The following is a 41876-nucleotide window of genomic DNA, read 5'->3' on the forward strand; positions in this document are numbered from 1 at the left end:
ATCACTAAGAACATCAATTGCAATGTTCTTAGATTACATCTTATGCTGACTTTTTGCTTAAGTTGACACCAATGAGCATTGCTGTGCCCCTACGAGAAATCTATATGTATCAGGGTTTGTCTGAAATGGCATTAGGGCTATCTCTGCCTCCCCAGAAGTAGTAGTGATTTCCCAGCCTACGCTTAAAGAGTAGTGGCTCAAAGCCAATTGTCCTCCACAGCCTACCATCGCTAATCCAGGGTTTCAAAGCAAGGTTTGTGTTAAGAACTTAAGTAGTCAAATGAAAGTCGTAATAGTTTGTTGACAATGTGTGCAGATTTTTTTCTGCCTTCAACTATTCGCTATATAAATCTTTCAGCTTTTTTGATGCGAGTTTTTTCCTAACTAAATTATCCGAGAAGTATTGGATTAGCTACCAAAGGTTAAGAGGAAATTTAATAATTATGTAACTCAAAATTTAAAATCTATCTATTGGGTTAATTTTATGGGAATAATTTGATTATGACAAAATCTAGTTAGTATTAATTAGCTGGAGTAAAATTATCTGGTTAGAATCCTCATGTTTTATTCTCAACGTTTGCGACTGCCATCAAAATATTTCAATATTCTCATTGCAGTACTAACTTTTGTTTTGTTTCTCTGGCTAACTCCTGTGGTTGCTCAAGGATTAACTAAAGCTCCGGTTATTTTGGATGGGCAACAGCTTTTTCAGATCAGCGATTCTGGTGAGTATAGCGCTCAAGAACGGGCAAATTTAATCAACTCACAACTAAAAAATGTGATTTCAGCTTCTGAATTTATTCAAGTTAAAATTGAAAAACGCAACCAGCTACCTACTATTTTGCTAAATCACCGCTATCTGTTAACAGTTACACAACAAGATACTGTTCCAGGTAGCACACTTGATGAGCAGGCAACCATTTGGGTGCAACAAATTGAAGAAGCCTTACAGCAAGCTCACTTAGAGCGAACTAAAACCTATCTCCAACAAACAACTTTTGTAGCAGCAGCAATTTTACTCATAACTGCTGGATTCAGTTGGCTATTAGGATGGATTAAGCATAACTTTTTGCAAGCAGCATCACAACGCTTAACTACTACTATCAAGGCCATACCTAACTCGGAACCACTTAAAGTATTGGAATTATTTCTCAAATTAGTCCTGGCGAGTATACGGTTTGGACTTTGGGTAAGTGCTGTTCTTTATATCACTAATCTCTTTCCTTTTACTCGTCAATGGAGCTACCAAATTTCAAATATTCTGATTACCAGTTTCACATCGCCTATTCTCACATTAGGGAAGAATCCTTACTCTATTACTGAATTAATAATTTTGATTGGTTTGTTATTCGGCTTAGTTATCTTTGCTGGAACTGTAACCAATTTTTTACGTTCTCGCATTCTAGATTTTCCTGGAATCAATCGTGGCGCTCAAGAAGCGATTGTAATACTTTTCAAATATTGTCTGATTTTTATTGGTACACTGGTACTGCTACAAATCTGGGGGCTTGATATTAGCTCTTTGACAATCTTAGCAAGTGCTTTAAGTGTTGGTATTGGCTTTGGCTTACAGGATATTGCCAAGAATTTTGGCAGTGGTTTAGTACTAGTATTTGAGCGTCCGATTCAAGTTGGAGATTTTGTAGAAGTTGGGGAATATACAGGTATTGTTGAGCGAATGGGGGCAAGAAGTACCGAGATTCGTACTCTTGACCACGTTTCAATCATTGTACCCAACTCTCGTTTCTTGGAAAAAGAAGTAATCAACTGGAGCCATCGCAACCCGATTTCTCGCCTTCATCTTCCCGTTGGCGTTGCTTATAGTTCAGATCCCAAAGCAGTGCAAGCTGCTCTGCTAGAGGCAGCGTCTAAACATCCCAATGTATTGCAGTCTCCTTCTCCTCTAGTGCTGTTTAAAGAGTTTGGTAACAACGCCTTAAATTTTGAGCTATTAGTATGGACTGCGGAACCTAATAAACAATTTTTGCTCAAAAGCGATTTATACTACATTATCTACGAAGTATTACAGCAACGAAAAATTGAAATTCCTTTTGCACAGTTAGATTTACATCTGCGTTCTGGCACGTTGGAATTTACGCCAGAAATGCAGTTAGCTTTCATACAAATGTTTGAACGATTGTCAAACAATAAACAACGCATATAGCCAATCAAACGTAAATTCGGAATTGCCTTGAACTCTTGAGGTTGACAACGTACTTATACTTTAACCGAGATTGGCGCTGCCACCAACTTGAGTTGCGCCCTCAGATACAGGAGGGTGATAAGTCATAGACTGCAACCCTAAGCGACCAGGGCCAGTAAAACGGTTAAGAGTGAATGAAATGCCGCCAAGCATTACCCCAATTGCTCCGAAGATGCCACCACTAGATTGCAGCGCCGTTACTGTCTCCATCTTCACTGATGAGTCTTTCCACAACCATGCGCCTGGTTCTACATCTAACATCTCTCCAGGAGCGAGATACTTTTCAAAAACATTGCCGTAACCGTGGATCAAAAGTAGTCCGCCTTGTTGCTGACCAATGAAGCGATCGATGAATAACCCGCCACTGCGGCTGAAAAAGAGGTTCGCCAGTCCTCGCTGGAAAAAGAAACTGTACTCAACATTGCTGGTAGCTAGCAAAAACTGATGTTCGCGCACGTCCACTGTCTGTCCACGCTCTAATTGCAGTACCACAATCTGTCCTGGAGCCTCACGGGAGAAAGCAATATTTCCTGGCCCATGTGCTTCACTGATAAAAATTTGCAGTCCGGCAAAGAAACGCTTGGCTGCCCCTTTTAAACCTTTGACACCGAGGCGAACATTGGGGTGTTTCCATAGTAGGATATGATGCTCAAAGTAAATTGATTGCTGTTGTCCCAGATGGACATCTACTACAGGTACTACTTCTCCTTCGACTCTTAAATTTAAGTCACCGGAATGAAAGGTTTGTTGGGGATTTCTCAATTCTGGTATCGGTTCACTGCTGAAGTCAGACATAGTATAATCTCACAGATGGTTTAATTAGCTAGGACTTACGCACTGTACAAACTAATCATGCTATGCATTTACCAAAATAGGTCGTTTTAGGCTTTTATTAATCATTACTTGATGGTAAATATACCCGCGCGTAGGGGCAATTCATGAATTGCCTCTACGAAAGATATGGATTTTCCGACTATACGTATTTTGGTTTTCTTGTCAATGCGTAAGTACTATTAGCTTAACTATAGTGATGCTATTACAAGTTTTAATAATATTCTTCAACAAGATTTATCACTTCCAAAGTTTTTTAAAACATTGTTCCTAAGGGTGCGATGATTAAAGAAGTCGGAAGTCGGAAGTAAAGTTTTGTAATGGGGATTTAACCTCAACATAAAACTTGCCGCTTGATAGAAGCTCAAGCAACTTAAACCGACGGAATTGATTAATTAAAAAAAGAAATATAGCTTTGTCGCCGGGTTCAAATGCAACAAGCCTCTAACTCAAATAGTGACGCACGCCCAAAACATCGACATTGGTTTTGGTACATTTTTGGGACGTTAGTTGGTTTATTCGGCTTATATGGACTGGTGAGTTATGTCGTTTTACCAGCACTGTGGCGTCACTATGAACATAACCCAAAGCTGGAACATTCTCCGAAAACAACGCAAACGGCAGAAGGAATCTCTGGAGATCCTCTGAATATTGGATTTGTCGGTACAACAGCAGAAGTGGTGCAGACGCTACTGACAGCAGGTTGGTATCCAGCAGACCCGATCACCTTACGCTCAAGTGCTGGGATAGCTAAAAGTGTTCTCCTCAAGGATTCTTACCCAACTGCACCTGTGAGTAATTTATATTTGTGGGGACGCAAACAGGATGTGTCTTTTGAACTAGCGGTGGGCAATAATGCCAAAGCTAGACATCATGTGCGGTTGTGGCAATCGAACGACTTAAGTAGCGATCGCAGACCAATATGGTTAGGTTCAGCGACATTTGATCAAAGCGTCGAACTTAGCCACCGCACAGGACAGATTACTCACCACATTGATGCAAACATTGATCTTGAAAGAGATAACCTGATTAAAAGTATTGGAAATACACACCAGATTACCCAATTATATCAAGTCACAGGTATTGGAGCCACATGGCAAGGTCGGAATGGAGGAGGCGACGGGTATTACACAGATGGGGAATTAACTATTTGTGTACTTTCGATGAACAGTATTGCCCAAACAAAACCATTAACTCTTTTGCCTAATCCAGAGCCTGTTAATCTCAAAAATGAAGTATGGTCATGGCTGCGACACTATTTAAAAAAATAGTTTGCCTTCAAGTGATTGGGTATTGGGTGAATGCCCAATATCCAATGCCCCAATGCCCAATACCTATTCTTTGAGCAGCAAATAATATAGTGAACCATTACCGCCTGTGATGCCAGCGCGATCGCCTGCTAGTTTACCAGACCCCATGAAATAATCCACCCGACCCGGGCCTTTGATGGCGCTTCCGGTATCTTGGTCTAGCACAAAGCGGCTGACAGTACGATTCTCTAGTTGGCCACGACTGGCGGGATAGGGAAATGAGTTGTAAATCAGCGCTAGCGCTCCCGGTGGCATGAGAGACTTATCTGTAGCAATGGAACGTTCTGCTGTCACTGGTACATGAATACTGCCTGTAGCTGCGGTACCACCAGTTTCTTGGAAGAAAATAAATCGTTCCCAGCGTGGCAGATAATTGTTTAACTCGCGTGGCTGTCGCCGGAAGTAAGCAATCATCCGTGGTAGGGTCAATCCATTCAGTGGAAGTTTGCCATCTTTGGCTAGTTCTTTGCCGATACTAGTCCAAGGGTAATCAGTTCCACCTGCATAGCCAATTGATGTTGTTTTGCCATTAGTTAATTTAATTTGGGCAGAACCTTGGATATGTACCATGTATGCGTCTAGGCGATCGCGGAACCAAAGCAATTCTAAACCGCGCAACTTGCTCTTATTCCCTTGTAAACCATCCTTCCCTTCCAAATCAATTCGTTTTGGGTGGGGTTTCGGCCATTGGCTGAAATCAGGCGGTAGCCGATAAACAGGATACTTGTATATTGCAGTCCTGACACGGCTAGCGGTATAAACAGGTTCGTAGTAAGCAGTGAATTTAACAGTACCCTTGCCATCGTTGCCTACGGACTGGTAAAAGACAAACTCTTGGCGGACAGAGGCTTGTAATTGCGCTGCTGACTTAGAACTGACAACCAGTTGGCGGAAACGTACCAAACTCCGACGGACACGATTAAGAGTGATTTCCTTAACTGGATAATTTTGATATGCTGCGATCGCGTCACTCTTTGTTAGGTAAAGCAGACTATTGTCAATGGCAGCCAACAACGCATTGCGATCGCCTGTTTTGCCTATTTGACCCCAAATTTGGTCATCCCAACCCAAGCAAGCCGGCCTGAGTGTACAATAGCTTCCGATCGCGATTGGTTTTAGCGGTGGCGTTAACTCAGGAATAATTGGTACTGGCAGAGGCGGGAGATCAGGAGTTGTGGGTATTGGCAACGGCAGTAAGTTAGGAACCTGAGCAACAGCCACCCAGAGAGGGTTTACAAGGGCAATTCCCAGACTCAAGGAAAGCAAAGCGAGGGTTTTTCTGATCATAAGGATATCTGATACGTTTGGAAACCTTGTCTCTTCAGAGCAAGGGGGAAAAAGGAACGAGCGGTTTTAACCGCCTTCACATTCTGAATGCTATAATGTCAACTGTGGAAAGAGCTTTCAAGTACCGTTTTTATCCAACTCAAGAGCAAGAGTCCTTGCTGCGGCGAACCCAAGCCTTGTGTCCGTTTGGTCTATAACCGAGCGTTGGCATTCAGAACCCAAGCCTGGTATCAGAGACAGGAGCGTGTTGGCTACAGTCAATCTTCTTCGCTGCTGACTGAGTGGAAAAAAGAGGAAGAACTCTCTTTCCTGAATGAAGTTAGCTCTGTCCCGCTCCAGCAGTCTTTGAGACATTTGCAAACCGCTTTCAGCAGCTTCTTTGCGGGTCGGGCACAATATCCCAACTTCAAAAAGAAGCGCAACGGCGGTAGTGCAGAGTTCACCAAGTCGGCTTTCCGTTGGAAGGATGGACAGGTGTTCCTGGCTAAGTCCACGGTTGCTTTGCCGATTCGCTGGAGTCGTCAACTGCCATTCGGTGCCCAAGTCTCTACTATCACCGTCAAACTAGAGTCGAATGGCCGGTGGACTGTTTCCCTGCTGGTAGACGACCAAACCATAAAGCCACTGCCAGCTATTGATAAAGCGATAGGACTGGATGCTGGTATCACTAGCCTGATTACGACCAGCGATGGTGAAAAGATTGCAAACCCCAAGCATTTTGCTAAGGGTTTCAAGCGTTTGCGGAAGGGGCAAAAAGCTTTGAGCCGCAAGCTTCATGGTTCCTTGAATCAAGACAAAGCTAGACGCAAAGTGGCTATTGTCCATGTTGCGATTCGGGATGCCCGACAAGATTTCCTGCACAAACTGACCACGCGACTGGTGAGAGAAAACCAAGTCATCGTCGCTGAATCGTTGGCAGTGAAAAACATGGTCAAGAATCGGAAATTGTCTAAGACAATCTCTGATGCCGGATGGGGTGAGATCACCCGCCAACTGGCTTATAAAGCCCTGTGGTATGGACGATCGTTTGTCCAGCTTGACCGTTGGTTCCCTGGCTCCAAGACCTGCTCTAGTTGTGGACATATCGTTGAAAAGCTTCCGTTAAGTATTCGTGAATGGGATTGCCCTAGTTGCAGCGCCCACCACGATCGAGATGTGAATGCTGCTGTAAACCACTTAGCCGAAGGACGTTCGGTGTTAGCCTGTGGAGCGACTGTAAGACCCCAGAAGCATTAGCTTTGAAGGCAGGTGCTATGAAGCAGGAATGCTCAGAAGTGATTCTGGGAATCCCCGTCTTTTTAGAGCGGGGAGGAGTCAATTAGTTGAATCTTTCAACACTGGAACTAAAAATGGGTTCTACCCGGATTGCCACGATCCGAGAGGGTCTTACTACCATGTACTCACCTTGAATATTTTTGATCGGGACACTAATAAAGTCATTAGAAGCAGATTTTGGCACAAGTTCGCCACTATACCACTTCTGAAACTCTTGAATAGTCGCAAAACGTACTTCTTCCCGGTGGCCGGTTTCCAGTAGGAGGAATACGGCATATTCACTTGCAGTTTTAGCCATAAGGTGAAATCATTTGAAAAACATTCAACCCATTGTTAACCACCTAACCTCCGAATGAAAAGGGTAAGCATACGGGAGCAGGCGATTTAGAGGATATCTTTGAGAGGTTAAGGTCATAAATAATTTGTCAATAAGTAATAGTGCTTAAAAATTTGCGAAAAAAGCGGGTAATGAACTCAAAGAAGCAAGCCCTAGACGAAAGTTCCCCTGGCAGTTCTAGCTTGCTACCTGACGTTGATGTTCTTGATCCAGAAATACGCTCGGCTGAAATTTGGTGATTTTCTCGTCAATAATAAAAGATTTGACATATTCAATCATTATCGGATGGACAGAGAACAGACCTGATTTGGCATCAATCCACGATCGCGCTTGCAGTAGTTCTAACGTTTGTTCGGTATAACTTCAACTGTATATTTTTTAGAGCGTCGGTCAACATGCGATCGTTGCTTTCTATAGTTAAAAAATGTAAGTTTTTTTAGCTCTTGCATAACTCTCCAATTAAGCTCTGATAACTCATTGGCATTGTTGAACAACAGTTATTCAGAAAGTGAAAATTATGAAACTTTACTATCGTGGTCTAAACTACGAATACGACCGAAGCAAGGTTAGCAATAAAGCAGAACAGCCCTTTGAGCCAGTTCTTCAACTTGGGCTAACTTATAATCTGATGTACCGTGGCGTTACTTATTGTGTTGATCCGAATTCCAAACCGCCGGAAGTTCCTCTAGCACCACTAGCCTATAAATTAAGCTTTAGAGGAATCACCTACTTTGTAAATAAAACTGCACAGGAAGAAGTTACCGTAGTCTCTCAACCAGCAAGCACTTCAAAAGTTGGGGCACTGCCGATTTCTGAGGAATTATTAAAGCTTCAACAATAATATAGCAGCAAGCCGATCTGAAGTTTAGGTAGTCATGAACTTCTAGTACAATCCTCAAAAAACGTTAAAATTTCAGCACTACCTACTTCCTGTGTCAATATTTAATCATTAGAGCTTTCTTCAAAATCAACGCTCATATCACCAACGCTAACTTTTTGGGCGATGTTTTTATACTCAAGCTTTTTACGAAAATTTTCAAAAACGCTTGAGAAGCCATTTCATTTTGCGCTCTCCCTTGAAGTACACTGGATAAGACAATGCGACTTCCCAAAATCCTGACTATGAAAACTAATATTAAATTAAAAGTAAGTGAAATTTAGCACCTGTTTTGAAAATTAGTCCTGAAAGCCAAGTTATTTCTTCAACCATAAATTAGTGATGTTTTTGCGATTTCCCCGGCGTTTATTTCTGTTTAATCTGCTAGGTTTGACATTTGCTGCTTGCCAATCAACAAAAGAGTTTGAGGGCACGTTAACTATTGGTGTTATCAACTATGGTGGAGGCGAACAGATAATTAACCAATATGCTAAATTTAATAGTTACTTGGGTGAAAAGACAAATGCATATATTCAGCTAGAGCCTGCTTTTAATGAAAATAGAGCGGTTGAGCGCCTTGAGGCTCGTGCTTGGTCATTGGTATTTGCTCCACCGGGTTTAGCGGCTATTGCGATCGCACACTACCAATATGTTCCTCTATTTCCTTTAATAGGTATTAGTAATCTGCGTTCAATTTTCGTTGTTCGCAAAGACAATCCAATATCCGACTTGAAACAGCTAGAAGGTAAAATAGTCGCTTTAGGCCAGTTAGGTTCCGCAACAGGATATTATTTTCCTCTTTACAATCTTTATGGTACAACACTGGCACAGATCCTATTTGCACCCACACCGAAAGCCGCGCTAGAATTGGTCGCTGAAGGAAAAGCGATCGCCTGTGCTGTCTCAGAGGCTGAATTGAGCCTCTACGGTTCACAGTTAGACCGAACCGAATTCCGCATACTATTTAAAGACCCTCACTATGTACCATTAGGTGTGGTCTTAATTGGGCCTAGTGTAGAACGTAACCGTCAAGAGTTTATCCGCAAAGTGATGAGTAATTCGCCTTCAAGTTTAGCTCAAGAAGTGGGCTATGTACCCAATGGACAAGTACCAGATTACAAATACATGATTTCTCTGGTTGATCGGGTAAATTTGATTAGTTCCAAGCTGCAAAAAAAGCCTGTTCGTTTATTTTGAGTCAATTAAGGTGAGTCTCCAACGGAGGCTCACGTTAATAAAAGCAAATATTCTTTTTGATCAAAATCCTGAAAGAACTGTTCTGATTAAGAGTCAGAGAGTCTAAGAGGTTGTTTGAAAAGTCCTCTTCTCGGTAGCAAAACGTTTTAGATCCCCCTAAATCCCCCGATAAATTGGGGGACTTTAAGAAGTTCCCCCCCCTTTTTAAGGGGGGCTAGGCAGGGTGGTTTCATACAAGCAGAGAAAAACTAAAACTGGGTTTCAAAGCCTCTCTCCGCTTGCCTGACGGCAGGCTGACGCCAACGGGGAGAGGAATGGAAGCGGGGTAAAAATCTATGCTTTTACATGAGAAATCAAGACTTATGTATTTTTCTTTTTTCGTATGAAACCACCCTGCTTTTTAAGGGGGGCTAGGGGGGATCAATAAGTGCCTAAAGTCACAGCAAAAGACTTTTCAAACAACCTCTAAGGTTTAATCTTGAAAGGTATAGAGTAAAGTAACATTTAGACTCTCTGACGATCGCGGCGATGAAAAAAACATTTATGATTCACTCTTATTGAGCAATCAGTTTCTCAAGAACTTTGTTATTTTCCCCAAGTTGTTGCTCGCTAACAAAGGGTTTATTACTGGAAGTTTCTTTGGGCAATTTGGCGCAACAAAAATCGGCTCGTTTTGGCTGTTCCAATGCTTCTGGCGGGCGATATGTTACTCTTACGGCCCGCCTGAAAGGTTATAGCCAATGTAGCAGTTACTGCCAGTGCGAACAAATATACCTGTGGCTGTCCATTGCTTTATCTGTTTGATAGAAGGAGCATCTAGGAACAGTCGATAGGGTTCACCCAACAAGGTAGGTATTTGTCCAACTTGGGTAAGCGGCCACGACTTTTTATCTATCAAATCTAACTGTGTCCTACAGGGAAGCTGTATCCCGTAGGAAAAAACTCCAATGCACTTATTTGAAGCAATATAGACCCGATGACCGTATGAAACTCGGCAAGGTAATCCTCCTTTTCCTGGTAGTGCGTAGCCAAAGAAGTTAAAGCTCCACGGTAGAAATACAAGCAAAAGTACAGAAAATACGATGAAGCCTACTGTACCTACCACTATGGTAGATTTCCGATTGGGATTCATATTTTGATCACCGATGATCTAGCTAAGTTTAGAAACTGTCATTTATATGCCAAGCATAGAAATGACCACGTTTTGGCACGATGACCCCATAGGGGCGCACAGATGTGCGCCATCATCGCATAAACACTAATTTGTCAATACAAACAACTAATTTAATTGACACCTAAGACTTAGTTTCCTGTGTCTGTGCGTCGATAATTACACTCCAGTCATCGTTTGTCACCGCAGCTTCAAGTTGACGCTGACGTTCGGCTTCACTCGCATCTATTGTTTCTGACTCTTTAGAGAGGGTTGTGTCAGCCATTGCTTTCCGCAGTTTTAGCTTTTTCTCCTCATAGGCTTGGCGTTGAACCTCTGACATTACCGCCTTGGTAGCTTCGCCTACCGTGCTAGACCACATCCCGCAATCGGTTGCATTACCAGGTGGTGTAGTTTCGAGTTCTGCTATCCACGCATCTCGCAAATCTTCCATTTCTTGACGCTTCGGGAACTTGAATGCTTGCACCCGGACAAAAGTACACTTTTGCTGACCATTTTGGCGAAGATGACCGTTTAGGGAAAGCAACACATTCCGAGAATAGCCAATGTACTGTGTGCGGCGTTCTGCGTCTAATACGGCGTAAACACCTGCAATTTTAGCGTTCTGAGCAGCCGCACTCCAAGCCTCAAGGTCAATGATTTCAGTACCATTGTTTGCCAGTTCAGGAGTTATACTCACGTCAATGGCGGCGTGTTCGTCGTCAGAACTGTACAAAAAATCATGCAGTCCACGGTGGTTTATGGGGACATTTTGATGTTCAATTGGCGAGTTGTGCTGAGTTTCCATTGCAGTTTATCTCCGAGTTATTAATTAGCGCTACGCAAATATATGCCCTTAAAATATTGAAGCTTAAATCTACTCACATTTCCAAATTCTTGTTCTGACAAAGCAAAAACAACTATTAAACTTCCTATGAATCAATTAACGCCTAAAAATTGGATATTCATCAAACAACGACTGACTCCTTATTTGTTTTTGCTACCCGCCTTGGTTCTTTTGGGATTAACTGTCTTTTGGCCTGCACTGCAAGCGTTTTACCTTAGCTTTACTCGCTATGAAGATATTGGCCAGCCGCCACAATGGATAGGTTTCGCAAACTTCTTCAAGCTTTGGAAAGATGCAGTTTTTTGGAAAACCTTGGAAAACACTTTTCTATATCTTGTGGGTGTAGTACCAATTTTAGTAATTGCTCCCTTAGTGCTGGCAATTTTGGTAAATCAGAAACTGCGGGGGATAAATTGGTTTAGAGCAGCTTACTACACCCCAGTGGTAATTTCAATGGTGGTTGCGGGAATAGCTTGGAAATGGCTGTATGCCGAAAACGGATTACTCAATCAGTTACTGAAAGCTTTAGGTATTTTTCCAGAAGGTATTCCTTGGCTAACTAGCCCAGCCAAGATTTTTGGTATTGTACCAATTTCTCTTGCCAGCGTGATGGCTGTCACCGTGTGGAAGGGACTAGGTTACTACATGGTGATTTATTTAGCGGGGTTGCAATCAATTCCTGCTGATGTGTACGAAGCTGCTGCGATCGATGGCTCTGATGGTATCAGCAAACATTGGGATATTACCATACCTTTGATGAAGCCGTATTTAGCATTAGTGGCGGTGATTTCGGCTATTTCTGCGACCAAAGTGTTTGAAGAAGTATACATTATGACCCAAGGTGGTCCACTTAGTAGCTCGAAAACGATTGTTTATTATCTATATGAGCAAGCCTTCAATAATTTGGAAATTAGCTATGCTTGCACTATTGGATTAGTGCTATTTTTGATAATTTTGGGGTTATCAATTTTGCGATTAATTATTAATCAGCAGGGGGACGATAATATTACAATCTGATATTGACCGAATTGGGGGCATCTCAGTGAAAGCAAATATACCAGATGAGAAACAAGATTCTTGCTCCCTCTCCTTACCAAGGAGAGGGTTGGGGTGAGGTTTTATACCATTTCAGACAAACTCTGATACATATATATTTCTCGTAGGGGCACAGCATTGCTCATTGGTGTCAACTTAAGCTCAAATGCTTATTCCACAGGCGTTTTACCCCCCTTAATCCCCCCTTGGAAAGGGGGGAAAAAGAAAATCCAGTTCCCTCCCCAATACATACGGGGAGGGTTAGGGTGGGGTAACGCGGATCGTGATGAGAAGTCAAAGAATTGAATATCACGTTTTGACAAGGGTTTCACGTTAAGTTGACACGCATGAGCATTGCTGTGCCCCTAGCAACGTATTTGTATCATTATTAAAGGTTTTTGTGCAGTAGACGTAGGTTGGGTGAAGCGGAGCGCAACCCAACATATATCAGGATGTTGGGTTACGCAAAGCCTCCACCCAACCTACAATTTTTTGCTTCCCAGAAGACACAATCTATTTTGTTGAGGTACAGTTTCAGCGCGATAATGATATTTACTGGCGAATAATCACAGAAACTTTCCTGTATATAAATCAAAGAAACTTTCCTGTATATAAATCAATATAAACCTCAACGTCGCTGGCAAGCAGTATTACTTTTTGCTCAACGCAGTCTCGACCCAGGTGTGCCATTTATTTATCAAACATCATTAGCTCAACAGCAAATTCGGATAATTTATTTAGACGAGTTAGATGATGTACCATCATCTTCGATTGGGCTAGGCGTGATGAAGTTAGTAGTTGCAGCAGAAGATAAAGCCGTACAGCAAGCGAAAAACTTGATAAATCAAGTACAACAAACGGATGAAGCTAACCGTAGCAATCTCTTAGAATTAGTAGAGAGAATGCTTATCTATAAATTTGTAAATAAAAGTCAGCAGGAGTTGGAAGCGATGTTTGGATTAACCGATTGGAGACAAACTAAATTTTACCAGGAAGTAAAGGAAGAAACAAAGCAGGAAGTAAAAAAGGAGGTTCGAGAAGAAACAAAGCTCGATACTATACCCCGTCTGCTTAAGTTCGGTTTAAGTATAGAGCAAATCGCCGAAGCATTAGAATTGGATGTGAAACAGGTACGACAAGCTATTGAGAAGCAAGGAGAACAGGGAACAGGAAGTAATTCATAATTGAAGAGATTTATTTAAAACCGCGTTTGATACTCTACTACAGCACGACTATCATCAGATAAATTGGTGGAAGCACGCACCCGAAATTCGTCGTTTATCCGGTAATTAACACCCCATTGGAAGGGGTCATTTGTTGTCAAAATTTTGATGCTGGAAAAGGATATTTTAGAAGAAATATCAACCCCAGCCTCTGCTGCTAATTCCAAACTTGAACTGCTCCTTCCCGCTTCGGGATTATCAGAAATAACGGTAGGAAATATCCGCAATTCACTTAAGCCAAAGGTACTCCCAATCTGGTTAAAAGCTGACTGAAAATTGTTGAATACAGCCGAGCCGGCGATATTAATCAAACCCAATGTACTGTCACCACGTCCTTGGGTGTCCACAAAGCCACCTCCTAAAAGAGCAACAATTTCGGTTTGACTACGTGATGGACTGCTCGTTAGTTCTAGATTTTCATTTAGTTTGCTGGCCAGACCCTTGATAGTAGCTTCGACTCTAACACTCTCTAAGGCTGATAAACCTGTGGAATTTACCCGGCTGAAATCATTATTTTGAGTTACGTCTAGTACTTTGGCAAATAGCCGAATGTCTAAGTCGGGGTCACGGGGTTGAGAGGGACTAAAAGTTGCGGTGTGTGTATAGCCAGAAGCAAGGTTAAATTGGGTAGTAAATAAATTGACGCCACCTTTTTCTAAGCGGATAGTACCATCGGGTATTGGCTGATTGATTGAACCGTTAACGATGAGATTACCAGTTGCAAGGAAACTAAGAATAGGTGGACGGGTAATTTGGACATTTTTGCCTAGTTCCAAATCTAGATTATTAAATTTAGCGATGCCTAACGGCAAGGCTGGCGCGATCGCATTTCCCATCCCATTCCCAATTTCACGTTGACTCTGCTTATTAGCTTTTGTGGGTGATACACCAAGACTACTATTTGCAGATGCATTAGCATCGGTAGATTCTGCCAGCAATACCTGACCATCAAACAAACTAACTTTACCGCCAATCATGGGGTTGAGGGCAGAACCAGTAATCTGCAAATTGCCGCTAGCGCCTCCCTGGTAAAGTCCCTTGAGATTCAACGCGAGCTGATCGAGATTAACGGTTAGGGGATTGTTGATAATCACGTTCTCATTGTTAAAAATGGGAATTTCTCCAGCAGCTTCTACCTGACCACGGCTAAATCTACCCTGAAGATTTTCTACTAAGATGCTGTCAAAATTAAACAGCACTTTACCTGTGACACGTCTGAGCTTACCTGGCAAAGCCTGGGCTGAAAAAGTAGCATTTTTAATAGTAGCAATTCCATTTACTTCGGGTTTTTGCAATGTTCCGCGTACCTTCAGGTTTACTTGTCCTTCACCTTTCTCAAATACCACTTGATTAGTGAATGCGTTTAACAGTGCCAATCCCTCGTTTTCCAAGTTCATATCCAGAGTTATTTGATCGCTGTCTGGTGCCACGGAAGCAAAAGGCAATTTATAAGGTATGCTGCCAGTAATATCAACAGGTTTTGGGCCAGCAACTGCTACAGTACTACCAAAGTTTAAGCGTCCGTTGGCATAGCTGAAACCTGCCCTCGCTGACTCTATTTTATTCTGATTTAGTATTCCTTCTGTGATTTGCAATTCCCCTCTAGCTTGGGGATTAGCAATGCTCCCTGCTAAAGCTGCTGTAGCGTTAAGATTACCTGTGATTCCAACTGGCAGTTTGACAAAATTATTCAGTATTTGTACCGGAAAATTATTTACCCGCAACTGACCAGATTGCTGATCGCCACCAATGTTACCCGTGAAGGCAATCAGCCTGTTTTTAGACTCGATTCGTAAAGGTAGCAAACTTAAAACACCGTTTTCAAAGTTGCCTTCGGCAATCACTTTTTCGGCAGTATAAAAACGATTTCGTTCTTCCTTTTTACCCCAGGCAAAGTTTTGTCCATTCAAATTAAATTCCACTGACAATCCATTGGCTGTAGCTGTATTTATAGCCACTTCCCCGTTGAAAGTCCCCTTTAAGTCTGCCAAATCCGGTATTGGAGTAGAATTAAGTCGCTGTTCTTCCTGTTCTGCTACCAGGACTTCAATTTCAGAAAACCGTTGGATTTGGTTAAATAAGGGCTGATTTGGCGCTCCTTGGGGGGTAGTGGTTAGATCCTCTGCTGTGCCATAGATTTCTGCTGAACCACCTGGCAAATTTTGTAAATCAAATACCTGTGCTACAGCTAGAACATCTTCGATTTTACCCTGATTGACGTTCACTTTACCTTCTAGTTGAGGCCCTTTAGGAGTTTGAGCCAAAGTACCAACAAGGGCATAGCTACTGTTGCCTTTGACAAATTCGCTACTGGCGAGTGTGGCTTTCCCGTTAGCGTAGCGGAATTGAGCAGCTATTCGATCGCCTTTAAGCCGGCCAATTTGCGGATTTGCGATCGCTAAATTCCCCGTTGCTGCCAATGTCTGCTGATTCAACAGCAAATCCCCAGTTAACAACCCAGCGATCTTACCAGTACCCAAACGAGTAATTGGTGGCGGAGTCAAATTCAATATTTGCAAGGGGAAATTTGCAACTTTGAGTGTCCAATCATTTCCTTCAACATTACCTCTGGCTAATGCTTGCTGCCATTGTACTAAGAAGGATTTAGGGCGATTATTGGCATCTAAATTAAAGTCCAGGCGATCGCTTTTTCCTGCCAAGTTCAAATTCAAACCGCGTCCCTGTGCTGAATCGATGTTTCCAGTTAACAACGGCTCAAAAGCAATATTTTGAACAACCAAGTCTCGTAAATTAATTTGCCCTACGACATTTGGTAACGGCAACTTACCAGTGATTTGACCATTAAAATCTACTTTCCCCGCCACAGCAACCTGATTAGGAAGATTGATCGGTAACTGTTTTAGGTTGTAATTCTGGGCTTGGACGTTGAGATTTAAGGCAGTAATTTCCGGTATACCCGCCTTTCTTGCATTGGCTAATATGTTACCAGTAACATTTAAACCTACAGCAGTTGCTCGCTCAATGGTAAGCCTTTCACCACTCCAAGCGATCGCAGCCGTCAGGGGTTGTTCAAGACCAGGGATACCTTGGGATAATTGCACCTGTCCAGCAGCACGCACATCAGCTAATTTGGATGATCCAAGGGTGCCAGCTAATTGCAACTGACCGCCAAATTGACCACGCAATTGCTGATTTAACCGATTTAATTCCACACCGTCAGCATTAACTACAGCTTGATAGCGACCATTGTCCAATTGGATATTAGAGGCTGCGATCGTTCCACCTGCAACATTCAGGCGTCCCTGACCACTGGCTTGGATAGTTTGCGGTTTAAAAGAATCAACAGAACCCGCCACGTTTGCTTGACCAGTTAACGTCCCTCGCAACTGCGGTGGTACTGCTACCAATTGCTGCAACGGTACATTATTTGCTTGAATTTGTGCCTGATATACACGATTAGCCACTTGGATATTAGAGGCTGCGATCGTTCCACCTGCAACATTAATTAGTGCCTGACCGTTGGCTTGAACAGTTTGTGGTTTAAAAGGATCAACAGCACCCGCGACATTGAACTGACCATTTAACGTTCCTTGAAACTGCTTTGGTACTGTTGCCAACTGCTGCACAGGAACATTCTTAGCCTGAACTTGCGCCTGATATAGACCATTAGCAATTTGAATATTAGAGGCTGTAACAGCACCACCGCCAATAGCAAGGCGACCCTCACCACTGCCACGGAGGGTTTTCAGGCTGAAATTATCTCTGTTGCCTGCTATTTGGAACGTACCCGCCAATGGATTATTTAAAGCTGGGGGAGACTGTTTTAATATTTGTCCCAACCGCACATTATTAGCTACAAGTTGAGCAGAGAAGGTTTGGTCTTGCAGTTGAACATTAGAAACTGCAACTGTGCCGCCACCAATTTGAATTCCTGCACCATCAGTGCGAATCGTAGCAATTTTAAATGGTGCTGTGCTGCCTGAGAGGATGAGACGACCATTGAAATCTACTCCAGCCAAAGAGACATTTTGCAGTTGACTTTTGTTTACAAAGGGTTCCAACTTCACCCCAGAGGCAACAGCCACAGCTTGCCAACGCTGATTGACATAACTACCAGTTATCCCTACCGTACCACCACTGACATTCAGAACCACATTACGGAAAGAGACGGTGCGATCGCTAGCGATCGCTACTTCGCCAGTTCCAGGATAAGTTCCGTTAGGAGCTTGGAATTGTACCACAGTTTGGGCATTGGTAGGAGCGCCAGTGAGTTGGGCTGTAGCTGAGACATTGCCGATTTGGAAATTGGGTGTTATTTCGTAAACTTTGGCGATCGCATCCCCTGGAAGATTCTGGCCAGCGAAATTTAAATCCAGTCGTGGGTTTTTACCGAGTTGAATTGTACCAGCGCCGGTGATTTCACCACCAACTTTCGTTTTACCTTGAATATCTTTTAGGGTAATTAAAGAAGATTTAGTAACAAGCTCAAATTTACTACTGATATTATTAAAATCAACTTTGTCAATCCGGGCAGTTTGGATTGTGGTAACTGTGCCTGAGAGAATTGGCTCTTTTATTGATCCAGTAATCTGCAAAGAAGCTTGTACTTGTCCAGCGATCGGCACAGGTAGTTTTACCTTCAGAGTTTCTTGGGCATTAGGCAAACTCACCGAATTTACACGCCCCACCAACTTAAAGCCTGCTTTCGTGTCGATAATTCCCGTCGCCACTAGGGGAATTTTGCCGTAGTTGCTAGTAACATTATTTAACTGCAATTCCGTTCCCTGGAAGTGGAGGTTTCCTTGGCTATTGCTCAACAGTTGCGGCACTTTGGGAATTTGAACTGTTACCCCTTGCACAGCAGCGTTGCCAAACAATAAAGTCGGCTGTCCTGGTGTCAACTTAATTAACAAGTCGCCATTGGCTCGACCCGCCTGTAAGTTCACTGGTAACTTGATTAAGCGAGTAATATCCGCAGCCAACAAATCTTGCGATCGCACCTGAAAGTTCCCTGCGAGCATCCGAGAACGTGTCTCTCCCTGAATGGAAATACTGCCACCACTATCTGCTTGACCCCCCACATCAAACCTGATGAACTGGTTATTTGCTAAAAGTTGGGCAGATCCATTCAGTTGAGAAAATGTTACGGGGGATGAGGGGGATGAGGGGGATGAGGGGGATGAGGGGGATGAGGGGGATGAGGAGGATCTTGCTCCCTCATCTCCCCCTGCTCCCTCATCTCCCCCTGCTCCCTTATCTCCCCCTGCTCCCTCATCTCCCCCTGCTCCCTCATCCCTCTTCTGCGGCATCAAGGCCAGCTTGGCATTACGAAACCGCAGGTAGTCCAAATCGGTTTTAATTACGCCGCCTTGTCCAGACGACGTTATCTTAGTGGAAACCCAGCGCCCTTTCTCATCCTGTTCAATGTAAATATCTGGGTTGACTAAGGTGACATCTAGCTTTAAGTGGCGGTTAAAGATTAGTTGTAGCAGGTCAAAACCCACCTCCACAGATTCGACTACCGCCCGATCTGGATCTGTGGGTGTCGCGGGGATAGCTGAAGCCCCAAACTGCACTCCTATCAACGAAAATTGTGTGACTCTTCCCAGTTTTATCGGCCGGTTGAGTGTAGTCGTGAGACTTTGTTGTGCTAAGGGTGTTAACTCTGTTTGGACAAAAGTCCACAACCGCCAAATACCGACAACAACTGCTAACAGTAAAAGTCCGCCCAAGGCAATGCTACCCCGCCTCAACACCAGCAACCACAGACGCTTGCGGATAGGGGAAAGGGAGTGATGATCTTGATTGGAAGAGTTAGTCATTAGCTTTCACAGTATTAATTGCCGGATATCGCTGGCACACACAAGCATTAACTGGCACATTGATTCACTATGCCATTTCCAGGATACGCCAACTAAACCCAAGACCTCATTGGTTGAGTTACGGAATTTGCTTGATCTAACACTTATGCTTAATAATATTGGTCTTTTCAGGAAAATCTCAGATGAATAGAATGAAAATTGTTTATCGAACAGAATTCAGGAGTCAGGAGTCAGAATTCAGTTGGGTATTCTGAACGAAAAAGCGGATGAATAATCGGCGTTTTTGCACCCCCACAAAACTAGAATTTTTGGTGGTGCAACAATTCCTGCGCCGGTCTCAATCCCCGACTGAAAGATTGCTGAATTCTGAATTCTGGATTCTGGATTCTGGATTCTGCATTCTTCTTCAAGTGACTTTTCCTGAGGCACAACCTAGAACTTTAATATGAATAGACCTTAAAAAAGACAAATGATTACACCAATGCGTGTTTTTGTGTTAATGTTTAACGCTCGAACGGAAAATGAGGGGATTCACACGATTCGGGAGGGCGATCGCAATAAAATTCTGATGTTCGAGTCAGAAGACGACGCCACGCGCTTTGCCCTGATGTTGGAAGCTCAGGATTTCCCCTCACCGACACCAGAATCGATCGATGCTGAGGAAATCAAGGAATTTTGCGAAAGTGCTGGATATGAATGGGAAATCATCCCAGAAAATACCAATTTAGTTGTCACTCCCCCAGAACTTAACGTGGAAGAAACCGACTGGCAAGCAGATGCCCAGAAGCAGGATAGTGTTGAAGACAACTTCCCTCTCAATCAACAGCCACTAGAAGAACCAGAATTATCTGATTCTGAACTAGAGAAGATGCGTCGCAAATTGGAAGGATTGTTGTAATTTGTCTTAGTCATTAGTCATTGGTCATTAGCCATTGATCGCTTGACTAATGACATAGACGAGAGATGCTCAAAGGGCAGCTTCCCGTAGCGTAGGACAAAGGATAAGGGAGAAGGGACAAAGGACAGAGGAGAAATGACAAATTTGCAGGAACGCGGACATCTTTTAACTGAGATGATAAATCCTAACAGCCTTGACTTAGACCAGCTCAGTTCTCTGGAATTGGTGGAGCTGTTTAATAGCGAAGACCAAAACGCAGTTGCGGCGGTTGCGGCGGCGAAAATTGAGTTGGCACAAGCAATTGAGCGTACCGCAGAGCGTTTGCGCCACGGAGGACGCCTATTTTATATCGGTGCGGGTACAAGTGGGAGGTTAGGGGTGTTAGATGCTGCTGAGTGTCCACCTACTTTTTGTACGCCTCCAGAGTTGGTTCAGGGGATTATTGCTGGTGGTGCGGGGGCGCTGGTACGCAGTTCTGAAGATTTAGAAGACAGCATCGAAGATGGTGAGGGTGCGATCGCCCAAAGACACATTACCCAACTAGATGTAGTCGTTGGCATTACTGCTGGTGGGACAACACCTTATGTCCACGGTGCCCTTCATGCTGCTCGTCAACGGGGAGCCACTACTATTTTTATCGCCTGTGTTCCGGTTGAACAAGTTAGCTTTGATGCCGATATTGACATTCGCCTATTGACAGGGCCAGAAATAATCGCCGGATCAACTCGCCTAAAAGCTGGTACAGCTACGAAGTTAGCTTTAAATGTCCTTTCTACTGGGGTGATGGTCAAGTTAGGCAAAGTCTATGGCAATCGTATGGTAGATGTGGCGGTCACAAATCAAAAGTTACGCGATCGCGCTTTGCGAATTTTACAAGACCTCACAGGTTTAAGTCGGGAAGCTGCTGGTTTTTTACTAGAACGTAGTGGCAAGTGGGTTAAGCTAGCCCTATTGATGCACTGGACTGGTTTGGAAAAAGACGAAGGCGATCGGCTTCTTTCAGAACATCAAAGTAATCTCAGAGCATCTGTTATCAGCTATCAAAACCAGAACGAACCTGAAATAAATTTTCCTAAATAAACCACATCTAAGTGAGTTGGCGCGAAAAAAACCAAGTATATTACGAAATGTAAATAGGCTTAAAGCCCTTACTAATGACCAATACTTCGACTTCGCTCAGTACAAGTGACAAAGGACAAATGACTTTGATTTTTGAAATGCACGTAGTGGACCCTCTTGGCTAAAATAGTGCATTATACCGTTTCACTTTAATAATGATACAAATACGTTGGTAGGGGCACAGCAATGTTCCCTACGAGAAATATATATGTATCAGGGTTTGTCTGAAAAGGTATTAGACGTAGACGTAGGTTGGGTGGAGCGGAGCGCAACCCAACTGATTATCAGGATGTTGGGTTACGCTTTGCCTCCACCGCCACTTGCTACAACGCTCTTAACCCGCGCAACGCAGTGGCTCCCCAACAAAGCAATTTTTTGGCAACTGGCGCCTTTATTCTGTTTGATAATCCTCTTGTTGACATGATGCGTTTGCCCTGCCCCCAGTCCCCTTTTCCACTAGCGCTGGGTGAGTCAAACTCCCCTTTGGGCTTCAAAGAGGGGTTGGGGGAGAGGTTCTTCCAGGATTACTGAATTGGTGTTCTAGAAAAGTTCACTACATCAATATAGATTAAGAAATATAAATTTAAATCAATATTTTTACCATTTATTGCCAACCTCAATAACTAAAGCAAAAATCTTTACAGACTTGCTAATATTTTTTAAACAAAAATTCAGGACTTATACGGATATAATCCAGTAGAAAAATATGATACTAGTATGTTAATAATAATAAACTCTGTACTAGATGACTTATTTACTAGCAAGGTTTTTTATATCTTCCCATCCTCCTTGCTTTTAACAAACAGAATAAAGGCACCAGTCGCCAGAATTCAGAATTGATTTCTGTGTGAGTGGCGGATGAATAAAGGGGTTTAAATCCCCCACTGATAGCGAAGCGGTAGTGAGTCATCTCCCAAGGGGAGGCGCTTTAGCTTTAGCGCAACGAGCGTCTTAATTCTGACACCTCGGCGGAGCTTTTCCCTTGCTCCGCTCCTGAATTCTTCTTCAATAATCTTGATTTAGACTGCTATATACCAAATGTATTTGCACTTATTGATACATCTGCTGACCACTATCTAGCTAGTGTGGGTTTTTTAAGAGTTGGCTTTTTAATAAAAGGAACAAACTATGTCCGTCCGGGAAGTTATTTCAAATAATCTAGTAAATGAATTTCAAACTTGTACTCAGCTGCAATATAATGGCAAATTAAATATTAAGAGTTCAAAAGGCAGCCAATGGACTTTTTACTATCGGCTGGGACGAATAGTTTGGGCAACAGGGGGAACTCATCCCTTCCGACGCTGGCGTAGACATATAGCTCAAAATTGTCCCCAGATTGATGTTGATAAGTTACAGGTGCGTTTCCAAGACTTATCAATCGATTACTGGGATTATAACCTTTTAGAAATCTTGTACAAAAGGCAGAAAATCCAGCGCGAACAGATTAACTCTATTGTCGATAACACGATAGCAGAACTATTATTTGACGTGGCTATGCAAGGAAATTTTGCTTCTATAAGTTGCAATCGTAGCCAAGAAGTTATCTTAGAAGCACCAATGAGCTTCACAAGTACAGAAATGTCTGTAAAGCATATGCAAGACTCGTGGAAAATTTGGTCAGAAGCTGGTTTAGCAAATTTTTCTCCTGACTTGGCACCATTTCTGCGGCGACCAGAAATACTCCAACAGATGGTAAGTCCATCTGTCTACAAAAACTTTGTCAATTTAATCAACGGCAAATTTACTCTGCAAGATTTAGCTGTGAAAATGAAGCAGGGTGTAATGCCACTCACCCGTTCGTTGCTTCCCTATATCCTTAAAGGAATCATTGAATTGGTGGAAGTACCTGACTTGCCCTTGGCAGTTACTGAAGTCAACAATAACTCTACCACCACACAACTAAAGAAGCGGACTGTTCCCCTAATAGCTTGCGTCGATGATAGCCCCCAGGTATGTAAAATGCTAGAGGATATTATCACTTCCAATGGATTGAGGTTTGTCAAGATTCAAGATGCTGTGCAAGCTCTACCAACCCTCATTCAGGAGAAACCAGACCTGATTTTCTTGGATTTGATTATGCCAGTTGCCAGTGGTTACGAAATTTGCACTCAGTTGCGACGAATATCTACCTTTGCCAATACACCAATAATTATATTAACAGGCAATGATGGTTTTTTAGATAGAGTTCGTGCCAAGGTAGTCGGTTCTACAGATTTTCTCACTAAACCCGTAGTAACTGATAAGGTGATGGCTATAGTACGTAAATATTTACCTACGCCGAGTGTATCCATCGACAAGAATAAACCTAATTTAGAGGTTTGTAATTAGGGGGAATTAGAGGCTAAGTAAATGGGCAATAATCAATAAGCCTGTATTATATTATGCAATCTAAAGTTAATCAAAGGCTTATAGTAAGGGCTAAAGCTCTTACATAAGCCTTTATTGTTCACGCTAACTTACTTATTTATAAACAAAATATTAAAGAAGTCGGAAGTCGGAAGTCCCAACTTTAGTCGTGGGGTAATAATTACGAATTACGTACAGCCCTTTGGGCATGAAAACCGCGTAGCGTGCCGGAGGCTCTATTATAAATTACGAATTATTTTGACAGCCTTCACCAGTTAGGGACTGACAAATAAAAAAATACCCCACAAGATTGGGTAATTTATTTGTTGGAAGTCCCTTAGCTTTAATTGCGCCGACCTACTTACTTAGATTTTTGAAATGCACGTAGTGGACACTCTAGGCTTTAATAGTGCATTAGACGTAGACGTAGGTTGGGTGGAGCGGAGCGTAACCCAACATATATCAGGATGTTGGGTTACGCAAAGCCTCCACCCAACCGACAATTTTTTTGCAACATTTTAGGCAAGAGGGTCTACTACAAGACTATCGATATTTTTTCAGAAATCAAATATGATTCCTATATATTAAGTTATGTTTAGTACGTATTTTCTCTGAGGTTGATACGTAAAGATTGAATCAAAATTAGACAAATACAAAAAATTTGTATTTATACCAGTCCTATTTTAATTGTGAAATAGTGGTTAGGGGCTAGTACAGCACGGCGTAAATAAACCACCCATTCAAAATCAATGAAACGCTTACTCTGTATACCTGTTTTAATTTTGAATTCCGCCTTGCGGTACTAGTCCCTTCCATGTCTTTGTTCATGAATCATTTAGGATTTGGATGTCTAATTTGTTTACACTTTGAGAAAAGTTTAACGAGTAATTGCCATGAATACTGTTTTAGTTGTTGAAGATGGCTTAACAGATATGGAAATAGTCAGCCGTTACTTACAACAGGCAGGTTATTCTGTGATTAGCGCCACAAGCAGTGAAGAGGCTCAAGACAAAATAGATAAAAATAAGCCAGACCTAATATTACTCGACGTAATTTTACCGGGTAAAAGTGGCTTTGAAATTTGCCGAGAACTGAAAAGCAATCCCGACACTAGCAAAATACCTGTGGTTTTTTGCTCTACTAAAAATACTGATGTAGATAAAATTTGGGGTAATATGTTGGGCGCTGATGGTTATCTATCAAAACCGATCGAACGAGAGGAATTACTGGTAATTTTGAATCGATTGATTAATAAGTGAGAATGCAATAAATAGTCAATCAAAGTCACTATTTCTCAATTAAATAATAACTGCAAATAGTGGCTAAAGATAAATCATCAAGGATAAAGGATTAATAACTTTGGAAACCAAGGAAAAGTTTTTGAGTTTTAATTTGGGATTAATGGATACAGCCGTAATTTCGTTACAACACATTACAGAAGTTTTGCAAGTATCATTACCAGAAATATGTGGCGTTCCCCAGATGCCCAGTAGCGTCTTGGGTATCTATAACTGGCGCGGTGAAATGCTTTGGTTGGTAGACTTAGAGGCAATGTTAGGTTATCCTCCAATTTCCCAAGGAGCAAATTTACTTTCAATAATGATGGGGATTGTTCTGGAAAACAAGGGTAAATATTTGGGACTATTGGTGCGACAGCTTATCGATATTGAATGGCTGGATACTAAGCAAATGAAACCCGCAACTACTGAATTATTTTATCCTAAAAGCTCACCTTTCTTGCAGGGATATTTTATTAATGATTCAGAGGAGATGATTTTTAATTTAGATGCCCTAACGATTATCGAAGCTCCCATGTGGGGGATTCATAATTGAACATTTAGTCATGGGTGATTAGGCATAGGATTTCGACAATTACTAATCCTTAATGACCAAACAGCATTTCTTACCTGCAAAATATCAAGTTATTACCAATCACAATTTCTGAGGTTAATCAAATGACATTTCTGTATAAAGCTAGCCAAGAGAATGAGAATATAATCTCGGAAGCAGAAAATATTAATGGTGATCCAAATATAACGAATATTGCCAGTAATGAAATATCTTTATTAAATGCGATCGCTGAGGAATTTAAAACTTGGCGGCGACAGTTGCAAGACATCACAATTCATCTGCGCCAAGCCCCAGACATTAATACGCTATTCAAAATCACTGTAGCGCAAATTAGAGAAAAGATTGGCTGCGATCGCGCCTTAATTTATCAGTTTACTTCCCTAGAATCAGGTAATGTTTTAGCAGAATCCAGAACACTAGGTTGGACACCGACTTTAGGCGAAAATATTCCCGGAATTATTTTTGGCTTATATAGCAGTAAAGACTATATAGAACCTGTAGTTATTGGCGATATTAATCAGATTCAACTTACGCCTTATCAAAAGCAGCTGCTAGATAAATTTCAAATTAAGGCTAGTTTGAGTTTACCGATTGTAGTGGAAGGTAAAGTATGGGGGTTACTGGCAGTAAATAATTGCCAATCAACGCAGCACTGGCAAGAGGTAGAAATTAGTCTACTATCTCAAATCACAACAGAACTGGTCTACAGATTGCAGAGCTTTGAATTTCACAAAGAACAACAAAATCAAGCACAGGCAAAGAAATCAGTAGCTAAAGTCATCGATAAAATTCTCCGCACATCAGTATCAAATGTAGATAAGATTTTCCAAACAACCACTCAAGAAGTACGTCAATTACTAAAATGCGATCGCGTAGCTGTTTATCGCTTCAAACCTGACTGGAGTGGCGAGTTTATCGCGGAGACAGTGGGTAATAATTGGACAAAAATGGTCGGGCCTGATTTTAACATGGTCTGGGAAGATACTTACTTACAAGACACTCAAGGAGGACGTTATGGCAAGGGTGAAACCTATGTGGTCAACGATATTTATCAAATGGGTCATGTTCAATGCCACATTGATATTTTAGAGCAGTTTGAAATGAAGGCTTACATCATTGCGCCAATATTCAGTGGAGAGAAATTATGGGGCTTGCTGGGAGCTTATCAAAATTCTGGGCCGCGTGATTGGCAATCTTGGGAAGAAAGCTTTTTAACTCAGATTGGCTTGCAATTTGGTGTGGCCATATCACAAAGAGAATATGTCGAGGAAGTGCAGAAGAAATCCGATCAACTAGCTCAGATACTTGAACAGGAGAAAGCTTTAACTAAGATAGTCGATCGCATCCGCCAAACCTTAGATGTAGATAATGTCTTCAAAATAACGACTCAAGAAGTACGGCAATTATTAAAATGCGATCGCGTCGTAGTTTTTCGCTTCAATCCCGACTGGAGTGGTGAATTTGTCGCTGAGTCAGTAGTTAGTAATTCGATCAAACTGGTAGGCCCTGATATTAAAACTGTCTGGGCAGATACCTACATCCAAGAAAATAAAGGGGGTCGATATGTCCAAGGTGAAAGCTTTATCGCTAATGACATCCATACAGTAGGTCATTCTCCCTGCCATGTTAACATGTTAGAGCAGTTGGAAATTAGAGCCTATGTGATTGTACCTGTATTTTCTGGGGATAAATTGTGGGGATTATTAGCAATTTATCAAAACTTTGTATCTCGTGAGTGGGAACCTTGGGAAGTCAGCTTTTTGATTCAAATTGGCTCTCAATTTGGTGTAGCTGTATCACAGGCAGAATATCTTGAACAAGTGCGAATTAGAAATACACAACTAGCTCAGTTAGCGGAACAAGAGAAAGCTTTCACTAAGATAGTCAACCGCATCCGCCAATCTGTAGATGTAGATAGCGTCTTCAAAACAACCACTCATGAAGTGCGTCAATCACTAAAATGCGATCGCGTCGCCGTCTATCGCTTTAACCCTGACTGGGGTGGCGAATTTGTGTCTGAGTCTGTGGGTAATGCTTGGACAAAACTGGTAGGTCCTGATCTTAGAACCTTTTTAGATGATACCTACTTGCAAGAAACTCAGGGAGGTAGATATGTCAAAGGTGAAAACTTTATCGTTCATGACATCTATAAAGCAGGGCTTGCTCCCTGCCACATTGAGATTTTAGAGCAGTTTGAAGCCAAAGCTTACATAATTGTTCCTATATTCTTCGGGGAGAAATTGTGGGGCTTGCTGGCAGCGTATCAAAATTCCAGCACCCGTGAATGGCAAAGCTGGGAACTTAACTTTTTGGTTCAGACTAGCTTGCAATTTAGCCTAGCTAAATCACAGATAGACTATTTGGAATTAGTTGGCGTAAAATCTGAAAAACTAGCTCAGTTAGCGGAACAAGAGAAAGCTGTCACAAAGATCAGCAACCGCATCCGGCAATCTTTAGATGTGGAAGATATTTTCAAGATAACCACTCAAGAAGTGCGACAATTATTGCGATGCGATCGCGTCTCTGTCTATCGCTTCAATCCTGACTGGAGTGGCGAATTTGTGTCTGAGTCAGTAGGTCAGAGTTGGGTAAAACTGGTAGGCCGCGATGTCAAAACTGTCTGGGAAGATACCCACTTACAAGAAACTCAGGGAGGCCGATATGCCCAAGGTGAAAGCTTTGTTGTAAATGACATCTATAAGATGGGTCATTTACCCTGCCATATTGAGATATTAGAACAGTTTGAAGTCAAAGCTTATGTAGTTGTTCCTGTATTTTCAGGGGAACAATTGTGGGGTTTGCTCGCAGCTTATCAAAATTCGGGAACTCGTGATTGGGACGAATCCCAAGTGAGTTTGTTAGCACGCATTGGCAGTCAGTTAGGGCTGACATTACAACAGACCGAATATTTGCAACAAGTACAAGCGCAGTCAGCAAAATTAGCAGAAGCAGCAGCACGGGAAAAGGCAGCCAAGGAGTTACTACAACAACGGTCTATTCAACTCTTAATGGCTCTTAGACCCGCTCTCACCGGCGACTTAACAGTACGCGCACCGATTACAGAAGACGAGCTAGGCACGATCGCTGATGCTTACAATAGTACTCTGCAAGCACTACGACAAATCGTTATTCAGGTACAGGGGGCTGCTCAACAAGTTGCCCAAACTTCTACCAATAGCGACGCTTCACTGACGGGATTAACCAATCTGGCGCAACAACAATCTGAGGAAATTACCGCAGCTTTAGGCGAAATTCAACAGATGGTGGACTCTACTCAAGCTGTGGTGACAAATGCTGAGTTAGTGCAACTAGCAGTGCAACAAGCCAATCAAACTATAGAGTCTGGCGATACTGCGATGAACCTGACTGTCAAAGCAATTCAAGGAATTCGTGAAACCGTTGCTCAAACCAGCAAAAAGATTAAACGCCTCAGTGAATCCTCGCAAAAAATCTCCAAAGTGGTGAATTTGATTGGTAATTTTGCCACACAGACAAACGTCTTGGCTTTGAATGCAGCCATTGAAGCCACCCGTGCCGGTGAATATGGCAAAGGCTTTGCAGTTGTAGCTGATGAAGTCCGTTCTTTATCTCGCCAGTCAGCAGCAGCCAGCATCGAAATTGAAAAATTAGTCCAAGAGATTCAAGCAGAAACCGGAGAGGTTGCGGTAGCGATGGAAACTGGTATTCAACAGGTGGTAGAAGGTACAAATCTTGTCAATGACACTCGCCAAAACTTAAATGCGATCGTTTCTGCAACTGCCGAAATTAGTCAGCTAATCGAGCGAATTACCGCAGCGACTCAAAAGCAAATGAAGCAATCTGTAACAGTAACTAAATCAATGCAAGATGTAGCAGGAATTGCTAATAAAACTTTTGCTGAATCTCAAGAAATTGCTAGTGTGTTCCAAGATTTATCAGGGATGGCAAATGACTTATTAACAACTGCTGGTAAGTTTAAAGTCAACTGAATAGGGAGTGGGGAGTGGGGAGTGGGGAGTGGGAAATGACAGTTTCTGAAATTCGATCTTATCAAGATTTAAGAGTTTGGCAAGAAGGCATGAATTTAGCTGAAGCTTGCTATCAGGTAACAATTGCATTTCCGAAAGAGGAACTTTGCGGAATGACTTCACAGATTCGTCGGGCAGCTGCATCAGTTCCAGCAAATATAGCTGAGGGCTATGGACGAGAGTATCGCTCGGAATACATAAAATTTCTCCGAATAGCGCAAGGCTCTCTTAAAGAGCTAGAAACTCACTTGTTACTATCAGCTAGAGCCAAAGTTGGGCTTACAGATACTCAACTAGTGACTCCAATTTTGAGGCAATGTGAATCTGTAGGAAGACTACTCCGTGCTTTGATTCGTTCTTTAGAGAATAAGGGAAGAAGGGAGTAGGGAGTGGGGAGTGGGGAATTACGCCTGATGTGAATTAAAAAATCCTATTTTCCCATAAGGGTTTCCAGGCTTGGACAAAACCATCATTTTGGAATCATCAAGGAAACTGAAAGGTTTTCAACTCTCAATTTACATCTAATGTGAATTTCGATCTTCCCCATTCCCCATTCCCCATTCCCCACTCCCCATTCCCCATTCCCCATTCCCCACTCCCCACTCCCCACTCCCCACTCCCCACTCCCCACTTATGATCACAGATAAAGAAATTCGCGAACAAGGATACATCTACTTTCTAGCTGAAGCCCCGGAATTATTACAAATTATTGAACAAGAACTATTTAGCTTATCGGAAGGTTACAGCATTGCCAAAGTTCACAATTTAATGCGGGCTACTCATACACTTAAAGGTGGAGCCGCTAATGTTGGGCTAGAAGTAATTAAGATGATAGCCCATTTTTTAGAAGATGTATTTAAGGCTCTATATAATCCCAAAGTGGTAATTGATGCCGAATTACAAACACTTTTGTTACAAGCTTATGAGTGTCTGAGCATAGCATTAAATACCGAGCTAATAGGCAGTACTGTTAATGATGATGAACTCCTCCATCGAGCAACTTCAGTGTTTGCACAGTTGCAAGAAAAACTAGGTGATGCTTTTGGTGCTGAATCTCATATTCCCACTTCTGAAGAATTAGGATTTGATATTGTGCAGTCCGTTTTTGAAGTGGGTGTAGAACAACGTCTAAACACTATTGCTGACGCTGTTAACAATCCACCAAATAGTGACGAATTTATCGAGTTTTTACAGTCTCAAGCTGAGGTGTTTTTCGGCTTGGCAGAATCTCTAAATTTACCTGGATTGGGAGAAATTGCCCAAACAATTCTGTCAGCGCTGCAAGCAAATCCCACCCAGGTGCAGCAAATTGCCGAAGTTGCTCTTGCAGATTTGCAACAAGCACAAAAATTAGTATTAGCAGGCGATCGCACTTCTGGTGGAGAACCTTCTCCAGGTTTGCGAAAACTCACGACAGTGGCAAATAATCAGTTATCTGGAGAATTGCAAAATAATTCATCCGTTGGCACATCTATCATCAATGAAGAACAATTTTACCAGTTTATCACTACATCTGATAACAATAAAAACCAACCTGTCAATCCCACAACTGCCAAGTTTTATTTAAAGGTAATTCGCTACATTTTTGGCTGGTTTAATCACCAGATGGAAATACCAGAGCCAGAACTCAGTTTGACTTTACTGATTCCCACATTAGAAAGAATAAGTCTACTTAATTATATTGAAAACTGGCAGAAAAAGTTTCTTGATTTTGTCCTAGATGAAGGAGATAGTCAAAGTCTTTGTATTTATCGACGTGGGATCATCTTAATCATCCTATTTGCAGTTGCAAAATTTGAATATTCTGTTAAACCATCTGAGAGCTACCTCTTCGTAATTAAAATATTACAAAAGCAAATTCATACATTAGCACAAGAATATAAAAATTATCCTCCTGTTAATGGCAAAGAGAAAAATTGGCTTGATAGTCCCAAGTTACAAACACTCTTAGTTTTTAAAGAAATATCTAAATCGGTATCTCCTGAAGCAACTGATAACTTAGTAGAAGCAATATGGGGAGAAGAAGCTAGCGAAAACCTTGCTGCTGAAGTGGTGACGAGCCAGACTGATGATTCTTCAGAAAAGCTTGATTCATTAACTGTTAGTGAGCCAGTAGTTTCTGAAACAACTATTGAAGTCATGCCTGATTTAGCTACACAAATCAATAAAGAAATAGAAGATAAATCACAGTATGTTCAAACTAAAAATTTGCGCCAACCTTCATTTATTCGAGTAGATACAGAGAGGCTGCAACATCTCAATTATCTAGCAGGAGAATTGCTGATTTACCAAAAACGGCGTAGTTTGCAAGATGAACAAGTCAAAGAAATAATTGAGCAATTAGAACAGCAACTCACTAGACACCAAACTACTTTAAATGAATTACGTGATTTACCATTACAAATACAAAATATTAGTTCAGAACAAACGCAAGATTTTGCAGTGAATTTTGACTCTCTAGAGATGGATGTATATACAGAATTTCACATGAGATTGCATGAAGCAATAGAAGAGACACTGCAACTACAAGAAACCACAGAGTCTCTTGACTTACTCGTGACACAAGCTGCTCAAATTAGTGACAAACAAGAGAATTTAACTCTTAATATTATAGATAGCTTAGTAGAAGCACGAATGTCGCCTTTGGGCAATATCCTGAATCGCTTCCCCCACATGGTAAATAAGTTGGGGAATGTTTATGCCAAACTTGTAGAATTGAAACTTACTGGTACTGCGGTGCTAGTGGATAAAGCGATCGCAGAAAAGCTCTACGATCCTTTATTACACTTAGTGCGTAATGCTTTTGACCACGGGATTGAAACTCCGCAAGTTCGCAAAGAGCATGGTAAAGCAGAACAGGGTTTAATCGAAATCTCCGCCTATCATCAGGGTAGCCAAACTGTTATCGAAGTTCGGGATGATGGTCAGGGATTGAATTTAGACAGAATTCGCAAAAAAGCTGTTGAATTTCATCCCATACAAACTGGAGAAAAAACTAGGAGCTATGCTTCTAATCTGGCTGATACTGAACTTTTAGATTTGATATTTTCGCCGGGATTTTCTACTGCTAATCAAGTAAGCGAAATTTCTGGACGCGGTATGGGTTTAGATATTGTGCGTACTCAGATGCACGCACTTAATGGCTCAATTTCCGTTCAATCTTTTCCCAACCAAGGAACAACATTCATACTCAAAATTCCTTTTTCTATGACTACAGAAAAGTTAATGCTAGTTCAAGCCAAAGGCGTTGTTTATGCCCTGCTTTTGGACAGTATCGAAAAAATATTGATTCCCTCTGAACAACAGATTAAAGAAATTGAAGGCAAAAAAGTCTTCTATTCAAACACAGACAATGATGAGACTATGGTCAGCCTCCGTCAACTTTCAAAGTTGATTGATTATAATGGTTCATTGTTTAATAGTGTTACTCCATACAATACATCAAATACTCACGACCCAAGCATAGCGAAAAATCCGGTGCTTTTGCTCCGACGAAATCAGGGAAAAATTGCTTTAGAAGTTGACCAAATAATTGGTGAACAAGAACTGGTAATTAGACCTTTAGGAAATGCGATCGCACCGCCAAAATACATTTATGGTTGTAGTAGTTTAGCCAATGGTAATCTGATCTTAGTGATTGATGCTTCATTGCTGGTTGAGTCTAGCGAGATCCACCAAACAACACTTGATATCAGGGCGCTACCAATAGCTTCTTCGTCAAGTAAAAAAGCCTTGCCGATATCGGGACACAATTTTTCATCTACACCATTACTTACTGCATCGACTTCCACAACAACTATAGAAACCCAACCCATTTATTCTCAAGTATCAAATAATAAATCACCAAAAACTGCATCGACTTCCACAACAACTATAGAAACCCAACCCATTTATTCTCAAGTACCAGATAATAAATCACCAAAAGTTGTTTTAGTGGTAGATGACGCAATTAGTCTCCGGCAAACTCTCTCTCTAACTCTGCAAAAATTTGGCTATCAAGTAATACAAGCTCAAAATGGTATAGAAGCTCTAGAAAAGTTGCAGTTACATCCAGAAATACAAGTTGTCATCTCCGATTTAGAGATGCCACGAATGAATGGTTTTGAGTTGTTGAGCAATTTCCGTCAATACCCCAATTTAGCAAAAATACCTGTAATGATTCTCACTTCTCGCAGCGCTGAAAAACACCGCCAGCTTGCCCAAGAATTGGGTGCAAAGGCTTACTTGACCAAGCCTTATTTAGAGCATGAGTTTCTTTCTACAATTCAGGGGTTAGTTAACAGTAATACCAATGATTCTAAGCATTTACTCATGGCGACAAATCATTGATAATTCGTAATTCGTAATTACGAATTACCAGGTAGATTATTTGGATCTACACCTAGAGAGCGTAAATACTGCGCTAACTGTTCAGCCCTTTGCCGTTCTTGTTGTGCTTGTTCTGCATCTGTCAAATAGCGGTTTCCTTGCTGATCATACCAACATAAAAACTCCTGTTGTATCCCGGCAATTACAGCTTGGTGTCGCCCAATACCTAATCCTACCTCTGGCATCAAATAGGGTTCACCTATTTGTAGTTGGTAGTTTCCATCTATCAACTTATATACTTCAAAGGGTTGATGTTGGTCGCGCCGCCAAAACTCTGGGTTATAAATTACGTAGTACAATATACCGAGTTTTCTGTATATATCTAGCTTCTCATCGTATTCACCTCCTGGGGTGTGGGATACCATTTCTAATGTGAATATTGGAACTATCCCCTTTTCTTCCCAAACTACGTAACTTTTGCGTGATTTGCCACCCTTTCTCCGTTCTACTCCCACACTCAAAAAAGCATCTGGCACTACAGGTACTCTGGGATTTACTCCTGTGGTGTGATACACTCCCATATCTACTCCGAAGTACCAATCCATGCGATTTGCCCAAATAGAGTTGAGTAGGAAAAGTAAAATGTTGGGCAAAAAATTTTGGTCTTCGTTATCCACTGGCGTATCGTCTGAACAGGGAAGTTCATCAGTAGTTGGTAACGCATTTTTGAGATCAGGTGAGAGCATAACCGTTGTCTCGCTGGCGTTTGATGATTTTATAAGAAGAATTCAGAACTCAGGAGTCAGAATTCAGAATTGAATTGGAGTCCGACTGGGTAATGAATATTGGTTTAAAACCTTGCGCGAAGTCAAGCGAAAAAAATTAAAATATTCTCGCCTTAAAACTCTATCCCTTTATGGGTAGAGTATTCACAATTGGTGAATTCTGTATTCTGACTCCTGTTTTATTATAAGTGAGTGACGAAAAGTTTAGCGTTTGGGTGTAGTTTCACCAAACTTAATCAAAAGTGCGATCGCAATACTAACAAGCAAAATTAACGTCATACTCAAAGCTGAACCAAATCCCCAATTTTGAGTTGCTCCCAGAAACTGGTTATAAACTAACCGCGCCGCCGTCATACTAGAAGCACCACCAAGTAATTCTGGATCGACAAAATCCCCCAAGCCTGTGATGAATACAAGCATGGAAGCAGCCGCAATTCCCGGAAAAATTTGCGGTACGGTTACTTGCCAAAAAGTTTCCACCGGATTTGCACCTAAATCAGCCGCCGCTTCTAGCAACCGCTTGTCTAGCTTTTCGAGAGAAGCATATAAAATCAAAACCATATAGGGTAACAAGCTGTAACTCATGCCAATAAATACAGCTTGACTTTGGTTAAGTAATTCCAAAGTAGGCAAGCCTAAATTGCTGAGTAAACTGTTGAATAAACCAGTAGGACGAAGAATTGTAATCCAAGCATAGGAGCGAAGTAACGAGGAAGTCCACAAAGGTAATATAAAGCCTAATAGCAGCAAATTACGCCAACGTTGCGGCGCTATCTGAGCAATCCAATAGGCGACGGGGAAGCCCAAAATTAAACAAATGATGGTGGTGCCAAACGCAAAAAATAGCGATCGCACGATTACTTGCAAGTAAAGGGGGTCAAATATTCGGATGTAGTTTTTGAATCCGTTGGGATTAACCAAATCTCCCGGTCGAATGTCTGCAACTAAACTTAACTCCAAAATTATCAAACTTGGCAGCACCAACAAAAGTAATAACCAAATCCCCGATGGTGCAAGTAATACCAAAGGTTGAAGCCAATTTCTGACGGGGCGATACAATTCTTCTATTTTAGAAATCTCATTTTTTTCAAAATTCACTATTTATAACTCCTAACAGACGCGATTAATCGCGTCTCTACTCAATACTCCTGTACAGACGCGATTAATCGCGTCTCTCCTAACTATTTTAGCTGCTAGTTAATTGAGTCCAATAGCGATCGTAAACATCTTCAAATTCTCCTACAGGACTAACACGTTCACAATTTGCTAAAACCGACTCTGAGGGAAACAAATTAGTATTGTTCTGGATGATTTTTGGCAATTGCTCAAATCCAGCACTATTAGGTGTAGATATACTCAGGCGTTGACTGATTTGGGCTGCTAATTCTGGTTGTAGAATCATGTTAATCCAAGCATAAGCTCCAGCTTGGTTGGGGGCTGTTTTGGGAATAACAATAGTGTCTGTCCATAATGAAGAACCACTGCGAGGAATTACATATTTTAGTTTAGGGTTTTCTTGAGAGATTTTCACCGCATCTGCTGAATAACACATTGCCAATAGTAAATCTCCTGCGAGAATTTGATTTTGCCAAGCGTCGGTGTCAAAACGTGCGATCGCAGGTTTTAGCACCTTCAACTTTTCATAAGCTTGTTTGATTTGTTGTTCATTTTTTGAGTTGTAAGAATAACCTAGCATCCGTAACGTCGCACCCATCACTTCTCGAACATCATTGAGCAAGGTCATCTGCTGACTAAGTTGCTTTTGGTTTTGCCAAAGATAATCCCAGTCTTGTGGTGCATCATTGAGTTTTTCGGAATTGTAAAGTAAACCTGTTGTCCCCCAGTTAAAAGGGATACTATATCGGTTATTGGGGTCATAACTAGGATTCTGAAACCGGGGGAATAAATTCTCTAAACCGATTAAGCGATCGTGATTTATTTCTGTTAACAAACCTTTGTTTACCATCTTCTGCACCATGTAATCGGATGGGTAGATGATGCTGTAAGTGCCACCGCCTCCAGCTTGCAACTTAGCCAGCATGACATCATTGGAATCATACACATCCGCTAGCACTTTCATGCCGGTTTGGGTGCTAAAAGTTTTCAGTAATTGGCTGTCAGTATATTGCGTCCAGGTAAAGATATAAAGTTGGTCACGTTGACCATTCGGATTAGAATTAGCACGTACTTCAGCTAGCCTCCAGCCACAACCAGCTAAAGATAAGCTAGAAAGGGCTGCCACCCCTTTGAAAAATTGGCGTCTGTTAGTCATTTAGATTACAGGATACCTCGTAGCCCCCGGCGTGATTTTTTGGGGTAAATGTGTCATTTTTCACACTTACTATCAAAATGTTACATCACACACAACATTTTTCCTGGCACAAGGGTTAGTAAAAGCGATCGCCTGCTTGGACACTATCCCTTATTTCATCAAACTCCCTCAATGAGATCCCTACATGGAACGAGTTTTTCATCATCTGGGTATCAGTGGGACAAAAAAAGAAGAAGTTTTTACAGATGAAATTATGTAGATTTTGGCTATATGGCTTAAACTAGTAGGTTTATCATCATATTTCTTATAGTTTCAATCAATAGACTGTTATGCTGTTCGCAAGAAAGCCAAACAAGTTTGTAGAGAATTGCGGCACAAAGTAGTTAAATATGTTGTTAAACATTTGTAAACTGTTAGCAGCCGAGTAGCCGCGTGTCACATCTTGTTAAGGAATTATCATGAGACAACTTGTTATTGCTGAACGCGTATGCCTCATTGGTCATATCGTGTCAAAAGCCTTTGGACTGGTAGGGATGCTACTGGTCATACCTAATGCCGAAATAATTTTCAACTTATCGCAAGTTGGAGAAACTGCCATGCAGTTAAGTATGGCGGGTGGCGGTGTAGTTGATATCATCTTGGGGACAATAGCTGTCTCTATTTATGCCTACCGGACGTTGGGATTGGGAACTTGGCTAGCATTTATGCTGCCGGCTGTGTTTATCTCTTTGGGAAGTGAACTACTGGGAACTAGCACAGGTTTTCCGTTTGGCGATTATAGCTACTTGAGTGGCTTGGGTTATAAGATTGCGGGGCTAGTTCCTTTCACAATTCCTTTATCTTGGTTTTATGTTGGGCTGTCGTCTTACTTAATTGCTAGAACTGGTTTGAAAGTGGCTCAAAAACCCAGTTGGGGACGCCATATTGCGGCTATAGCCGTTGGTGCTTTGCTCTTTACTTGCTGGGATTTTGCCCTTGAACCAGCTATGAGTCAATCTTCTCTGCCCTTCTGGTATTGGGAACAACCAGGAGCTTTCTTTGGGACACCTTACCAGAACTATGCAGGTTGGTTTGGCACTAGCGCCCTGTTTATGAGTGTGGCAGGATTATTGTGGAGAAATACATCGATTAAATTAGAGCGATCGCAACTCAACCTACCCTTAGTCGTTTATTTAACTAACTTTGCCTTCGCCGCCGGACTAAGCTTGGCCGCTGGGTTCTCCATCCCTGTGTTGCTTGGCTTATCGCTTGGTGTGACTCCCGCCGTGGCACTGTGGTTAAGCAGTTCAACCACACCCACGCAAGTTGCTGTTGAACCAGTAAGCAAGGAAGTATCAGTAGCAAAGGTTGAAGTTGCTTTGAAATAAGGAGTGGGGAGTGGGGAGTGGGGAGTGGGGAGTGGGGAGTGGGGGGATGAGGGAGATGAGGGAGATGAGGGAGATGAGGGGAATGACTAATAACTAATAACTAATGACTAATGACTAATGACCAATGACCGAATGGCACTAAGTTAAGATACAGCCCCTGCCCTGACTGGTTCCCAGCCTGGAAGCTGGGAAACCATTCTGGGAGGCTCCGCCTCCTCTTTCTTGACCAGAGGTAGAACCTCTCGGAATTCGTTCCCAGCCTGGAGGCTGGGAACGAGGCGACACAAGCCTTTGGGCTTTTCTTAGTGCCATTCGACCAATGACAAATGACAAATGACAAATGACTAATGACTAATGACTAATGACAACGCTTTGATAGTAGAAAGCGCCATCTCCCTTTTATTGCTACTTATCCAAGTACCAGCAACGGCGATTCTGTTTTCGCGTCTGCTAAAGGGACCAAAACGCCTTCCGCCAATAGAACCGCAACAGCCAACGCCGGAGCTTTTGGGTAGGGTTAGTGTCGTCGTTCCCACATTGAATGAGGCGCTTCGCATTAGCCCTCTGTTAGCTGGTTTAAGTCAGCAAAGCTACGAGGTTCGGGAAATAATTGTTGTAGACAGCAAATCTGCTGATGGCACTCCTGACTTGGTAAAAGCGATACAGCAGAAAGATCCGCGCTTTCGCCTGATGACAGATGACCCCTTACCCTCTGGTTGGGTAGGGCGTCCTTGGGCGTTGCATAACGGTTTTCTATATAGTTCTGAGGCTAGTCAGTGGTTTCTGGGGCTGGATGCTGATATCCAACCGCATCCGGGTTTAGTTGCTGGTTTGGTGAAGACCGCCGAAGCACAAGGTTATGATCTAGTTTCCCTTTCGCCCCAGTTCATCCTTAAATATCCTGGCGAGTGCTGGCTACAACCAGCTTTGTTGATGACTCTGCTTTACCGATTTGACCCCGCCGGGATTAATACAGAGCAACCAGAACGGGTGATGGCAAATGGGCAGTGTTTTTTGTGTCGTCGCTCCGTTTTAGCTGCTGTGGGTGGCTATAGCAGTGCGAGTGGTTCTTTTTGTGATGATGTCACTTTGGCACGGAATATTGCTGCTCAAGGGTATAAAGTGGGCTTTTTAGATGGCGCAAAGGTGCTGAAGGTACGGATGTATGAAGGGGCGATGGAGACGTGGAAGGAATGGGGGCGGAGTCTCGACCTTAAAGATGCAACTTCTCGCTCTCAGTTGTGGGGAGATTTATGGCTACTCACATCTGTTCAGGGTCTACCCCTTTTAATTGTCCTGACTTTTTTGTTAATTTCTCCCCAACTCTCCTACTTGCAAGAGACGCGATTAATCGCGTCTCTACCCACTCCCGCACTTCTTCTGCTGGGACTGAATTTATTTCTCCTGGTGATTCGCTTTGCTATGCTAATAGCGATCGCACCTTCCTACGATCGCACAACCGCTAAAGGCCGCTGGTTATTCTGGCTTTCCCCTTTAGCTGATCCCTTAGCTGTGCTACGAATCTTCTTATCTGCGTTCCGCACCCCGCGCGAGTGGCGGGGACGCAAATATAGTGTAAAAGAGGGGGAGTGGTGAGTGGTGAGTGAGCGAAATTCCCTATTCCCTATTCCCTATTCCCTACTCCCTACTCCCTACTCCCTACTCCCTCACTCCCTCACTCCTCTTCACCTCCTATTTGATCCCCGCGTTCCAGTTCCCAAAGAATTTGATTTCCTTCACGGCGTACCCGTGACACTATCCAGTTTCGCCAGCGCCATTGATCTCCCCGACTGGTGACAGCGCTGGCGTGGACATCCATCAAGTCTGCTAACTCAGAACTGGTGATTAAGTAACCTTTTTCAGAAATTTCGTCAGCAATACGCAGAGTTTCGACCAAGCTGCGGAGTTGCAAAACCCTAATTTCTGACGGTTTTTCATCGGTTGCGATCGCACTTAGCCCAGTTGGTGGTTCCATAACAGTTATTTCTGATGCAGAAGTACTGACTTCTGGTGTACTTTGGTTAATTATTCGAGAGCTTTTGTCAGAATCAGCTACTTTTGCTACATTTAGTTGGCTGGAATCAGGTAAAGAGTTGTCAAAATCTGTGGGAGATAATTGTTGTAGCGAAGGGATTTTGCCACTGGCATAGGTGCGAGCGATCGCATCACAACGTTCGTTACCTATGTTACCAGAATGTCCCCTGACGTGTTGCCATTTCACCTGTTGGGTATTGAGTTCGTCGAGAGTTTCTAAAAGGTCTTGGTTTTGGACGGGTTTACCATCTGACTTTTTCCAACCTTTCTTTTTCCAGCCTTTCACCCACTTGGTAACGCAATTAATCAGGTATTCGCTATCGGTATGAAGGGTGATGGCTTGGGCTTGTTGAGATGTTTGCAGGAATTGCAGGGCGGCGATCGCCGCTTGCATTTCCATTTTATTATTAGTGGTATGAGGGGATGCATCGCCCATTTCGTGGATTGAGCCATCGCTGAAGTAGACGACAACACCCCAACCGCCTGGGCCAGGGTTCCCGGTGCAAGCACCATCAGTGTATATGCTTTGAATTGTGGGTTGAGTGGACATGGTTAGGGCATGGAACCGCAGAGGACGCTAAGGGAAGAGTTATTAGCGGCGAATTTTTTAAACAATATCCAGGCTATTATAGTTTATCTCGTAGATTGCAGCACGGTAATTAAAAGTTGAAGTAATAAATATTTTTATGTACCCAATTAATGAGTTTTTTTTAGTATTAATAGATAGGGATTCAAATTGAGATAAGTTAATTCGGGCTTTGAAAGTTTTGCTGATATTACAGATAAGGAAGTTAAAACAAATCTGAAAATAAATACCCGATATCCTAATCGGATGTTAACAGCGAATCTTTCAGTTGATACAAACTTTATTGATGAAAATTCAGAATCATATATCGTTACTCAAAATAGTTCCATCGGGCATGAGGGTTTCCTCGAAAAGGCAATCTCGGAAGTTGACTCCGAAAACTCTGTCATCCCTGAACTTAGCTTCACGAAAGTCCGTCCTAATCAACTCGGCTTTCTCAAAACTAACACTTCCCAACCTAGCTCTCTTGAAAGTCGCTTCTGTCAAATCAGTACGGACAAATCCCATCGATCTGATTCTTGCGTTTCTCAATTTGACTCGACTCAAGTCGGCACAGTAAAAATCACTCTCAACCAAACTAGCTCCCGCCAAATCGGCTCCACTCAAATTGGCTCGCTCAAAAATCGATTGGAAAATACGGACTCCGCGCATTCTGGCATTGCTCAAATCAGCCCCCGTGAAATCGCTCTCACCCAAATCAACGTTGGTCAAGTCAGCATTACGCAAAATTACTCCTCCCATATAAAGTTTGATCCATTGAATGCTGCTGTTACGCAAGATAATACCGCTCAAATCCAACCCTTTGAATTGTCCACGTTCCCAATATCTGTTTTTTCGGGAAGGAGTTTCTATAAGAGTGTTGCAAGAAATAAATGATCCAAAATCAAGCAGAGTTACAAAAGATTTCAACGAACCATTTTTTCAAGTTTGGTAAACGCTGAATTTGCT

General features: G+C 42.2%; 30 protein-coding genes. 19 read left to right on the forward strand and 11 right to left on the reverse strand.

The window, feature by feature from the left end:
• Positions 1 to 559: 559 nt before the first annotated feature.
• Positions 560 to 2164 (forward strand): mechanosensitive ion channel family protein, encoded by a 1605-nt coding sequence (locus tag V7K27_RS12890; protein WP_334947694.1) that lies wholly within the window; start codon positions 560 to 562, stop codon positions 2162 to 2164.
• Between the two features lie 60 nt (positions 2165 to 2224).
• On the opposite strand, the gene V7K27_RS12895 is transcribed toward V7K27_RS12890, so the two are convergent.
• Positions 2225 to 2998, reverse strand: coding sequence for an AIM24 family protein (locus V7K27_RS12895; RefSeq protein WP_334947696.1), 774 nt, complete (start codon positions 2996 to 2998; stop codon positions 2225 to 2227).
• A gap of 467 nt (positions 2999 to 3465) precedes the next feature.
• On the opposite strand from V7K27_RS12895, the gene V7K27_RS12900 reads away from it, so the two are divergent.
• Positions 3466 to 4305, forward strand: coding sequence for an LssY C-terminal domain-containing protein (locus V7K27_RS12900; protein WP_334947698.1), 840 nt, complete (start codon positions 3466 to 3468; stop codon positions 4303 to 4305).
• Positions 4306 to 4368: 63 nt separating this feature from the next.
• Here the strand turns inward: V7K27_RS12900 and mltA are convergent, their stop codons facing one another.
• Positions 4369 to 5628 carry a murein transglycosylase A gene (gene mltA, locus V7K27_RS12905; protein ID WP_334947746.1) on the reverse strand — a complete coding sequence of 420 codons (1260 nt, stop codon included), beginning with the start codon at positions 5626 to 5628 and terminating at the stop codon, positions 4369 to 4371.
• A gap of 98 nt (positions 5629 to 5726) precedes the next feature.
• Here mltA and V7K27_RS12910 point away from each other — a divergent pair, with 98 nt between their 5' ends.
• Both V7K27_RS12910 and V7K27_RS12915 read left to right on the forward strand, forming a co-directional pair.
• On the forward strand, positions 5727 to 5828 hold the full coding sequence (locus V7K27_RS12910; protein WP_334947700.1) for a helix-turn-helix domain-containing protein: 102 nt from the start codon (positions 5727 to 5729) through the stop codon (positions 5826 to 5828).
• Positions 5829 to 5835: 7 nt separating this feature from the next.
• Entirely contained in the window at positions 5836 to 6867 is a 1032-nt protein-coding gene (locus V7K27_RS12915) for an RNA-guided endonuclease InsQ/TnpB family protein (protein WP_334947702.1), read from the forward strand.
• Positions 6868 to 6949: 82 nt separating this feature from the next.
• Here V7K27_RS12915 and V7K27_RS12920 read toward each other — a convergent pair whose 3' ends face one another.
• Entirely contained in the window at positions 6950 to 7204 is a 255-nt protein-coding gene (locus V7K27_RS12920; protein ID WP_334947704.1) for a hypothetical protein, read from the reverse strand.
• Positions 7205 to 7760: 556 nt separating this feature from the next.
• Here V7K27_RS12920 and V7K27_RS12925 point away from each other — a divergent pair.
• Both V7K27_RS12925 and V7K27_RS12930 read left to right on the forward strand, forming a co-directional pair.
• On the forward strand, positions 7761 to 8084 hold the full coding sequence (locus V7K27_RS12925; protein WP_334947706.1) for a DUF4278 domain-containing protein: 324 nt from the start codon (positions 7761 to 7763) through the stop codon (positions 8082 to 8084).
• 378 nt (positions 8085 to 8462) lie between these two features.
• Entirely contained in the window at positions 8463 to 9317 is an 855-nt protein-coding gene (locus V7K27_RS12930; RefSeq protein WP_334947708.1) for a phosphate/phosphite/phosphonate ABC transporter substrate-binding protein, read from the forward strand.
• Between the two features lie 712 nt (positions 9318 to 10029).
• Here V7K27_RS12930 and V7K27_RS12935 read toward each other — a convergent pair.
• Both V7K27_RS12935 and V7K27_RS12940 read right to left on the reverse strand, forming a co-directional pair.
• Positions 10030 to 10449 (reverse strand): hypothetical protein, encoded by a 420-nt coding sequence (locus V7K27_RS12935; protein WP_334947710.1) that lies wholly within the window; start codon positions 10447 to 10449, stop codon positions 10030 to 10032.
• Between the two features lie 163 nt (positions 10450 to 10612).
• Positions 10613 to 11275, reverse strand: coding sequence for a GIY-YIG nuclease family protein (locus V7K27_RS12940; protein ID WP_334947712.1), 663 nt, complete (start codon positions 11273 to 11275; stop codon positions 10613 to 10615).
• A gap of 126 nt (positions 11276 to 11401) precedes the next feature.
• Here V7K27_RS12940 and V7K27_RS12945 point away from each other — a divergent pair, with 126 nt between their 5' ends.
• The 3 genes from V7K27_RS12945 to V7K27_RS12955 all read left to right on the forward strand — a co-directional run bounded on the left by V7K27_RS12945 (position 11402) and on the right by V7K27_RS12955 (position 13533).
• Positions 11402 to 12331: a carbohydrate ABC transporter permease gene (locus tag V7K27_RS12945; protein WP_334947714.1), complete on the forward strand. Its 930-nt coding sequence runs from the start codon at positions 11402 to 11404 to the stop codon at positions 12329 to 12331.
• Between the two features lie 529 nt (positions 12332 to 12860).
• Positions 12861 to 12974, forward strand: a complete 114-nt coding sequence (locus tag V7K27_RS12950; RefSeq protein WP_334947748.1) for a DUF2887 domain-containing protein — start codon at positions 12861 to 12863, stop codon at positions 12972 to 12974.
• A complete protein-coding gene (locus tag V7K27_RS12955) occupies positions 12961 to 13533 on the forward strand; it encodes an Rpn family recombination-promoting nuclease/putative transposase (RefSeq protein ID WP_334947750.1) in 573 nt (190 codons plus the stop codon). The genes V7K27_RS12950 and V7K27_RS12955 overlap by 14 nt, the downstream gene beginning before the upstream one ends.
• 14 nt (positions 13534 to 13547) lie before the next feature.
• On the opposite strand, the gene V7K27_RS12960 is transcribed toward V7K27_RS12955, so the two are convergent.
• A complete protein-coding gene (locus V7K27_RS12960) occupies positions 13548 to 19355 on the reverse strand; it encodes a translocation/assembly module TamB domain-containing protein (protein WP_334947717.1) in 5808 nt (1935 codons plus the stop codon).
• A gap of 469 nt (positions 19356 to 19824) precedes the next feature.
• Between V7K27_RS12960 and V7K27_RS12965 the strand changes: the two genes are divergently transcribed.
• The 8 genes from V7K27_RS12965 (at position 19825) to V7K27_RS13000 (ending at position 33905) form a co-directional block, all read left to right on the forward strand.
• On the forward strand, positions 19825 to 20253 hold the full coding sequence (locus V7K27_RS12965; protein ID WP_334947718.1) for a DUF3110 domain-containing protein: 429 nt from the start codon (positions 19825 to 19827) through the stop codon (positions 20251 to 20253).
• A 135-nt stretch (positions 20254 to 20388) separates the two neighbouring features.
• The gene (murQ, locus tag V7K27_RS12970) at positions 20389 to 21333 is read left to right on the forward strand and encodes an N-acetylmuramic acid 6-phosphate etherase (RefSeq protein WP_334947720.1); all 945 of its coding nucleotides are present in this window, start codon (positions 20389 to 20391) and stop codon (positions 21331 to 21333) included.
• Between the two features lie 1167 nt (positions 21334 to 22500).
• Complete coding sequence (locus V7K27_RS12975; RefSeq protein WP_334947722.1) at positions 22501 to 23700, forward strand: response regulator; 1200 nt, start codon at positions 22501 to 22503, stop codon at positions 23698 to 23700.
• Between the two features lie 911 nt (positions 23701 to 24611).
• The gene (locus V7K27_RS12980; protein WP_334947724.1) at positions 24612 to 24977 is read left to right on the forward strand and encodes a response regulator transcription factor; all 366 of its coding nucleotides are present in this window, start codon (positions 24612 to 24614) and stop codon (positions 24975 to 24977) included.
• Positions 24978 to 25077: 100 nt separating this feature from the next.
• Entirely contained in the window at positions 25078 to 25551 is a 474-nt protein-coding gene (locus tag V7K27_RS12985) for a chemotaxis protein CheW (RefSeq protein WP_334947725.1), read from the forward strand.
• 122 nt (positions 25552 to 25673) lie between these two features.
• Entirely contained in the window at positions 25674 to 29537 is a 3864-nt protein-coding gene (locus tag V7K27_RS12990) for a GAF domain-containing protein (protein WP_334947727.1), read from the forward strand.
• A 14-nt stretch (positions 29538 to 29551) separates the two neighbouring features.
• Positions 29552 to 29962 carry a four helix bundle protein gene (locus tag V7K27_RS12995; RefSeq protein WP_334947729.1) on the forward strand — a complete coding sequence of 137 codons (411 nt, stop codon included), beginning with the start codon at positions 29552 to 29554 and terminating at the stop codon, positions 29960 to 29962.
• Positions 29963 to 30209: 247 nt separating this feature from the next.
• Complete coding sequence (locus V7K27_RS13000; RefSeq protein ID WP_334947731.1) at positions 30210 to 33905, forward strand: hybrid sensor histidine kinase/response regulator; 3696 nt, start codon at positions 30210 to 30212, stop codon at positions 33903 to 33905.
• Positions 33906 to 33922: 17 nt separating this feature from the next.
• On the opposite strand, the gene V7K27_RS13005 is transcribed toward V7K27_RS13000, so the two are convergent.
• From V7K27_RS13005 to V7K27_RS13015, 3 genes are all read right to left on the reverse strand, one after another.
• The gene (locus V7K27_RS13005) at positions 33923 to 34630 is read right to left on the reverse strand and encodes a Uma2 family endonuclease (protein WP_334947733.1); all 708 of its coding nucleotides are present in this window, start codon (positions 34628 to 34630) and stop codon (positions 33923 to 33925) included.
• A 243-nt stretch (positions 34631 to 34873) separates the two neighbouring features.
• A complete protein-coding gene (locus V7K27_RS13010) occupies positions 34874 to 35767 on the reverse strand; it encodes an ABC transporter permease (protein WP_334947735.1) in 894 nt (297 codons plus the stop codon).
• A gap of 88 nt (positions 35768 to 35855) precedes the next feature.
• Positions 35856 to 36941 carry a polyamine ABC transporter substrate-binding protein gene (locus V7K27_RS13015; protein WP_334947737.1) on the reverse strand — a complete coding sequence of 362 codons (1086 nt, stop codon included), beginning with the start codon at positions 36939 to 36941 and terminating at the stop codon, positions 35856 to 35858.
• 458 nt (positions 36942 to 37399) lie between these two features.
• On the opposite strand from V7K27_RS13015, the gene cruF reads away from it, so the two are divergent.
• Complete coding sequence (gene cruF, locus V7K27_RS13020; RefSeq protein ID WP_334947739.1) at positions 37400 to 38308, forward strand: gamma-carotene 1'-hydroxylase CruF; 909 nt, start codon at positions 37400 to 37402, stop codon at positions 38306 to 38308.
• A 354-nt stretch (positions 38309 to 38662) separates the two neighbouring features.
• Positions 38663 to 39904, forward strand: a complete 1242-nt coding sequence (gene cruG / locus V7K27_RS13025; protein ID WP_334947741.1) for a 2'-O-glycosyltransferase CruG — start codon at positions 38663 to 38665, stop codon at positions 39902 to 39904.
• 79 nt (positions 39905 to 39983) lie between these two features.
• On the opposite strand, the gene rnhA is transcribed toward cruG, so the two are convergent.
• On the reverse strand, positions 39984 to 40892 hold the full coding sequence (gene rnhA, locus V7K27_RS13030) for a ribonuclease HI (RefSeq protein WP_334947742.1): 909 nt from the start codon (positions 40890 to 40892) through the stop codon (positions 39984 to 39986).
• A gap of 336 nt (positions 40893 to 41228) precedes the next feature.
• Positions 41229 to 41720, reverse strand: a complete 492-nt coding sequence (locus tag V7K27_RS13035; RefSeq protein WP_334947744.1) for a pentapeptide repeat-containing protein — start codon at positions 41718 to 41720, stop codon at positions 41229 to 41231.
• Positions 41721 to 41876 lie beyond the last annotated feature (156 nt).

The organism is Nostoc sp. (assembly GCF_036919575.1).
Taxonomy (GTDB): Bacteria; Cyanobacteriota; Cyanobacteriia; order Cyanobacteriales; family Nostocaceae; genus Nostoc.

Bases quoted from the DNA above. Each gene is read 5' to 3' on its own strand.
- V7K27_RS12890 (WP_334947694.1), top strand. From the start codon at position 560: ATGTTTTATTCTCAACGTTTGCGACTGCCATCAAAATATTTCAATATT.
- V7K27_RS12895 (WP_334947696.1), bottom strand. From the start codon at position 2,998: ATGTCTGACTTCAGCAGTGAACCGATACCAGAATTGAGAAATCCCCAA.
- V7K27_RS12900 (WP_334947698.1), top strand. From the start codon at position 3,466: ATGCAACAAGCCTCTAACTCAAATAGTGACGCACGCCCAAAACATCGA.
- V7K27_RS12910 (WP_334947700.1), top strand. From the start codon at position 5,727: ATGTCAACTGTGGAAAGAGCTTTCAAGTACCGTTTTTATCCAACTCAA.
- V7K27_RS12920 (WP_334947704.1), bottom strand. From the start codon at position 7,204: ATGGCTAAAACTGCAAGTGAATATGCCGTATTCCTCCTACTGGAAACC.
- V7K27_RS12925 (WP_334947706.1), top strand. From the start codon at position 7,761: ATGAAACTTTACTATCGTGGTCTAAACTACGAATACGACCGAAGCAAG.
- V7K27_RS12930 (WP_334947708.1), top strand. From the start codon at position 8,463: ATGTTTTTGCGATTTCCCCGGCGTTTATTTCTGTTTAATCTGCTAGGT.
- V7K27_RS12935 (WP_334947710.1), bottom strand. From the start codon at position 10,449: ATGAATCCCAATCGGAAATCTACCATAGTGGTAGGTACAGTAGGCTTC.
- V7K27_RS12940 (WP_334947712.1), bottom strand. From the start codon at position 11,275: ATGGAAACTCAGCACAACTCGCCAATTGAACATCAAAATGTCCCCATA.
- V7K27_RS12945 (WP_334947714.1), top strand. From the start codon at position 11,402: ATGAATCAATTAACGCCTAAAAATTGGATATTCATCAAACAACGACTG.
- V7K27_RS12960 (WP_334947717.1), bottom strand. From the start codon at position 19,355: ATGACTAACTCTTCCAATCAAGATCATCACTCCCTTTCCCCTATCCGC.
- V7K27_RS12965 (WP_334947718.1), top strand. From the start codon at position 19,825: ATGATTACACCAATGCGTGTTTTTGTGTTAATGTTTAACGCTCGAACG.
- murQ (WP_334947720.1), top strand. From the start codon at position 20,389: ATGACAAATTTGCAGGAACGCGGACATCTTTTAACTGAGATGATAAAT.
- V7K27_RS12975 (WP_334947722.1), top strand. From the start codon at position 22,501: ATGTCCGTCCGGGAAGTTATTTCAAATAATCTAGTAAATGAATTTCAA.
- V7K27_RS12980 (WP_334947724.1), top strand. From the start codon at position 24,612: ATGAATACTGTTTTAGTTGTTGAAGATGGCTTAACAGATATGGAAATA.
- V7K27_RS12990 (WP_334947727.1), top strand. From the start codon at position 25,674: ATGACATTTCTGTATAAAGCTAGCCAAGAGAATGAGAATATAATCTCG.
- V7K27_RS13000 (WP_334947731.1), top strand. From the start codon at position 30,210: ATGATCACAGATAAAGAAATTCGCGAACAAGGATACATCTACTTTCTA.
- V7K27_RS13005 (WP_334947733.1), bottom strand. From the start codon at position 34,630: ATGCTCTCACCTGATCTCAAAAATGCGTTACCAACTACTGATGAACTT.
- V7K27_RS13015 (WP_334947737.1), bottom strand. From the start codon at position 36,941: ATGACTAACAGACGCCAATTTTTCAAAGGGGTGGCAGCCCTTTCTAGC.
- cruF (WP_334947739.1), top strand. From the start codon at position 37,400: ATGAGACAACTTGTTATTGCTGAACGCGTATGCCTCATTGGTCATATC.
- cruG (WP_334947741.1), top strand. From the start codon at position 38,663: ATGACTAATGACAACGCTTTGATAGTAGAAAGCGCCATCTCCCTTTTA.
- rnhA (WP_334947742.1), bottom strand. From the start codon at position 40,892: ATGTCCACTCAACCCACAATTCAAAGCATATACACTGATGGTGCTTGC.